Consider the following 49,493-nt stretch of genomic DNA (forward strand, 5'->3'; position numbering starts at 1 on the left):
CACCCTCACCCCCCCACCACCACCCCCCCCACCCCCCCCCCCCCCGCCCCCTCCCCCCCCCCCCCCCCCCCCCCCCCCCCCCCACGCTGGCCCTCGGCACCCGTGACGCCGCCGGACCCCGCGCGCTTGCCTCGCTGACCGCAGTCCTGCTGCTGGCGTGGCTGACGATCCTTATCCAGGACCGTTGGCACGCCCTGAACCCCCCGGCGCGCCGGGGCACCGAACAGCAGCACGACCCCGACGATCCACCGTTCTGACCTGCCCAGCTAGCACCCTGGCTAGCTAGCTAGCCATCGCGACACGCCGATAGCTAGCTAGCTAGCTTTCTTGCATCATTGCATGGAAACATGTACGGTCGTCAGTGGGCGGGGCACTGGAACCCCCCGCACTCCCCGAAGGGACGCCATCCTCATGGCAGAGCAGCCCATCAGCAAGCTGCAGCGCGACATCCTCAAAGCCCTCGACGCCCGCCGGGTCGGCCCGGCCGCCCTCGACGGCTCCGCCACCTCCTACCAGCTGCTGCAGTCGCTGACCGCAGTCTGGGCCGGTAAGGACGACGACCTGTCCGCCGCCTACAGCGGCTACCCGCGCAACATGGGCAGCCCGGTCTACCTCGCGCTCAAAGACCTCGTCGCCCGCGGATACACCGTGTTCGAGGCGGTCTACAGCAGCCCCCCGAACAACACCGCGAACGAGAACGACCGCTACACCATCACCGCGACCGGCCGCCACGCCATCGAGGCCGCCTCCCGCGAGGCCGAGCTCCTCAACGCCGCCGCCCACCGCCTCCACGAGGCGCTGCTGCTGACGCACACGATGAAGGACCACCCGGCCGCCAACGCCACCCAGTGCGCCAGCCGGTACGAGGACCTGAACAGCGTCATCGCCCACGCCCTGGCCATCCTCGGCCGCGCCTCCATCGAGGTCGACGCCGGCTACGCCGACCGCATGACCTACGTCGACAGCGTGGCAACCAAGGGCCACGGCATCTGCTTCCCCACCCTGCCGACCCGGGCGTCCAGCGCGCCCTGAACCACACCAACCGCGAACAGAGGAGAGACCCGTGGCACGCCGCGTCCTGCTCGTCAACCACAAGGGCGGGGTCGGTAAAACGACCACCGCCGTTGGGCTGGCCTACGGATTCGCCCTGGAGGGCATCCCCACGCTGATGGTCGACCTGGACCCCCAGGGCAACCTCACCAGCCGCCTGGGCATCCGCAACCAGCAGAAGGAGAACCTGATCCGCGCCGGAAACCCCGGCGTCGCAGGACTGATGCGCGCCACCAACCGCGTCGGTATCGCCGATGTCGTCGTGCCCTGCGGATGGGACCACCCCAGCGCCAACCTGATCAGCGTGGTCCCATCCCTGGCACCGCTCGACCTGACCGACATCGAGAAAGCCCCCCCGAGCATCGGTCACGAAACCCGGCTCCGCCTCGCCCTGGACCACTACGAGACGGCCAAGGGCGCCGCAGGCCCCCACTACGTGATCATCGACAAAGGCCCCAGCCTGAACCGGCTGCTCGACTTCGCGCTCGTCGCTGCCGACAACATCCTGCTCCCCTGCGAGATGGACAACGACTCCATCGAGGCCGCTGTCCGTGTCGTCGCCTACGTCAACGAGGCCCGCGAGGCACTGAACCGCGGCAACGAGCTGGAGATCATCGGGGTGATCCCGACCAACCTGGACCAGACCAAACCCGCCGGCGTCCGCAGGGTCGCCCGGCTCGGTGAGTCCCTGCCCGGCATCCCCGTGTGGGACCCGGTCCCGTCCAGCTCCGCCCTGCACGAGGCGATGGGCCGCGGTGAGTACCCCGGCACCATCGCCCACGCGTTCGGCCGCACCTTCCGCCAGCTCGCGATCACCCACGCCCGGCAGATCATCGCCTTGGACCAGGTGACCGCATGAGCCGCCGGGAGGAAGAGATGCCGTCCGCCGTTCCACCGCCCCTGTCCAGCGCCAACCTGGCCCCGAGCAAGAACACCCAGCAGGCCCCACCTTCCCCGAAGCGCGCACCGATCTCCGAGGAGAGCCCCGTGCCGACCATGACCACCGAGCGCCCGCCCTGGAACCCGGGCGCCCCCGACGTCGACCTGTCCGCCCCGCCCCCGCCCGCCCGGGTGGGCCGAATCCCCCGCAACGTCAAGCTCACCCAGGACATCAGCTACGCCCTGGACGTGTACGCGCGCCGGTCCGGCCGGTCCGTCCAGGACATCGTGGAGACCGCGCTCGCCGAGCACATCCCCGCGCACATCCTGGCCGCCGCCCGCACCGTTCTCACGCCGCCGACCCGAGAGGGCCGGTGACCAGCATGGACACCCTGATTGAACAGCTGCAGCTGGACCAGCCGGGCCCGGCCGCCGCGACCGCCGCCGCGGTGGTGTTCCTGGTGATGGCCGCGATCATGTGGATCACCCGGCGCGCCCACGTCGCCAAGCCGGCCGGGACGGTCAACCGCCGCCCGGAGACGATCCTGACCATCATCGTGGCCATCATCCTGACCGGCGCGTCCGCGCAGGGCATGTGGATGTTCTGGGCCGAGGTCGTGGGCGTCAAGGGCCCGCTGCTCGTCGTGCTGTTCGGTGGCCTGGAGCTGGCCCTGTTCGCCGAGGCCCTCCGCGCCAGGAGCAACCTCCTCGTCTCGATCGCCAGGCACGCGAAGGACAACACGGTCAAGGTCGGGACCGGCGTCGACGGCATCGCCGTGTGGGTCCTCGCCGGCGTGACCGGTCTCCTGTCCGCCCTGCACGCCACGGACTTCGACCTCCAGGCGCTGCGCCTCGCGCTGCCGTTCGCCGCCGCCTGGCTGTGGGAACGCGCCCTTGCGTCCGAGAAGTCCGACCACGGGGTCAAGAAGCTCCGCGCCTGGGTGCTCTCCGCGGAGAACATCCTGATCAAGCTCCGGCTGGTCCAGGCGAAAGACCGCGACGTCACGGAGGTCGAGCGCTCCCGCCGGATCAACCGGCTGGCCCGCCTCGCCCTGCGCGTGCACCACTACCCCTCCCGGTGGGAACGGCAGCGCAAGCGCGCCGAGCGTGCCCTGATGCGCGCCGTCGAGGGCGCCGCAGAACACCTGGGGCTGGCCAACGACCAGGACGTGATGGACGAGGTCCAGCGCGCCGTCGCGGTCCGGTACGGCGCGATCCAGGGCACCCGCCCCACGTCCCTGGCCGCCCTGGACCCGTGGGCCGTCCGGCAGGTCCAGACCGGGCCGACCGTGGACCAGGTGGCGGAGCTCGAGCACCGCCTGGGCGGCGAGATCCGCGCCCAGCTGGCCACGATCGAGCAGCTGGCGGACGAGCTGCGCGGCTCCACGCACGCCGCCGCGCGGTACGTGGCCGAGACCGCCGGCGAACAGCTGGCGAACCTGCAAGAGCGCGTGATCGCCGAGGTCCTGATCCAGCTGCCGCAGGCCGCCCCGGCCGACGTCGACACCAAGGCGATCGTCGACACCGTCACCGATGTCCTGACGGACCGCCTGAACGACCGGATCTCCGACTCCCTCGCCCGGCTCCGCGAGGAGATCGGCACCTTCATCGGCGAGGAGAGCCGCTCGAACGGGGCCTGGCTCAAGGCCCAGGTCACGGCGATGGCCCAGCAGGTGGACGCGTTCACCAACCCGCCGGACGCCACGGCGGAGCTGCCGTCCCCGACGATCGACGACACCCGGCGCCTGGTCCAGGACTGGCTGGACGACGACCCGCAGCGGCGCGCCGAGACGCTCACCCGGTACGCGGTCCAGAAGCTCCAGGAAGCCGGCGGTTTCAAGTCCAACTCGCGGCAGGCGGACAAGGTCCTCAAGGAGTACACCGAGGCCGCCGCAGAGCCCGCCGTGGAACCGGCCCGGCCGGTCGCGCCACCACCACAGCCCACCCGGGCCGCCGTCCCAGCGCCGGACGACCCAGACCTGTCCGAGCTGCCAGAGCTGGCCAGCGCCCGCTAAGCACGCAAGCCGCAGGGGTGCGGACCCCAGGGACCAACCAAGAGCCGCACCCCTGCTCTCCCTCCCGAAGGAGAGACACGCATCATGGCCGACGAACAGACGTTCGAGGACACCGACACCGAAGTTGACCTTGACGATGGGCCCGAGCCCACCGCCTTCTGGTTCACCTCGGACCGCGGCAGCGCCATGGACTGGGCGAAGTCCATCGCGCGCCAGCTGGCGCACAACGCCATCCGCGGGACCCTGCGCTGGCTGCACCCGTGGACCCTGGTCCGCGCGGCGTGGACGCCCATCCGCGGGCTCGGCGTCCTCGCCTCCGGGCTGTGGCGGTGGCTGTCGGCCGCCGACCTGGAGGACCTCCGCAAGGAGAACGTGGAGAAGTGGGTCGCGGTGCGCCGGGACCGCCGTTCCAGCTTCCGCACCAGCCTGCTGATGGTGCTGATCGGTGACGCGGTCGGCATGACCATCGGCCTCTTCCAGGGCTGGAACTACGACCTGATCTGGCAGCTGGAGGCCCTCGGGGTGCTCGCCGCCGCCTGGTACGCCGGCGCCCGCGGACACCGCATCCTGGTCGACCCCATCAACGTGAAGTGGCTGGTCCCCCCGGACCAGTTCGTGCGCGAGGCGTTCCAGCACGCCGGCCTCGTCAAGGACTGGCAGGAGGTCGACCTGGTCACGCCGGTCCTCAGCGACGGCGGCAGCGACTACCACTTCGAGGCCGAGGGCCCCCCCTACTTCACCTACGCGAAGGCGCTGGAGCAGCGCGTGCGCCTCGCGTCCGGCCTGAAGACCTCCGTGGAGCGGCTGTGGCTGCGCCCGGTGCCCGGTAACGGCCGCCGCATCCGCGTGCACGTGACCTCCAGCGACCCGGCCGAGCGCAAGCCCACCCGTCACCCCCTGGCGGTCAAGCCCCGCCCCACGAGCATGTGGGAGGGCATCGACCTGGGGCTGACCCCCCGCCTCCAGCAGGTCCTGGCGCTCGTCATCGCCAAGGCCATCCTGCTCGGCGGCGTCCCCCGCATGGGCAAGACCACCGCGGCGCTGCACATCATCCTGCACGCCCTGCTGGACGTGCACACCCAGGTCATCCTGGCCGACGGCAAGGGCGTCGACGGGTACGCGTTCGAGGACATGTGCCTCGCCGTCGGGGAGAAGGGCGACCCCTACTCGATCGTCTACGTGGTCCGCATGGTCCGCAAGGAGATCGACCGGCGCCTGGACCGGCTCCGGGAGCTGCGCCTGCAGGAGCTGGACCGCGAGACCTGCGAGCGCGAGATGCCGATCTGGCTGCTCGCCATCGACGAGTTGGCGACCTTCACCCAGCACCCGGACCCGACCATCCGGGAGGAGCTGACCAGCCTGCTGGGCGACATCATCCGGCTGGGTCCCACGGTCGGCGTGATCGCGCTGCTGACCGCGCACTACCCGTCCGCCGACGTCGTGAAGACCTCCATCGCCGCCCTGATCTCCATCCGCTGGGCGATCTACTGCAGCGACTGGCTGATGTCGGACGCCGTGCTCGGCAAGGGCCAGTCCTCGGCGGGCAACCGTGCACACGAGATCCCGGAGATCCCCGGGGAGTCGATCCTGCGCCGTACAGGTCAACCGTCTGTACAACTGCGCACGCACATGCTCCCGCCGGCTGACGTCGAGGCCATCTGTGCATACGCCAGGAAGCTCCGTGCAGACGCTGGCGTGCTGCCCAAACGGGCTGCACAGGCGGATGCACTCCCCCCGGTACTCCTGGCTGCACGCGCGGCGTTCCAGGCCGGTGAGGGCGCGATCGCGCTGCCGTCCGCGGTGCTCGTGCAGATCCTCCAGGCCGCCGACCCCGGCGCGTGGGCCAAGCTGACCCAGGCGTCGCTGGCGACTGCACTGCGCCCGCACGGGGTGTTTCCTGTGCAGCTGGGAAAGGACGGTCCTCGCAACGACAAAGGCGAGGAAACGAACGTTCGAGGGTACCGGCGGGCCGATCTCGAAGAGGCCGTGCGTCGCATTCTCTGAGTGCTGTCTGGGCTGCTCCGCCCCCTGCTAGGTGTCCGTTTTGCCCGCTCCCCCACAGCAGTGGGGGTGCTGGCGGAGCAGCCCGGCAGCGCTCAAGGAAGCGGGTGCTGACCTCGCGCGAAGCGGGGGGAGCGGGCGGCGGCGGAGGTCTGGGGGAGATCCACGAAACCCCGCCGCGGGGGAGCCCCGATATGCACCCGACAGCCCAGACCGCTGGAAGATCCACAGGCCGAAAAGATCTTGCGATAACTCCTGCGAAAGAAACCAAGATCCATGCCCATTCTGACCTGCCTAAATAGCCAGCCTAAATACGACACAAGATCAAAGATCTTGAATAGGGGAGGGGTTGTGGATCAACGACTCGCGCGTGTGCACACGACCGCACACCCACACGTGCACCCACACGTGCACACCCGCGACCACACGCACACGCGACACCCACACGCGCCGGTGTACACCCGGGCCCGCCAGCACAGCACCAGCGTGTGCGGAGCGGCCCGTATGCACAGCACCCCAGCGGGAGCACCCGGAGCGCCCACCGTGCACCCGGCACCGGCACCCGGCCCGGCAGCACCTGTGCACACGGCACGCCTGCACGTACACACACCCGCCCTGCACACCCCCCGGACCTCCCTGGAGTGCACATGCACGAGCTGACCGCGCCGGCCCGCCCGGACCACTGGCTGATCGCCCTGTTCCGCCTCGTCGGCATCCTCATGATCGGGATCTTCAAGATCGTCGGCTGGATCGGCTGGGCCCTCTTCTACGGCCTCGGCACCATCGCCGCCTGGATCGCCCCCCGGCTCGGCCGGTTCCTGCTCCACCGCGGCATGCCCGCCCTCGGCTGGACCGCCCTCGTCGGCTCGTTCGCCCTCGTCCGGTTCGTCACCGGCGCGCCGATCTTCAAGCTGGACCGCCGCAACCGCCCCCACCCGCCCACCACCTTCTGGTACGGGCTGCGCCCACCCCCCTACGTCAAGGGCACCCTGGGCCTGCCGATCTTCTGGGCCTACTGGTCCGGACTGGAACGCGCCACCGTCCGCCTGACCACCGTCGCCGTCGCCGTCACCGCGTGGCGCTGGCCATGGCTCACGCTCGAGGGAGTGGTAATCGTGCTCGCCCTGGCCGTCGCCTACCGGGTGCGCCAGCGCATCGAGCAGCGCAACGCCGGCCGACCCCGCCGCGTACGGTCCAAGGTCGAGCCCCAGCCGCCGCGGCCCGCCCCGGGCCCGGTCCAGCAGCTCACCTCCAGCCGGCACACCTGAGAGGAAACGATCATGACCGACCCGAACGCCATCGTGACTGCGGAAGCCCTGAACGCCGCCACGGAGCGGGTGACAGCGACCGGCGAGATCACCCGCACCGATGCCCTGGTGCTCGCCCGCGCCGTCCTTGACGGCCTGGGCCAGATCAGCGGCGCCCGCGAGCTGGCCGGCGCGATCGCCGCCGCGGTGCTCGCGCACGCCACCAACGAGTACTTCGAGGACACCTGCGGCAACTGCGTGGAGGGCCGCTGCCACTGGGGCGGGGAGAAGTCCCGCCTGTCCATCCAGCTGGCCGCCGCCGGCGAGGACTACGTGGACGCCACGTACGGCACCTGCGGCTGCGCCCGGCACGCCAACAGCGTCCTGGCGCGCACCTTCAACCGCGGCTCGTTCGATGCCACCGTGCTGGCCTGGCAGGAGGCCAAGGACACCAAGCAGGTCGTGCTGGAGGAGACGGACACCGACCTGATCTGGGTCAGCGCCCCGTTGCCCGGGTCACAACCGGCTAGCTAGCTAGCCTGCGCGCCCCACGGGTAGCTAGCTGGCCACCAAGCTAGCTAGCTACCCGTGACCCGGCGCGGGTCGGCCCGTACCATGAAATGCATGGGACCAACCACATTTCCGCCGCGCCTGATCGTGTTCCAGGCGTTCGCCGACCAGGACAACGACGGCGAGGTCACCCCGGACGAGTGCATCGCCGGCGGCACCCGCTGGCAGCTCGACAACGCGTCCCTGCCCGAGATCGCGGAGGCACTGCGCCTCGACTTCGTCGCCGCCGGCCACCGCAGCGTGGTCGTGCACGTGGTCGAGCTGGCGACCCATCGGGTGCGCAACGCGGTCACGCCGCCGTTCGTCGGCTGGTGCGACAGCTCGCAGCTCGACGTCCCGGCCGCCCGTACCACGTTGCGGGCCGCCTGACTGCCCCGAGCGCAGGACCGGTACGGGCAACCGTCTTTCCAAAGCGGCCGATTGGGATTACCCGATCGGCCATTTCATGCACGCAGAATCACCCTCCCATTGCGTGGCGGGCGCAAATATCGGACGCTTGCGCGACAGCAAAAGATCACGCAAGGTGACGCACTCCTGGGGGTGAAAAACCCTGTGGAGCGCAGGCTTTCTGGACCGCCGCCACCAGGGGACATGATGAACGTTTTCAAGCCGCGGGGCCCCTCACCACCACTTACCGCTTGCCCTTGCGCAAGTAACTCACAGTGACCAATGTGCTGTTGGTGCTCCGCTTCCGCGTCAGGGCAGTGCACCCGGCCACCCGCCGATACCGCACCGTCTATGCCCGGTTCCCGCTGGAGCGCAAGCAGTTCCGGATCAGCCCCAAGGTCGTCGCCGAGGCGGCCCGCACGCAACACGACATGCCCTGGCCCGACTGGCTGATTTACCAGGTCGACCAGATCATGTGCCCCGCCAACCCCCATGACGGCGGCCCCTGCCTAGGGCACATGCCCTGACGCACCACCCCCCGGGAGCACCACATGACCACCGGCGCCCACCGCCGCACCCTGCGGCGGACCTTCGCCTCCCTCGCGTTCTACGCCTCGTTCGGCTTCTACCGGCCATACCGTGGCCGGCACGCCGGGACCCCCACCACGCCAGCCCGCCGCTGACGCCGGGCAGAAGGGAACCCCCCTCCCATGGCCGTACGCAAGATCCTCGAAATGTTCATCGCCACCAGGCACAGCACCATCCCCCGGCAGCAGCAGGACGAAGTCGACACCATCGAGCTGTCGGCGACCCACCCGCTCGTCCTCGCCCTGCGGCAGTCCCGGCTGGACCGCAACGAGAGCTGGGCCGCCATCGGCGCCCGCCTCGGCCTCAGCCAGTACACGATCCGCGCCTACGAAGAGAACCGGCGCAAGGTCACCCTGGAGACGTGGGTGCAGTGGTGCGCCGCCGCCCGCGTCGATCCCGCCGAGATGGCCTCCCTGCTGTACGTCGTGCTCCAGGAAGAGCTGGCGTTCACCGTCCCCGCCGACGACCGGCCGACCGGAAGGCATGCCCACCGGCCATGACCACAGACGTGCTCTCCATCCTCATGCAGCTGGACGACCCCGGCCGCCAGGCGCTCAAGGACGCCGTGGACGCGGCCGGGGCCGCCGGCGCCATCAAGGTCATGCCCCACCACAACCCAGACCTCGGTTGGTGGCTGGAGGCCACGTTCCCGCACCGCGTCACCGTCAACACCGGGTTCCAGCCCAGCGCGTTCGCGTGCGCCTGGGACATGCTGCAGCGCCTGGAGCGTGACGAGCACAAGCAGGAGCCACCCCCACCGGCCCGCACCGCCTGGACCACCCCACGACCCGGCCAGCGACCGGCCGGCACCCGACGCAGGAGGCGCCGATGAGCACCCCGTGGGCACGACTCCGAGCACTGTTCCGCCCGCGACCCCGGCCCGCGAACCCGGCCCCGGCGCCGTCCCGCGGCCGCCACCGCGGCGACCGGATCCCCGACACCGTGGCGGAGCTCCTCGCCGAGGCCGCCGCCGGCGCCGGCGACGGCGAGACGACCACGATCCTGAACACGACCCGGGCCCGCGCCCGCCTGGTCCTCACCGAGGTCCTGCGCCGCGCCCCCCGCGACGGGCAGCTGCTCCCGCCGTCCACCCGCGAGGAGCAGGCCCTCGCGCTCGTCATCGAACGGGCCCTCGCCGATGGGTGGGCGTTCCCGAACCTGACGGTCTCCCTCGCGCGCGTCTGGGAGATCCGCGGTGCCACCGGCGCCGGCATGTACGACCGGCTCCGCCACCGCCTGTCCGTCATAGCCATCAGCGCCGGTCATACCTGCCCGGACTGCCTGGAGACGACGGTCGACCGCAGCAAGGTCGAGCGCGGCTCCTGCCCCAACCACACCTGCCGCACCCCCCGAGGAGCCATTCGGTGAGGTATCTACCCCGCGCCATCAGCGCCATCTTCCAGCTCGGTGTCCGCGAGCTCGTGGCGGTCGTCGCCGCCTGCACGTTCCTGGGGTGGGCGCTGCTCCCGCGCGGGCCCGTGGTCACCTGGCTGGGCGCGGCCGTGCCCGTGATCATCGCCGCCGCGTGCGTGCTGCGCGGCGGCGCCGACCGGCGCATCCCCGCCCTCCAGCAGATCGAGGAGGACCTCCAGCTGCTCGTGCCCCCCGCCCGGCAGCACCAGCTGGAGCCGCTGCGCTGCCCCCGCCGCGCCTGTGGCAAGCCCTCGCTGGTGGACCTGGGCCGCGGTCAGGTCCTGCTCGCCGGGTGCCAGCACACCGCCCGGCACGTCGGGACCCGGTTCGTGACCCAGCAGACCCCCAAGGGCATGTCGTGGCACCGCGAGCCCGTCGACGAGCCTGAGCCGGCCGGAGCCCGCGCATGACCGAGGCCCCCCGCCGGTTGGTGATCCCGCGCCGGTACACGCGGACCGCGACCGACTACGTGCCCATCCCCGTGCCCGAGGGCGAGCCGCGCCCGTGGCTGGGGGAGTGGCTGGAGATCGAGCTGGAGGAGACCGGGCACGTCACCCGAGGCGTGGTGATGACCGTGGGCCCGAACCACCGGGTCACGGTCGCCGTCGACTGGGCCAGCTTCACCCACCCCACCGATTCCACTCCCTCGAGGATGCTCGCGCTCGCAGACACGGTGAAGGCGATGGCACGCCGCGGCGTCGGCGCCCCCGTGATCGCGTTCCACGTGGCGGTCGCCGCCGAGCACCTCGCCGCCGGCCACGACGGCGCGTTCGCCGACTGCAAGGCGTGCGTGGACGCGGTGCACACGCGGGCCGCGACCGCGGCCGCCGTCCCGGCCTGACGGACAAGGCGAGGGCCCGACCGGCATCCGGTCGGGCCCTCGCGTATGTGCTGCCCGCACACCCTGGGTCCCAGCGCCACGGGGGAAGCGCGGGGGCCCGCTGGTGCGGAGGCGTTCACGGTAGCGCGTCAGCGGGCTGCGCGCTCTCCCATGCCTCGACGGCGCCGGCGAACAGGGTCCGGTACACGTACTCCGCGTACCGGTCGACGCAGCAGCCCTCCTCGGGCATCTGCAGCACGATCAGGCCCTCCGTCGTCTTCCGCCACAGGCTCTGGCGGGTGTACGCGTACCCTGCGAACTTCCCCGGGGACCACACGTCGCCGGGGGCGTTGTTCGGCGGCTCGTACACGAGCGGGGCGGCGTCCAGCGGGCCGTCATCCGGCCCGAGCAAGTCCATGATCTTGGCCCGCCGCAGCTCCTGCCGGGGGTTCCTCACCGGCCGGGCGACAGCGTCGTGCGCGATCCGGTACGCCAGCTCACGGGTGAGGTCGTGGGTGTCGGGATCGGTCCACGGCGCTAACAGCGGGTCGCGGATCGCCTGGGGGCCGGTCACCTCGGCCAAGGTCAAGGGCATGGCTGCTCCTACGGGGACGGGTGGGCGGGCACCCGGTTCCAGAGCGTGCCCGCCCCACCACGATAAGACGCACGTGCAGAAACAAGCAACATCAACAAGCATGTTTCCCGCGTGCAGTCACAGCGACTGCAGCACCTCGCGCGCTTGCTCGGCCTGGAGCTCGTACACGACTTCCTCGCGCGGGCCCTGGCCGGCCATCCACTTGTCCAGCACCCGCTGGACCGCCGCCTTGCCCTCCGCCGTCAGCTTCCCCCGCGGGGACGCCAGCACGAACTTCCCCCCGACCCTGGCCAGCGGCTCCCGCACGACCTCCACCGCCCACGCGCTCTTGTGCCCGATCACCTGGACGTACAGCACCTGGTCCAGGTTCACCCACGGGCCCGGGTCGACTTCGGTCGGGCCCTCCGCCTGCTGCCACGGGCCCGGCCGCATGCTGTCCAGCGGCTTGCCGTCCTTACCGTCCACCCACATGGCGCTGCTCCTCATCGTCGTCGAGACCTACGCCGGCAAGGCTAGCCACCAGCCCCCGGAAACGGGCCCCCAGTTGATCGATATTTGCCGCTACGATCGGCCGAAACCCTTACACAGCACCGGAAAGGGCACCCGTGGGCGGCATCCCTCCTAGCGCAGCACTGATCATCGGACTGGTCGTCGGGGTCCCGCTGGGCCGCGCCTGGCAGGCGTTCGTGGCCTACCGCAAAGGGCTCAAGGGCGCCAAGGACGCCGTGCCCATCGCTCGCCGTATGTACTGGCGGGTAGGTCTCCCCGGCCTCATCAAGCGGGCCGCGATCGCCGCGGCCGCGGCCGCAATCCTGTTCACCTGGGCGTTCTCCGCCGGCGCCGGTGACGGAGGCTCCTGACCGGCAAGCCGACCGACCGAAAGGTCCATCGAGAAGCCCCTCAATGACCTAACTCCCTGTGGTCACCGGGATATAAGCTTTCCTCGCGGCAACGAAACTCCTCGAACCCCCAATCGGAAGGCACACACGCATGTCCGGAGGTTCCCTCCCCAAGACCGGCCTCGCCCTGGGCGGCACCGTCGCCACGGTCGGCGGCTACCAGATCAGCGGACTGGCCGCCATGGCGATCGCCGCGGTGTTCATCGTGCTGCTCGGCGTGGTGCTCGTGCGCGCCAGCATGCGCAAGCGCCAGCCCACCCCGGCCGCCGGCGTCGAGCACCCCCGCGTCCCGCAGCAGCGGCAGGCACTGCCGCCGATGCTGACCGAGGAGACCGCGGTCGTCCCGAAGTCGATGCTGCGACGCCCGGCGGTCCGCACCCGGTGATGAAGGCCCGCCTGAAGAAGCGCACCACCCTCGCGGTCGGTGCGCTTCTCTTTATCCTCTGCACGGTGTGGCTCACCCACCACGCGATCGCCGCCACCACCGTGGCGGCCGGCACCGGCGGCAACCGGTTCACCTACGTCTACGCCCTCATGTTCCTCGTCCTGGTGTGGCAGTTCGTCCTCTGCCACCTGGAGCGGCCCGCGAAGTACAAGTCCGCCCGCCAGGAACGGATGATGGCCGACGAGGTGGTCCTGGGCATCGTCCCCGCCTACAACGAGGACCCGGCCGCCCTCAAGGCCTGCCTCGCCTCGATGATCGACCAGTCCCGGCGGCCGGACGTCCTGGCCGTGATCGATGACGGCAGCCTGGACTCCCTGCGCATGGAGTACGCCGAGATCCGCGCCTGGTTCTTGGCCGAGTGCCACGCCCACGGGATCACCCCGATCTGGCGCCGCCAGACGAACGCGGGCAAGCGGCACGCCCAGTTCGCCGCCCTCGACCTGTGCCCGTACGCCACCCTGGTGTGGTCCGGCGACAGCGACGGCATCTTCGACCGGCACGCCCTCTACGAGCTGCTGATCCCGATGGTCGACCCACAGGTCCAGTCCGTGGCCGGGATCGTGATGGCCGCGAACGTGAAGGACTCTCTGCTCTGCCGGTTCACCGACCTGTGGTTCGTCACCGGCCAGCTGACGGACCGCTCCAGCCTGTCCACCATGGGCAGCGTCTGGGTCAACAGCGGCCCGATCGCCCTCTACCGCGCCGACGTCCTGCGCGACAACCGCGACATCTACCTGAACGAGCGTTTCGGCAAGCGCCGCGTCGGCTTCAGCGACGACTCCCTGCTGACGCTGTTCGCGATGCTCCGCGGCCGCACCGTCCAGCAGCCCACCGCGTTCGTGTTCTCCCTGATGCCGGCCAAGCTGTCGCACCACCGGCGCCAGTTCATCCGCTGGATGCGGGGGAGCACCATCCGCTCCATGTGGCGGATCGGGTTCCTCAGCCCACGCTCGTACGCGTTCTGGGCGCACATCCAGCGCTGGGCCCAGACCGTGGTCTCCGCCGCGGTGTTCGCCGGCGTCGCGATCGCCGGCGTCCGCACCGGCATCACGTGGGAGACCGCCGCCTGGCTCGCCGGCGTCCCGTTCGTCATCGGGTACGCACAGACCCTCCGCTACATGATCATCAGCCGGTCGGACCAGTCACGCGCCTACCAGTGGGGCACGTGGGCGCTGACCCCGCTCGCCGTGCTGTGGTCCACGATCGTGCTCCGCGCCTGGCGCTGGTGGGGCGTGGTCACCTGCTGGCACACCGGGTGGGGCACCCGCCAGACCGTGGAGGTCACCCTCCAGCCGGCCAACGCCTGAACCGCCGAAGGGCCCCGCCGGTCAACCACCCGACGGGGCCCTTCACGCTGTCCACCGAAGACATGCGGACCACCAGGTTACGCGGCCACCGGCCCCTCAGCCGCGCGGTCGATCAAGCAGCCACGCCAGCAGCATCGGCAGCAGCAATCCCGCACCCCACTGGACCCCAGGCAGCCACGCACCGACCCCGAATCCCATCACCAGGCCCGCCAAAACCGGTGTGCAGCCGTATATCCACGCCGTGCGGACCTTGTACACGTACACGTCCCGCAGCGCCCGCCGTTCCGCCGGCGTCAACCGCCCCCGACCCCGCGGACCCCGCACCCCGTACAGCACCCATTCCCACAAGGCCCCCGCCACACGTCCATCAAAGCTCGCCGGTGTCCTCACCGTCGAACGGCACGCCGGGCGTCCACCGCCACCGCACCACAGGCGCGGCCGCAGGCTCGGGCTCGGGCGGCGGCAGCGCGGGCAGCCGCTCGATCCACAACCGCTGACCGCGGTTCTGCAGCGGGATGCTGCGCAGCCTGATGTCGTACTCCGCGTGGCTGCTGATGAGGCCCAGCACCACCACCCGGTCCCCGGCGGCGAACTGGTGCTTGAGCTTGTGCACGGTCCGGTCGCCCGTCACCGTGCACCCCGCCCGGTCCAGCCCGCTCGCCGCCGCCCACAACTCCGCCTGCCGACGCAGGCGCGCGTACACGTGCACCGTCACGGCAGCTGCTGCTCCCGCACGAACGCCCGCCCCCGCTTGGCCACGTCCGCGCACGGCCGGCACATGTCGACCTCCCGCTGGTGCTGCGGGTCCTGGACCACGACCGTGGCCGCCCACTTGTCACAGGTGACCGCGTTCGGGTTCAGCGCGTCCGACCCCCACCCGTGCAGCATCTCGCACGAGCACAGGCACCGCCGCCGCGGCGGCAGGTCCTCGAACCGCTCGAACCCCGCCTTCGTCGCCGCGTGGTCCGCGCACGGCCGGCACATCGGGATACGCGGGACCGCGGCCCGGCTCGACACCACGATCACCGACACGTTGCCCCAGCACACCAACGCCGGGCGGCCCGGCAGGTTGTGCTCCATCAGGCACACGCACCCGCAGCCCTTACGCATCGTCCGGCACCATGCTCTGGATGCGGTACCCGAGCCGCAACGCGATCAGCCCCAGCCAGCACGCCGTCAGGTCGGGGTGCCGGCACTCCCACCGGAACCCCGCGTCCTCGTACCACAGCACCCACTCCGCCGCGGCCGCGTCGAACTCCCGCGAGACCTCCACGGACCCGATCGCCGTGCCCGGCAGCGTCAGGGAGAACCCGTGCCGGCGCCGCTCGAAGATCTCCAGCTCCAGACTCACCGCCCGCCGCCTTCCGGCCAGCCGATGGTCCGGGCCGCCCACGCCATCACGAACAGCGACCGTGGCACCCGGCCCGGGCCCTGATCCGCCGGCGCGACCATCGACTCCCGCGACATCAGGGCCACCGGGTGAGGCTCGCGCCCTCGGTGGCGCATCACCAGCAGCCCATTGCCGTTGATGTCGACCGCAGTGACCTGCCGGACCTCCACCCGCTTCGGGTTGCTCGCCAGCGAGCGCCGACCCTCGGCTCTCGCCGCCAGGTCCTCGTCGCGGAAGTCCGGTTCGGCGACCGCCCACCCTTCCGACATGAACGCCACCGCCGCAGTCCCGGCCGGTGCGTCCGCAAACGCCATGTGCGGCCGCTCCACCGGCGGATGCGGCAGCAACGTCGCGGTCATCACCAGGGAATCGACAGGGTTCGCGCCGCCCACCCGCCACAGACGCTGGGGCAGCTCGATCACCTCCACCCACCCGCGGTCGATGTCGAGCTGCCGCAGCAGCCACAACCTGGGCGGCTGGTCCCAGCCACGGCGCTCGCCCTCACGGCGCTCGACCGCGTGCATGGCGCAGATCAGCGAGTCCTGGTCACGGTCCCCGGTGACGTCCTCCCAGTCACTGAACAGCACCTTCTTGCCGTGCAGGTACATCACGAACCACCTTCCGCCAGCACACCCGATCGCGTCCCTCGCCGCCGGTCCACGTCAGTCAATGCGCTCACCCTCGGGGAAGATCCGCGGCCCGGCCGGAAGCGCGCGGCCCGACGTCGACGGCACCCGCACCGGCCCGGCCGGCGCCGCGGCGGTGCTCGTCGGCGTGCTCGGCAGCTCCGCGCGGCCCGGGAGCCGGATCGTGCCGTACGACTGGGTGAATCCCTGCCGCCGGGGGACCTCGCGGCCCTGCAGCACCTCGACCCCGATACTGCGCAACAGCGCCACCAACTCGCGGCATTCGGCGACGTCGCCGCCCAACCTCATCTCCAGCATGGCGTGACCGTACAGCCCCACTTCGTACTCGCGCAGCACGCGTGTGTGAGCGGAGTGTGAGCGCCTCAGGCGCCGTCGCCGCGCTCCGCCTCAGGGTCCGTCCCCGGCGCGAACCACACCGCCGGCCCCGTCCGGTGCTGCCGGAAGCCCATCCACAGCAGCCTGACACCGGGGGAGTCCGCCGTGGGACCGACCCACGCCCGAAGCCCCCGCCAGTCGCCGGCGTCGACGAGCGCACAACACCGGCGGCACACGTACATCCGGTCCCCGGACCGGTAGTCCCCGGCGACCCCCACAAGCCCGAACTCCTCGAACGGGAAGAACGCCACGGTGTCCGGGCTGGCGCAGAAGTCGCACAGCCGTTCCCCGGGCAGCGCCATCCCGATCGGCCGCGGCTCCATGGGCACGCCGAGCAGCTTGGCCGCCTCCGACGCCGCGGCCGCGGCGATCGCGTGGTCCATCAACAGGGCCATCCGCTCACCGCCCTCCACCCGGGCGTGCTCCCGCAACCGGGCGAGCTCCGCCGTGTCACCGGCCTGCCGGGCGGCCGCGACCTTGCGCATCAGCCCGTGGAACCAGGCCGCGTCACTGTCACCTGCGGGGTCCGGAGGAAGCGTCACCGGCGCACCAAAATACGCATGGAGCACACGGTAATCCATGGATGTTGATCGTGGCCGCCGCCTCGCGTCGATGCCCTCCCGGGCGTCCGCCACGACGTGCAGCGCGCTGACCTGCGACGGAAGACGATCATCGCGGCACGATCAGGCTTCATAACCTGGCTTATGCCGCCTGATCTTCCGCTACCCTCAAGCGATGAAGAGCAGCACCGAGGAGCATGGCGCCGCGGCCGCGTGCGTCATCGACGACTGCGCGGACCCGGTCGACGCCCACGAGCTCGTCGAGCTGGCGATCCCACGCGCGCCGTACCACGAGCTGCGGCACGCCTGCGGGAAGCACCTGGAAGGCTTCCGCGCCATCGGCATCCCCATCCACCCGGCGGGCACCCGATGAGCGACGACGTCGTCCACGGCGAGGTGGTCCCGGCCGGCTGGCGCCGACCCGACACCGCGGTGGAGGTCCCCGGCCGCGGCCGCGACGCGCACGTGCCCCAGGGCGAGGACGAGCGACCGCTGTCGGCCGGCGCCCGCCGCCTGGTGATGGCCGGCATCCCCCAGAACACCCTGGACACCTACGCCCGGCCCTGGCAGCGCTTCACCGCCTGGTGCGAGGCGAACCATCTCTCCGCGCGCCCGGCCGCCGAGAGCACGATGATCGAGTACATCCACTCCCTCGAGCACCTGCCGGTCCACAACCGGTGCCGCAACGGCGTCCAGGTCGGCGGGGCGCCGTGCCTCGGCCACCGCCCGGCGCCGCCCAGCCTGTGGATCTGGTACTCCGCGGTGCGCTTCTACCACGCCATGGCCACGCCGACGTTCGCGTGGTACGGCGGCAAGAAGTTGTCGCTGGCCATGGCCGGCTACTGCAGCGACATGGTCAACCTGCTCGGCTGGACGCCCAACAAGAGCCCGCGGGCGTGGCCACAGCACGTGATGGCGATGATCGACGCCATGGACCCGGCGAACCCGAAGCACGCCCGGGACAAGGCCCTCATCCTGACCGGCTGGTACACCATGGCCCGGGCCAGTGACCTCGGCACCTACCGGATCAGCGACGTCGCCTTCACCCCGCCCGGTGTCGACCTGGCCCTGCGGGACAGCAAGACCAACAAGAACGTGGGCCGCAAGATCGAGCGGCGGGTCATGCGGTACGTCGAGGGCGACTCCCGCTACTGCGGGCCCACGGCCGTGGACGTGTGGATCAACCGGGAGCTGCGCGGCCGGTACGGCATCCGCGACGGCGCCCTGTTCCGGCCGTTCGGCAAGCCGGGCAAGCACAAGGTCATCCCGGCGCTGCTCCGCGGCGCCCGCGACGACATCAGCTACAAGATGTCCCGCGTCTCCATCAGCGACATCGTGAAGGAATGGGCGGTCACCGCCGGCGTGCCGGACGGCGAGTACTTCACCGAGCACAGCCTCCGCCGCGGCCGCGCGTCCCAGCTGCGTGCGCTGGGGATGGACCGGTTGGCGATCGCCCGCGCCGGTGGCTGGTCCCCGCACAGCAGCGCGCTGGACGAGTACCTGGAGGAGCCCGAGGCGTTCGACGACGCCGCACCCGCGGCCATCGGCCTGCTCGGTCTGTGACGAGGGTGCGCCCAGGGCTGACGCGGCGGGAGGGTTCGCCGGCGTGCTGTCGCCTGGATTCACGCCCGCCCTCCCCTGCCGTCGCCTGCACGTATGCGCGCAGCGACCCACGGGCGTAACGCCGGTGGAGCACGGTTCGGTCAAGTGCGGGTGCCGGTCCCAAACGGCGTCCCACGGGTTCACTGCGCACCGGCCAGCCTACTGAGTACTTTCCACAGTGCAAAGACATGATCGACGTCACAGATTGGTATCTGGAGGCGGTGGTGCAGCATCTGTTCTCGTGACGGTTCTCAGCGACGGAACGATCAAACGGCTCGTCGACGAGCTGAATCTGGTGACCCGGGAGGACGGCGGCCCGATCGTCATCCAGCCGGTCAGCGTGGACGTGCACCTGGACAGCTGGCTGTGCATCTGGTGCCGCGGCCGGGACTGCGACAGCGAGGTCCAGACGGGCCCGCTGACCCTGCACCCGGGCCAGTTCGTGCTGGGCTGCACCGCCGAAATCTTCAACATGCCGGATGGGGTGGTCGGTCACGCCGGCGGCAAGAGCGGGCCAGCACGTAAAGGCCTGGTGGTCGAGTCGGCTGGGCTGATCGACCCCGGCTTCTGGGACGGCCAGATCACGCTGGAGATGACCACGCTCGCTGGCCCCCTGCGCCTGGAGCGCGGTGAGCGGATCGCGCAGGTCGAATTCTCGTACACCGACCGGCCTGTGGTGCACCGGTACGGCTCCCCGGAGGCCGGCTCGCACTTCCAGGGCCAGCGCGGGCCCACCCGCTCGTGGCGGGACCGGCGGGCGGCTACCGTGGCGCCGTGAGCACACACACCCAGCGCATCCGGGGGTTCGCCCAGGAGGCCGCGCAGCGCGCCACGCTGGCCGCCGAGACCTGGGCCGTCGACCACGAGCTGGAGCTGCTGCAGTGCGTCCCGGCCGACCGCGACCGGCTGCGGCTGCTCGCCGGCGTGACGTACCTGCTCGCGACCGGCGCCGTGACCTGGAACCCCGACGATCCCGACGAGACCGCGGGCGTGGAGGCCGCATACCTGTCGCTGGCCATCCCGCCGGCGTTCGCCGTCGACGTCGACGCCGCCCTGCTGCAGGCGCGGGAGGCCGGCATCCGGTTCGCCGGTCTGGAGCCGGGCCCGTGACCATCACGATCCGCGTGTACGACCGCACCGAGCTGGAGCGCAACGGCGGGAACCTCGGCGGCGCGCAGCTGGGCGTGATCCTGGAGGAGTACCGGGCCTGCAAGGACGACCTGCTGCAGATCCACGGTCGCATGTGGAGGGTCGTCACGTGCTTCCGGATGTCCCCCCATGCGAGCACCTCCGAGCTGGCCCGGTTCCTCCAGCTGCCACGGCCTGAGCGGCAGCCGCGGGAGTCGATCCAGGACGTCCTCGTGGTGCCCACGGAGGCCCCGTGGGAGGCCGCTCGTACACCTGTCCGTCCATTGTGACCGTTCGGGTGAACCGAGGGCTGATTACGCCCGGTAACGTGCGTCTTGTACACGGCACGACGGCGACACGGGCGCCGGGGGAAGCACGCACGAGGCCCCTGGCGCCCGCTGCAACACCGCGAAACACGCAAAACCCCTGACCACACCCGAGCCTTGGGCGATCGAGGCTTGATCGGGTAGGTACCGCCACCCCTACACTCGGGGCATCGGCAGGCGGTCAGGGCCACCGGGGGTACATAGCTGAGGGTGTCTGCCAGGGGCGGGGGTACGAGGATCCCGGGCAGGCACCCACAGCCGTATTCCTGGCCCTTCCGCCGTCACACGGGGAAGGGGCCGCAGCATGGTGATGACCGCGCAGAGCGTCGCTCGCGCCGCGGCCCGCCCCGCCGCACGGCGGACCATCAGGGTCGCCAACCATCCACTGTGGACCATCCTCCCCCCGGGAGCGCTCGTGCTCGCCTTCGCCTTGGCCGCCCGCGCGCTGTGGTGGCACTGCCTGGCGGTCGCGCTCGCGGTCGTCACCCTCGGCCAGTCGATCGGGATGCTGATCGGCGGCGACACCCTGTACGCCGGCCACAGCTACGACCTCGCGCGCCAGATCCCGGGCGGGATGCGCACGTACGGCGTTGCCCTGGTCGTGCTCGGCGTGCTCACCGCGGTCGGGTACGGGCAAGCCCGGTCCGGCAACGGCAGGCTGCTGCGCTACTGCCTCGCCGGCGTCGCCAGCTGGTACATCGGGTGGCTGTGGCTGATCCTCGGCACGTGGCTGGTGCACCTGCAGGTGTACGCCTGGAACGGCATCTGGCTCAACGCGTTCACCGCGTTCACAGCAATCCTGGTCGCGTCGGCGGTCCCGCCTGACCCGGCCCGGACGTAGGCGCCATGCACCTGTGGACCCTGCTGGCGGAAGCGGCCGGGGGGTCCCAGGCGCCGGCGTGGTGGGACTACTCCAGCCAGATCCTCGTCGCCCTGGCCGGCGCCGCGGCCGTCTGGTACACCGCGCGCGTCACCCTGCGGGCGTCGAATGCCGCCAACCGCAACGATGCCACCCGCACCGACCACGAGCGTGACCAGGCGATCGACGCCCGCGCCGACGCCCAGCTGCTCGCGCTGTGGGCCCGCCTGGACGTGCTCGCCTCCAGTGAGGCGCGGCTGCGCGACGACAACGCGCGGTTGCTCGAGCAGATGCACAAGCTGCGGCTGTTCCTGATCCGGCTCGGCTACGACCCGGACACCTTGACCGCGTTCCCGCACGGACCTCCCGGCGGCCCGTCGCCGTGAGACAATAGAACAGACGTTCGATACGCCCTCGACTCGCCTCGGGGCGCCCACACGAAGGGTGCCTCACCATGACCTCTCCCGTCCCCACTGAGCAGCCGGTCGTCAAGGCCGCTGCGGTCGCCTTCGTCGGCGCCGTCCTGGCGCTGCTCGTCGCGTTCTCCGTCCCGGTCACCGACGACCAGCAGATCGCGATCCTGGGCTTCATCAACGCGGCGTTCCCGCTGCTCGGCCTCGTGCTCGCCTACCGGGCGTCGCAGAAGGTGACGCCGCTGTCGAACCCGAAGGACGCCAGCGGCCGGTCGCTGACTCCCAGCGCCTGACCTGCACACCTACCCCCGTTCCACGGAAACACGCGTGCGTGACTTGCGTGTTTAACGGGACGGGGGTAGTGTCGTTCCCGGGGGCGGCACTGGAACCCCGCCCACGAACCGAGGGGAGCGCGCCATGCCCGCCATGGACAGCGGCGACATCCGGGACTTCGTCCGCCAGGTCATCGCCGGTGGCGGCGACCAGGAACAGCAGATCCAGGCCATCAGCCAGAAGTGGATCGAGGACGCCCAGGAGGTCCACGAGCAGGCCTGGTTCAACGGTCAACAGTCGACGTACCCGGACTGACCCCCACCCCCCGAAGGAGCCCCACGATGACCCGCACCAACGGCGTGATCCTCCGCAACCGCGGCGCCGGCATGCACTTCTTCCGCGACGAGGCCAAGGCTGACGGCGGCAAGCGGTACCTGCACAAGCGCGCCCGCCGCCTGGAGAAGAAGGCCTGGAAGCGCGAGTACGGCCTGCGCTGACCTGCACAAACGAGCGCCTCGCATGGAAACATGCGGGGCGCTCTTGCGTGTTTCCACGGTATGGCTTAGGCTTGTGCTTGCGAGGCGGTACTGGAACCCCGCCCCCACCCCGAGGAGAACGCATGACCGAACACCTCACCGCGGAGCAGCTGGCCGAGCGGACCGCGGACCGGCAGCGGATCGCGGCCTTCCGCCAGGGCCGGATCGCCTGGGGAGGTAGCGAGCAGGCCGTCGAGACCTTCCGCCGCATGCTGTGGACCATGGTCGAGGCCCACCGGGAGATGGCGGTCCAGGAGCACGAGGACCGCAACACCGAGCTGCGGCGCATGGACAACGTCCTGATGACCCCCGACGAGTGGATGGCCCACCCGCTGGTGCCGGTCCTGATCCTGAGCGCGGACGGCTGGCGCGGCAGCAGGGGCGCCCGCGACTGGGAAGCCCCGATCTCCCTCGCGGAGTTCAAGCGCCGCGCCCGCCGGAGCTCGATCTCCAGCAAGCGTGGCTACCAGGGCGTGTACGCGGTCGAGTGGCTGGGCCGCGTGGTCAGCACCCCCGCCGGCGAGTAGCCCGACAGCAGAGGGCCCGCACCCCCCGTGGGTGCGGGCCCTCTGCCCTTCCCCCCGGAAGGACTTGCGCCAGCACGGTGACACCGTGCCGCCCCCGGGTCAACGTGCCCCCTCTACGGGCACTTCACTCCTCGTCGGGCAGCGGTTCCGTCAACCGGCGCCGGCCTGCCAGCGTCGGCGGCCGGGGGACAGCGGGCAGCAGCTCCGCGAAGATCATCCCGCGCTGGGTCAGCTGCCACTTCCACATCGGAGGGTGATCCGCCCGGGCGGCCGCGTTCCAGTCGACCGCGAGCCCCTGGGTCTTCCACGCGGCGAGGATCGTTCGGACGCGAACGACCGGCACGCGAGCACTCTCCGCAATCACCGCGGCCGTCAGCCCCCGTCGTGCTGCCCGTAAAACGCCTAGAACTGCCTGCTCCGTTTGGTTGATGCCCTCTTGTCCGACCAGCGCACTCATGTCCCCGTTCACACCCCTAGCCATAGTCGATCTAGCCGGTACCCTTGCGCACACACGGTGAAGTGCGCGGGGCAGCAAACCGATCCGTCTCAACATCATCACCCGTTCCGGACGGGAGACGCTTTCGCGTTTCCACCCTGGGACGGGCGATACCTCACACCCCCGCGCTCGAACTGCTGTACGAACAACGGGGAAGGGGTACCGCATCGTGGACCCAGCGCTGGACCCATCGACAAAAACACTTGCTGAGCTGCAAGAACGCTACGGACACGTCACGGACTGGCAGGTCCTGACCCGCTGGCCCGGCCTCGCCATCGGAACCACCACAGTGGACACCGGCCTCCCGGCCGCGCCCACCCAGCCGGCCGTCCAGCCGGACGCCGAGCAGCACACCGTGTACGCCCTGGTTGAACACGAACTCGGGCTGATCGCCATCGTCACCCTGACCCCGGACGAGCTGGCCGCGTTCGACTGCGCCGACCGGGACCTCCACACCGTCATCTGGCACCGGCTCCGCCGCCAGATCCACCGCTCCGCCGCCCAGGCACGGACGGTCACCCCATGACCCGGCCGTCCATGATCGAGCGCGAGGAAGCCGCCGCCCTCGCCTCCGAAGCCGTCATCGCCGTGCACCGCCTGCGGACCGCCTGGCCCTGGCTCGCCGAGCTGATGACCCCCGGCACCCGCACCAGCCGGCCCATCCGCCCGGAGGTCACCGGGCACCGCGCCGAGGTCGCCGAGGCCGAGTGGCACAAGGACCGCACCGCGGCGTTCCTCGCCCGCCAGGCCCGCCGCGCCCCCGGCGGCGTGAAGCCGACCGCCGCGGCGATCGGGCCCGTCAGCGTCCGCGCGTCCGTCACCGACGACATCGCGCGCCTCGCCGACCGCCTGTACATGCATGTGCACGGCGATCGCCTGGAGTGGCCCGTGCTGGACCACAAGCGGGTGACCATGTCCACCGTCTGCACGACCTGCAACGGCACCGGCGAGCAACCGCGGCCGCGATGGTGGGACGGGATCATCGGCCCGTGGCCGCCGGCGCCGCCGCCGCGCCTGTGGGGCAGGACCACGCACCGGATCGCTGTGGAGCCCGCTACAGCGCCTGCTGCGCCCCCGCTACCGCCCCGCTGCATCGCCTGCAACGGCGGGGTCCAGCACACGGCAGAGACGCTGTCGGCCGCTGACCAGCTGCTGTACACCGCTCTGGGGCTGCTCTCCGCCCTGCTACCGGCCGTCGAGCACCCCCAGCAGGCCCAGGACGCCCTGCGGACCCTGGACCGGTGCGACCGCGCCGTCCGCCAGGCCGTGGGCGCCGAGGACGACCGCCGCGTGATCCCCGCCCGGTGCCCCTGCTGCCGCAACCGGTCCCTCTACGCCGAGGTGTCCGCCCCGGACCCGGCCGGGTGGGTCATCCGGTGCAGCGCGCCGGCGTGCAGATGCACCGGCGCCCGCTGTGCATGCAAACGCGCCGCCCGCTTCAAAGGCCGCCGCCACCTGTGGCCGTCCAGCGAGTGGCACACCCCGAACGGCCTTGCCGACATCCTCGGCATCGACCTGCCCGACCTCGTCGACGCCGAAGGCAACTACGTCCGCGAGTGGACAGACATTGAGGAGTTGCCCATGTCCGACCTTGCCCACGGCATCACCCGCCACCACAGCTACGACGGCGGGAAGCTGACCATCACGATCAAGCACACCGGCGTCGACGGCGACACCACCCTCAGCCGCGAGCTGGAGTCCCCGGACCAGGAGGAGATCGACGCCGCGGAGGCCGAGCTGATCGCCACCGTGATCCAGGAGGTCACCGGCGACGAGGTGTCCGTGTACGTCCGCGTGGTCATCCCGGCCGCCATGACCGGCGGCGAAGAGGCCCGCGTGTTCACCGCCCGCGGCACCTGGAACGTCGATCACTTCGCGCAGCGCGCCTCCGGGATCTCGGGTCTCGAGGGAGCGGCACGCGCCCTCGGCCGGGCCGCCCGGGCGACCGCCGACACCGCGTACGAGGAGGCCGCCGAGGTCATCATCGGCGCCGGCAAGGCGGCGCTGGCATGAGCGTGATCACCGACCGGGAGATCCCCCGCTACACCTCGCTGATGGCCGTGGCGATCAAGCAGTACGTCGGCTCGGACGCCGTGATCTGCGACGCCGCCCGCGTGTCGACGCTCGGCGACGACGCCGACCAGGTCGTGAAGACGATCGAGGACAACGCCGGCCTCATCACGTTCCTGATGTCCAACAAGCACGGGTCGCCGTTCGAGCACGGGTCGATCACCTTCATCGTTACGGCGCCGATCTTCGTGCTGTGGGACCACGTCCGGCACCGCATCGGCGTGTCCTACAACATCGAGTCCAGCCGGTACCGGCGCCTGCGCCCCCGGTTCTTCTGCGCCAGTACCGCGCGCACCCAGACGGGCAAACCCGGCCACTACGTCATGACGGACGGCACCGAGGAGCAGGCCCAGGCGATGTTCCAGGCCCACGACATCGCGAACACCGCGGCGTGGGAGCAGTACCTCGCGATGCTCGACCTGGGCATCGCCCGGGAGCAGGCGATGCAGGTCCTGCCCATGAACACGATCATCAGCGCGTACGTGACGATGAACCCCCGCTCGCTGATGAAGTTTTTGGAGCTGCGCCTGGGCCCGGCCCGCCGGGAGCTGCAGGTCCTCGCCGGCATGTACCAGCAGGCCCTGGCCATGTACTGGCCGGCGACCGCCGCGGCGTTCGAGGCGAACGGGCGGATCGCGCCGTGACCGATCTCCTGGTCGAGCAGCCGCCCCCAGCGCCGAACGACGCCGAGCCGACCGTGCCCATCGTGATCGACGACCTTCGCCGGCGGATGCAACTCGGGGTCGAGCGGTACGGCGTCGCCCTCCAGCCGCACAACGGCCGCGACACCCTGCGCGACCTGTACGAAGAGCTGCTCGACGCAACCATCTACCTGCGGACGCTGATGCGCGAGCAGGAAGGCCACATCCTGGTCCCGATCGAGGCCGCCAAGGCCGTGCTGGACCTGGTGGTCGCCGGGATGTCGTTCTCCAGCGGGTTCATGGACGACGAGGAGGTCGAGACCCTCCGCGCGTGGGCCGTCCGCCTGGGTGTCGACCCGATCGAGGCGACCCCCTTCGCGTTCATGCGGAAGTACCAGCACCAGTACGTGCCCGGCTCCCGCAACGGCGCCTACCAGGTGACGTGCAGGCACTGCCACGGGCTGCCCGCCCTCAACTGCCACACCCACCCCCGGCACGCCTTCGAGATGGCCCCCGGCGGCCTGTGCGAGACCTGCGGGCACACGAGCTCCACCGGCGAGCACGACACGATCAAGGAGATCCCGCAGTGACGAGCGACCCGCGCGCGATCGCCGCGCTGGACGAGTACACCTCCCGCGCGACCCTGTACAAGAAGTCGTGGCTGAGCACGGCCGCCACTGAGATCGGGCAGGTCCTGCTGTGGCCGATGAGCCCCTGGCCTGAAGCGTTGTACGTCGGCGCCACCCGCAGCTACTTCGTGCGCGTCGACGACATCGCCCCGAACATGCAAGGTCCCGCCTACGTCGCCGCCCCGTTCCGGCAGCTGGACAGCAACGACGACGGGCAGGAACGCGGCTGCACCCAGCGGGTGCGCCTGGAGACCGCGGACGGGCACAAGGTCACCGACCTGCACGTGCTGCCGCTCACGATGGACCGGCCGGCCAGCCCGTTCGAGATCATCGGGTGGGGCACGCGCGTGTTCATGCGCCAGCCGGCGCCGCTGCTGCGCCTGCCCGGGTCACAGCTCGTCCGCTACCGGGAGGGCCTGCTCTGGTTCGTCTCCGACGACTTCGTCCACCACCTGGATCCCGATGTCGTGTCCCCGCCCGCAGGGTGACCTGTGCACGGACCCGGTGCTGGTGACCCGGGTCCTGCCGCTGTCGGCCGACCGCGGCACCGGCGTGCACGAGAGCCGCTGGTCGGAGTGCACCGTGTGCGGGTACGTCGGGGCACCGTGGGACGGCACACAGCAGCCGCTCGCCGACGCCGTGCACGTGCCGGGCAGCAAACCGGACCTGATGCGGGAGGCGCCGTGAGGTGGCCACCGGTCCGCCGCGACAACCTGCTGTGGTGGCTGTGGTGCTGGAGCTCGTGCGCGATGCTCGGCCTCAAGCTGGGCGGGGCGCACGTCTCCTGGGGTGTGGTGCTGCTGCCCACGCTGGTCCTGGCCGTGATCCTGCTGGCCGGGCTCGTCGTGTTCGGGGTGCTGCTCACCCGTGACGCCCGCTGGTGGTGGCGGTGACGTCCCCACGCCGGCCGGACGGGTGGCAGTCCTCCAGCAGCGAGTACCTCGGCGGTGGGCTCCAGCTGACCAAGACGTGGACCGATTCCCTCGTGGGCGAGGTCCTCCACGCCGGCGGCCGGTGCGCCGCGGTGCTCGCCTGGGCGCGACAGGCCGCCGAGGACGAGCACGCCATGCACACAGGTCACGACTGGGGCAGCGACCGCCCGGACCGCCCGATCACGGCCTGCCGCCGCGACGCCTGCCAAGAAGCTGTCAGTCTCCTGTTCAGCGCAGAACGTGATCATGAGTAAAGATCGATGGATCATTGAGTAGTGGTGACCGCATACCTGCCAGCCGCGCGGAAGGACCCGACATGGCACAGCAGATGACCTTGCACCTGGACAACGTGATCGTGGACGGAGGGCTCCCGATCGCCGGCGTCCTCTACCTGTCCCACGAGCCGTCCCCGGCCCGCCCGGCCGGGCTCGCCACCATCCCTGACCGCCGCTGGTCGCACATCGACCCGGCCGGGCACTATCACGCCTACGGCATGGACCTCGGGTTACCCACGCTCACCCTGACGTCGATCGGGTACGCCTGCCTGATCTGCGGTGCCCCCGTGGTCCCCGGCTCCACGGACGCCCTCGCCGAACGCGCCCCCGGCAAGTCCACCGAGTGCTGGACCCTGGCGCTCCCCCGTGAGTCCAACGGGCAACCGATCTCCTTCCACGCCGCGGTCACCGGCGACCACGAGCTGTTCGGGATCGCGACCCCCGCCAACGCCACCATCGGCGCGCCCTGGAGCGAGCTGTACGTGGGCATCACCCCGCTGGGCCGCCGGCGGACCGAATGATCGGCCAGCTGAGGGTGATCCGGCTGTCCCCGAACCGGTGGCACTGGCTGCCCGCCACGAACCTCCGCGTCCGCTTCACCGGCCTGTTCCCCTCCAAGGTCCACTACCTCGAGGTGCCCGTCCGGGTGGTCCAGCGGTTCGGGCAGCCGATGTCCTCCCAGGTGCGGGTGTACGTCAAGGTCGGCCGCGCCGTCATCGAACGCTGGTACGAGTCCTCCTGGGAGATCCCCTGGGCGCACACCCCTCTGTCCGTCACCGTGGGCTTCCGCACCCTCCAGGTCCAGGCACTCCTGGGCGATCAGGCCGACACGATCACCCTGCCCCATGCTGCGTGAGTGGCAGACCGGCCCCGATCACCTGGGGTACACGTGGCTGTACGCAGAGGACTCGGACACGGGGTACGTCCTCGCCCGCCGCGTCGACCTATTTTGGATGACCTTGGCAGGCTTCCCCACCGCCTCAGCCCGCCTCTGGAACCAGGAACAGCTGCGCCGCCAGGCCTACATCAACCTGGGGGTGCTGCAGGAGATCCGCAAGGCCGCGGCCGCCCGCGGGCTCGTCGACGTCGAGCTGGTCGGCGGCGGCCCCTGCGACGGCGACGTCCTCACCGTGCCCACCGACAGGACCGGCGCCCCCATCAACCGCCGCTGGCTCAAGCCCACCGCCGTACCCATCGGGTCCACCCGCGCCACCGGCCCCGGCGTGCCCACCTACGAGGCGCACGCCTTCCCCTCGATCACGTCCCGGCGCTGGCCGTTCACATACAAGGGAGCCACCTGATGACCGCCCCCGTGCAGCCCCTGAAGATGATCCCGGTCGACCACCGCAAGCGGGGCACCCCACCGCCCACCGGCCGCCGGTTGCGGCACCACCCGGACGACGCCGCGTGGCGGATGGAGCTCGGCCGCCGGCTGCGCCGCACCCGCGAGGCACAGGGCGTGTCGCACCGCACCCTGGCCGCCCGCATCGACTCCTACACCTCCACCATCTGCCGCCTGGAGAACGAGGGCTGCTCCGTCACGTTCTCCCTGCTCAACCGCTACCTGCACGGCCTGGACGTCAAGAGCGTCGAGTACCACGTCCAGGGCCTGGGCCTGCCCCGCATGACCGCGGACCTCGTGAACGCCCTGCAGCTGGAGGAGGACGCCCCGGTCGGGCTGGCGAAGCTGGACGCCGCCCGCCACTCCCTGTGGGTGCAGCTGGTCGGCCACCGCGCGTCCGGCCGGCTCCGCCAAGCGGACGCCGCCCGCGTGGTCGGGCTGATGGGCCGCTCCACCCTGTCCAGCTTCGAGAACGTCAGCACGGACGGGTCCGCGCTCGCCACCTACCAGCGGTACGCGCGAGCGATCGGCGCCGGTATCGGCCTGCCCGGACAGCCGTCGATCGCCCTCACCTTCGAGGGCCTCGCCCCCTGATGGTCGAGGAACTGACCCGCCGCATGCCGCCGCTCGCGATCGGCGTCGAGGACGGTGAGCCCGTCGAGTTCGTCACCGTCGACCACATCCGGGACTGGTGGCCGTGGTTCGCGAACGCCGCCGGGCGCATCCGCGGCTGGTGCTGGCGAGGCCGCCCGGGCGGGCCCCTGCTCGCCGCGGTGACCGTCGCCGAGTTCGCGCACGCACTGGGACGGCCGTACACGGAGGACGGCCGGACCGCACACACCCCGGAAGGCAAGAAGATCTACCGCTGGGCGGACGTGATGCGCGCGGAGTCCCGCGCAAACGAGTCCGCCGCCGGCGCCCCGAGGAAGGAAAGCACCTGATGCAGAAGCTCGTAGTCCTGTTTCGGATCCAGGGCGAGACCCTGGACAAGCGCACGATCACCGGGCCCGTGGTGGAGGGCTGGACGGAGCAGCGCGCGGACGGCACCACCTGCATGACCGTGTACGTCGCGGAGAACGGCACCAGGACCGCCACCCACTGGTTCGCCGACGTCGTCACCTACACCCTGGACCACGAGGCCGCCGATGACACCGCGGCGGCGGCGGCGATCAAGCAGGCACAGGCACCGGAGCCGGTGACGCCATGACCCCCAACGCCCCCGGGGCCCACCGGTTCACCGACAACGACACCTACCTGCGCGCCGTCCGCGGCGGCGGCATGGTCCGCTGCATCAAACCCGGCCGCGGCTGGATCCTCGCCCCCCGCGTCCGCCAGCTGTGCGACCTCGGGTTCCCCGACACGATGATCGCCAGCCAGCTGCAACGCGACTACGGCATCCACATGACCCAGTCCAGGGTGTCGTCCATCCGCGACCGCTACGGGATCACCGCCGGCCGCGGCCGCGGGACCCTGACCACCGAGGAACGGGACCAGCTGGCCGCGATCCCCGTCCCCCCGCTGGAGCACATCGAGCCCGACCTCGACGCCGCCGTGCGGATCGTGACCGCGAACGCCGCGGCGCTCACCTCCCGCCACAAGCTGGCCCTGGTGACCGCCGTCCTCGACGACGAGCGCCCACGCTGCGGCGCCCGCGGGTTCGCCGTGACCGACCGCAACTACGAGGGCTGCATCCTGAAACCCCACGGCGCCGACATCGACCACGAGTACGGGGAGATCCCCCCCGAGGTGTGGGCCCGCATCCGCGCCTCCTACGCCGCCTGAATTCACCCGATCGGGTGACACCAGCGGTTGCCCACAGTCGACACGTCACGGTAAGGTCCACACCGAGTCACCGCCCGGCCGAACGCGAGCCGGGACCCCGGTGGCGGTACGTGCCCGCGCGGCACAGCACCACCTCCCCGCACACGCGGGGGTGATCCACAGGCGTCTCTGGCAAAGACCGCCCTCCCCGCGCACGCGGGGGTGACCCACCGACGTAACGGCGCCTGATCAACGCCCGAACGCCATGCATCACCGGACGGCTCTGGACGTCTCCGGTCGATGAGGATGCCAACGCACGAGCTGCGAGACCACGAAGCGGCGGGACCCCCGGCAGGGACCCGCCGCTTCGCTGCGCCACAACCGCGACACACCGCCGCTACCCTCCCGCCATGACCATCACCACCCCACCGCGTACGCCCACAGCCGTCATCGTGGACGTGGACGGCACCGTCGCCGACATGGGCAAAGGCGAGCCCGGCCGCCGCTCCCCCTACGACTGGCACCGCGTCCACGAGGACACCCCGATCAACCGCGTCATCGACCTCGTCGCAGTCCTCCGCGCCACCGTCGACGAGGTCATCTGGATGTCCGGCCGCGACAGCCGGTGCCACACCGCCACCGTCACCTGGCTCCGCCAACACGCCGGGTTCATCCGCACCCGCGACCGGCTGTACATGCGCCCCGCCGGCGACCAACGCGGCGACGAGATCATCAAGCACGAGCTCTACCAGCGGCACATCGCCGGCAACTTCACCATCGCCTGGGTCATCGACGACCGCAACAAGGTCGTCCGCATGTGGCGCGAGCAGCTGGGCCTCCCCGTGCTCCAGGTCGCGGACGGCGACTTCTAGCCCAGCTTGCCCATCAAACACAAGATCGCCCCCTGCACGCAGACGACCGACTACCTGCGCGTCTGGGACACCGACACCGCCATCGGCCTGGAAACCCAGGTCCCCCGCTACGCCGCCGGCGACGTCATCGCCTACGTCCGCGAGTACCTGACGGACGAGATCCAGCGACGCGTCCGCGAGTACGCCCTCTTCCGCATGACCCTGATGCTCGCCCGCACCACCCTGTGCCGGTTCAACGGCGGACCCTGGCACGGCCGCGAGGAAGCCATGGACCTCTCCGACGGCGGCAAACCCCCACGCGAGTGGAGGGTCATGGAAAGCCGACCGTTCAAGATCCTCGACTTCACCCGGCTGGACAGCATCGAACCCACATTCGAGGAGCCCAAGGTCCACATCTACTACCGGGGCAGGCTGCCCGATCTGTCCGGTGATGGCCCGGTCCAGTGGGTGTACGAGCAGGACTACCACAACCTGCGGCAGTGGGGCTAGGCTGCGCGCACACCAGCGGCGAAGCAGGTGCAACGGGCCGCCCCAGACTTCCAACCGGGGCGGCCCGCGCTGCTGCCCGACGCCGGCGCGCCCCGACACCGCCCCGACGAGACCGGGTTGCAGGGGTGGCAGGAATGGTGCATCATGGCGATTCGAACGCCTACCGCAGCGCCTGGAGTGTGCCTTTCTCCGGGCGCTTCGTCGTATCCGGGGTGTGACGCGCACGGGCCGCCCCAGAAGACGCGCCAACTTTCCCGCTCGAAACGGACATGCCCCGGCCGCTGGACCGACCGGGGCACGCATTGAGCGGCGACTATTTGAGAACGGTCACGGTCACCGGGTACTTGTCCCCACCGACCCAGACCTTGACGATCCCGCCGAGCGCGACCGGGTCTACCCACACCTCGCCACCGTGGGGCAGGGTCCACAGGGCGTCGAGCCCGGCCCGGTCCATGGACACGGTCTCCCCGTCCAGCACGGCGCACGCGGTGTGCACGGTGCGGGTGACCACGTTCGCGAGCAGGCCCACCCGCGCACGGGGGACCGTGACCCGGTAGGCGAGCTTGTGGCGCTGGAACACGTTGCCGGGGGTGTGCTCCCAGGGGATCGAGCAGACCGCCGTCGAGCAGGTCACGCACTGGGCGATCTTGTCCACCTGGACGCCTCCGCCGTTGTACAGGTAGAGCAGCTCGTCGCCCTCGTCGTCGGCGCGGATCGACACGAACAGGCTCCGCTCCAGCAGCGCCTGGTCCCCGCTGAGGGGCTCCCGGGTGCGCAGGTGCACCTCGTGCTGTGCCACCTTCTCCCGGGCGCGCTCGGCGGCCTGCCACAGCTCCCGTGTGCCGATCACGATGTGCGACTCGCTGTGCCCGTCCGGGCGGATGAACGTGTACAGCCACCGGGGGTCGCTCACTGCTTGGCGCCCACGGAGAAGCCGTCCGTGTACACGCGCTGGAACACGTCGGTCAGCAGCGTGCGCCGGTCGGCGTGGGCGAGCAGCTTGTACACGTCGCTCTTGATGCCGAGCGCGGTGATCAGCAGGTCGAGGGCCTCCACCAGCAGCTCGTCGGGCAGCGCGTCCGGCTGTCCCTCCGGTGGCGGGGTGTCGGCGAGCAGCTGGATCTCGTGCTGGGTGTCCAGGTCGAACGGCAGCCGCTGGTCGTGCAGGTAGACGGCGACGGTGGCGCCGTCGGTGTCGGCCCCGCGCACGATGCCCTCCACCTCGGTCTCCTGGCCGTCGGTGCCGAACGCGGTGAACCTGACCCGCTGCCCGATGAACGCGGTGTCCGCGAGGGCCTTCGCCGCGGCGCTCGCGTACGAGGGCGCCTTGGGGGCGTTGAGCAGGTAGATGCGGTGGATGCCACCCAGGCTGGCGGTGCGCTCGAGCCCACCGTCGCAGCGCAGGGGGATGGTGATGCGTCCGCGGGCGTCGCGGGTCACGGGCCCGTTGATGCGCCCCCAGTACTCGCGGCCCTGGAGCCCCAGGTAGTAGCGGATCTCCCACCCGGTCCACTCCTCGCCGACCAGTGCGGCGGCGGTGGTGGTGTCCGGCTGGGTCGTGCTGCTTCCAGGCATGCTGTGCCTTCCTTGGTCGTCCTCGGTCTGCTCTGCCCCGCAGACATGGGGTTGCGGGCCGGTGGGCCGCCCCGGTGTTCCAGGGCGGCCCGCCGGCCGTGTCACGCGTTGGTGCCCAGGCGGGCGATGACGTCGTCCAGGACCTTGAGCCGGCGGGTGGCGCGCTCGATGCCGTTGCGCATCGCGGCCTTGTCCGTGCGGTGCCGCAGGGTGGTCTTGAGCCGGTGGGTGGTCTCGGTGATGTAGGTGTGGGTGGAGGTGCGCTCGGCCTTCACGGCGGCCGTGAGGGTCGCGTCGTCCGCGCCGAGGTTCTCCCACAGCAGGTTCTCCACCAGCTTGGCCGCCTCCAGGGCGCGCTGGATGTCCAGGGCCTTGGTGAGGGCTTCCGCGCTGGTCATGAGTTCGTCGCTGATGGTGTTGAGGGTGGCGTAGACGCTCATCGTGTTCCTCCGGTGCGGGCGGGGTGTGCGGTTCCAGTCGCTGCCCCTGTGACAAGACCCTACCTCGTTCCATGGAAACATGCAACACGGGCCCGCATGTTTCCATGCGAGCCCGTGGGGTGGCGCTGGTCAGGCGCTGATGGCCCCGAACTGCGCGACCACCTTGCGGGCCAGCTCGACCACCTCGGGGCCGTACCCCTCGCGCTCCGTCCACTCGACCCACACCCCGGCAAGGTCCCGCAGGTAGTGGGCCTCCTGGCCGCCGTGCACCTCGGCCGCGTCCTGGAGGCCGGCGCCCACGTGGTCCGGGCAGGCGAAGACGTACGCGCGGCCGTCGACCTCGATGCGCCGGACGGCCCGGTGGTCGCAGTCCAGCGTCACGTTGCACGTCTGGGTCGGGAAGCGCAGCCGCGGGGCGGTGATGACCGGCAGTGCGGTGGCGTTCGTCATGGGTGTTCTCCCTGCTCAGGCGGGGGGTTCCAGTGCCCCGCACAAGGCAAGCTTACGTCATACCGGGGAAACATGCAACACAGGCTCGCACGTTTCCGCGCGAGCCCGTGTCGGGTGTGGTCAGCGAGCGATCGCGGCCCGCAGGAACTCCCTGCTCCTGTCGCTCAGCTGGACCGTCTCCAGCCACGCCGTGAACGCCTCCCGGCCCTGCTTCACGAACACCTGCTCACCGCGACGGCACAGGTCCTGGTAGCGCCGGTGGTTGCCCGCCATCTCGGCCGCTGACTTCACGTCGTACGTGAAGGCCGGGTCCTCCAGCGTCGCGGGCCCCTCCAGCCGGCCGTCCGCCTGCAGCGGCTGGAAGGTCGCCCCGGACACGCAGTGGCTGCCGTTCGTCCGCACGTCGAGCAGGCCCTCCAGCGGGAGCCGCGGCGTGAGGTACTCGTTGCCGCTGGCCTTGAGCAGCGTGACCCACAACTTCATTGGTGTTCCTCCTGGTCAGGCGGGGGGGTTCCAGTATCCCCGCGCAACAGCAGCTTACGTCATACCAGGGAAACACGCAACACGGACTTGCGTCATTACGGGGGACAGGTGGAACGGCGACTCGAGTACATGCCCCTGCGCAACCTCCCCTCCGCCCACCTGAACCCCAAACGCCACGACGAGGACGGCATCCGCACCTCCATCGCCACCCACGGCTTCACCGAGCTACCGCTCCTCGATGAGCGCACAGGGCGCCTCGTCGCCGGCCACGGCCGCCGCGACCAACTGCTCTCCATGCTCGCCAAAGGCGACCCACCCCCGGACGGCGTACGCGTGGCCCCCGATGGGTCATGGCTGGTCCCCGTCGTCCGCGGGTGGGCATCCAAAAGCGACGCCCACGCCGCCGCCTACGTCGCCGCCAGCAACAAACTCACCGAGAACGGCGGCTGGGACGACGACGAGCTGAAGCAGCTCCTCCTCGACGCCGACCAGGCCGGGATGCTCGCCCTGACCGGCTTCAACGAGGACGAGCTGGCCCAGCTGCTGCACCAGGACGACCCACCAGACCCAGGGTTCGGCGACGACGACGGCGAACCGGCCGGGTGGGGCGTGGTCGTCACCGTGGCCACCGCCAGCGAACAGGACGCCCTCATGCAGCGCCTGCTGTCCCAGGGCTACCACACCCGCTCCCTGGCCTCCGCACGCGCGGAACTGACCGATGGCTGACCACGGCTACCCCCGCAAGCACCCGCTGTGCACCTGCCCCCCGGTCACCTTCACCAACCTGAACGTCGACACCTCCCAGTGCGCCGGCGGCCGGATCGCGCACCCGCCCCCGCTCACCTACGACCAGGCGCTCCTGGTGATCGACCAGCACCTGGCGGAGCTCCACGCCGAGATCGCCACCTACCGCGCCCCGGAGCCCGGGTCCACCACCGCCCCCGCCTGCTCCTGCACCTGCTGCCAGGACGCCTACGCACGCGTAGGACTGCGCCCCCTGACCGGGGCGTGCAACTGCATGGACTGCCCGGCAGAGGACCGCTGTGACTGCGTGTTCTGCCTGCTCTCCCTGGAAATCAACCCGCCCACCTGAAGAAGGACACGCCAGTGCTGTTCGTCTCGATCTGCCTCATCCTGCTGTTCGCAGCAGGGCTCGGCGCCCTCATCCGCCGCGAGACCCGACCCATCGGCGGCGTGCTCGCCGGCGTCGCGTTCGTGATCCTGTTCCTGATGTCGATCGTCCAGGTCGACGCCCGCTCCGTGGGCATCACCACCGCGTCCGGCCGGTACATCGCCACCCAGGACGCCGGCCTCCACATCACGCTCCCGTGGGCGGCCACCGAGGAGTGGTCAACCCGCAACCAGGTCGCCCGGTTCGAGGGCGACGGCAAGGGCGCCGAGCGCGACAACTACAAGACCGAGCCCCGTGTGACCGTCCGCCTGGGCAACCAGAGCGAGGCGTACATCGACGTCACCGTGACCTGGAAGATCACCGAGAAGTCGGTCCAGGGCCTGTGGCGCCAGCACAAGACGTTCGAGGACGCCCGCCGCGACTTCATCACCCCGGCCGCCAAGGGCGCCGTCAACGCCGCGTTCGACGGGTACGACCCGCTCGCCGGCCTGAACGACCCCGGCGCCAAGCCCGCCGACATCACCCTGGACGAGTGGTCCCGGCGGGTCACCGCGGCGCTCAAGCCGATGTACGACGCCCGGTCGGTGGAGCTGATCCAGGTCCAGGTGACGTTCGTGCACTACGACGAGCGCACCCAGGCCAAGCTCCGCGAGTACGCCGACGCCGTGGCGAACACGCGGATCAAGGCCCAGGACGTGGAGACCGCGAAGAAGGAAGCCGAGGCGTCCGCCGCCCGGGCCCGGACCGCCGCGCCCGGGTGTGAGGCGCTCATCCGCGACCTCGCGTCCCAGGACAAGCTGAAGGACCTCCCGGCCGGGTGGCAGTGCCCCGGGTCCACGAGCTCCGCCCCGCCCGTGCTCGTCGGCGCCAAGTGAGCGGCGGAGCCGTCCTCGAGGGAGTGGAACCCAAGGTGGCCTGCAACCACCCCGACTACCACTTCGACATCGACGTCCACCGGATCCTGGCCAACGACGCCGACGAGAACGACCCGAACGCCAAGGTCGAGGCGATCAGCCTGGAGCTGGCCGCCCGCTGTGTCCCCTGCGGGATGCCGATGGTGTTCCCCGGCGCCCCGATCGGCTACAGCCCGGCGCGCCCCATGACGAACGTGAACGGGACTCAGCTGCGTATCCCGATGCACCCCCAGAACGCCCGCCCCGAGGGCGGCGGGGGACCCGGGTTCCACCTGGAGTTCCAGTCCCCACCCGACGACGCCATCCCGGAGGACTGAATGGACTTCGCCGACGCCTTGCGCGCCTGCAAGAACGGCTCCGCGATCGCCCGGGCCGGGTGGAACGGCATCGGGCAGTACGTGGTGCTCCAGGCCGGCTACCCCGACGGGATCGCCGCGAACGCGAACACCGCGGCCGCGCTCAACGTGCCCGAGGGCACCACAGTCCGGTTCCGCCCCTACCTGCTGATCCGCACCGTCGACGGCTCCTGTTTCCCCTGGCTGGCCAGCCAGAGCGACCTGTTGGCCGAGGACTGGTTCGAGCTGGTCAAACGGCCCCCGCACACCGTGCTGGACGTGTGATGGCCGCGGCGCTCGCCCTGGCCGTGACCGGGCTGGTGTGCACCGGGCTGATGATCATCGCCGACGCCGAACGCCACTACGGGCTGGCGCTCACCCTCGCGGGGGTGGCGCTCGCCTGTGGCGGGACCGCGATCGCGCTCACCGCGGCGGCACGCTGATGGCCGGCGAGGACCTCGCGGACGCGGCGGTCGAACTCGCCGAGGGCGCCGGCGAAGCGATCGCCGCGGCCATGCGCGCCGCGGTGAGGGCGCTCCAGCCGGTGATGCGGGCGATCGGGCGGTGGATCCGCGCGCTCGGCGCCGTCGTCGCGAACCTGGTCAACTCCCCGGGGTGGCAGGCGTTCCGCGCCTTCGCCGAGGAGCACCAGCTGGCCGCCCAGGCTGGCCGTGAGCGGCAGACGGGTCCACCCGGTGAGCGATGACCAGGATGCCCTCCGCTATGCCGTCCACAGCTCGTTCGATCTGTCGTTCGCCCAGGCACTGGACCGCGCCCGGGCGGTCCTTCGCTCGAACCGGCTCCGCGACGGCATGACGATCGTGGTGCCCCACCGGGTGCATGACCTGGTCGTCGAGTTCCAGGCGAGCACGGCAGGGCACCCACCGCTGCCCCCTGGGCACCCGGAGTTCGACGACGACACCGACCACCAGGAGTACGTCCTGGACTGGTCGATCTGGCGGTCCACCCTCCGCGACAACCAGCTGACGCCCGCTGAGAGCGAGGCCCGGCTGCAGGTCCTCGCGGAGTTCATGCGCGCCCGCGCGGCCGCCACCTCATGACCCCCGGCCGGGGCCCGCCCACGGGGCGTGCACACGCCTACGGGAGCCCGCCCACAGGCGGCACGCGCTGACAGGCCGCGTGCTGTACGGGGGTGCGCGGTCCCCGGCCGGGATGCTCACTTCTCACGCCACAGGAGCACCCGCCGCATGGTCACCTTCCTCGACACCCGCCAGATCGCTTTGGGCACCCTGACGCCGTTCCCCGGGAACGCGAAGAAGGGCGACCTGGACGCGATCGCCGCCTCCCTGATGGCGTCCGGCCAGTTCAAGCCGCTGATCGTGCGCCAGCTGCCCGACTCGTACGTGGTGCTCGCGGGCAACAACACCCTCGCCGCCATGAAGACCCTGGGGTGGACGGAGGCCCGCTGCGAGGTCTACGAGACCAGCGACGACGAGGCCATCCGCATCAACGTCGCGGACAACCGCACCCACGACCTGGGCGAGTACGACGACCGCGCGCTTGCCGAACTCCTCCGCGAGCTGGACGACCTGTCCGGCACCGGCTATGACACCGCCGAGCTGGACGACCTGCTGCGCGTGACCGGTCTGTACGGCGAGACCGTCACCGACCTGTTCGCCGACCCCGAGCCCGCGCCCACGCCCACGCCGGCGCCCGTGGCTCCCGCAAGCCCCGGTGGAGGTGACGGTCCAGCTCTGGCGGGGGCTGGACCGGCGGCGGCACCCCCACCGGCCCCGCCATACCCGGCTGACCCCCAGGGTGTGGCGGGCACGACCGCGGACGGCAGCGCGCCTCCCAGCGGCAGCGCGCCGTCCGCGGTCCCCCAACCGGGCGGGCCGCCGGCGTCGACGACCGACCCGGCGCCGATCCCGGAGCCCACGGCCCAGTACTTCCCGGTCTCGTGGATGGTCACCCTGGAGGGCCGCGACGTGATCCGCCGCGCCCTGGACCTCGCCCGCAACGAGCAGGGCGCAGACACCGCGGCGGACGCCCTCGTGGGGATCTGCCGCGAGTACCTGGAGTACGCCGAGAGGGGCAAGCGGTCATGAGCGAGAACCTGCTGACCAACGACGGTGACGCCGAGCGCGTCGACGCCGCCCTGCGCATCCTGAACCTCCAGGCCGTGGCCGAGGTCGTCCGGCACCAGGGCGTCCCGGTGCACGGTGCCGACGCGCTCGGGGTGGCGCTGCACTCCAACGGGCACCTCGGCGCGGACATGCTGTGGGTCCCGGCCGGGGCGAAGTTCCCCGTGCACGTGCACCCCGGGGATCACCTGCTGCTGTGCCTCGCCGGCCAGGGCACGATCACCGTCAACGAGGTCGAGTACACGGTGCGCCCGGGCGACTTCTACATGGTCGACGGGTCTGTGCCCCACGCCGTCGGCGCCGGGTCCACCGACCACGTGCTGGTCGCGATCGGTGCCCCGCACAAGCCCGTCGACAGCCCTGAGCGGATGACGTTCACCGACTGGGCCGGGAACCAGGTCGACCAGCCGCTGTTCCACGGTGGCGCGCCCACCCGCGCGCAACAAGTGGAGGAGACGCCCACCCGGTGGCTGCCGGACGCGTCGCTCGCGGAGGAGCTGGCCGCCACCCGCCGGAACCTGGAGCGCGCGATGGAGCGCATGTACCGGGCGGAGGGCGAGCTGCTGCAGCTCAAGGCGACCCAGCCGTACGCCCAGGGCGGGATCGTCAGCGGGCGGCCCCCGCGCAAGAGCGAGGACGACTGCACATGAACCACCGGCGTGAGCAGTGCGAGCACGGGACCGTCGTCCGCCAGTGCCGCTGCATCGACAGCGCGACCACCAAGCCGGTGATCGTGGCGTGCCCCCCGCACTGCCCCGACGCGTCCCGGCGGGCCCCCAGTGGCTGAGCGGTTCCAGGCGGCCGGGCAACGGCTGACCAACGTGATCATCGACGAGCACCGGGGGACGGCGGTCGCCGACGCCGCGGCCGCGGTCCTCCGTGGGCTGCCCTACCGGTTCATCGTGTGCGGGCACATGCGCGACATCCAGATGTGGGTCCGCGACAGCGGGCTGGACACCGCGGAGGGCCGCACCCGCTATCTGGCGATCACGGACGCGTACGACGCCTCCCGGAAGCTGCGGGCGATCGCCGGCGCGTGGATGGTCATCCGCCTGCGCACGTTCTTCTGGTCCCGGGACCGGCACCAGATCGACCTCGAGCTCTCCCGGCTCGTAGCCAAGCACCCGGAGATCGATGATGGCCTCAACCCCTACATCTGCAGGCGCACCCCTGGGTCGCAAGCAGGGGATCAGCAACCAGGACACGTGGGCGGCGACGAGGGCGGCAGCCCGGACGGCGTGGCCTGACGACCGGCTTGAGCAGCTGATCGAGCGCACCGTGCAGGAGATCCGGGAGCACACCGCCGGCCGGAAGGTCGGGTACGGGTGGAGCGGCGGGAAGGACTCCATCGCCCTCCGCTACGTCGTGGAACGCGCCGGGGTGCATGACTGTGTGCTCGGGATCTCCAACCTGGAGTTCCCCGCGTTCCTGCAGTGGACGACGGACAACATGCCGGACGGGCTGACCGTGATCTCCACCGGCCAGGACCTGGCGTGGCTGGCGCGGAACCCGCGGATGCTGTTCCCGCAGGGCGCCGATGGACCCCGCTGGTTCCGGCTGGTCAACCACACCAGCCAGGCCCGCTACTTCGAGCAGCGCGGTCTCGACATGCTGCTGCTGGGGCGGCGGCGTGCGGACGGCAACTGGTGCGGGCCCGCGGCCGCGACCGGGGAGCCGCCGATCTACCGCAACACCAAGGGCGTCACCCGCTACTCGCCGCTGGCCGACTGGTCGCACGAGGCAGTGTTCGCCCTCATCGACCGTGAGCAGCTCCCGATGCCCCCGTGCTACGGATGGCCTCGCGGTTACCAGGTCGGGACGGGGGCCTGGCCGGCACGCCAGTGGACAACCAGCATCGGCCACGGCTTCGAAGAGGTGTGGCAGATCGATGCCGATGTGGTGCGACAGGCGGCCCCCGTCCTCCCCCAAGCAGCCCAGTGGCTGGCTGAGACGGGGAGGTCCTGACCGTGTGCGGGATCTTCGCCTACGCCGGCGTGAACCCCCCGGACCCGGAGCTGCTGCGCACCGCCGCGGCGGGCGCGACGGCGCGCGGCCCGCACGGGTGGGGGTTCTGCTCCCAGGACGGCATCCTGTCGTACCAGCAGCACACTCTGGGGGCCGCCGTGCTGGAGGACCTCAAGCACGTGCACGGCGCCCGCACCATCCTGGGGCACTCCCGGCTGGCCACGTTCGGCGCCCACAACGACCGTGGCGGGCTCCAGCCGATCCAGGTCCGGGACGGCAAACGCCGCGGTGGTGACCAGCACCTGGTGGCGCACAACGGCAACTGCTACAACGCCGCCAGCCTGTTCCCCAGCGCGCAGCCGTTGGCGTCGGACTCGTGGCACCTCGCCTACCGGTACGCGCAGCTGCGGGACGCCACCGAGGAGGACGAGGGCGTGGCCAGCGCCGTGTGGGCGTTTCGGACCCTGCTGGCCGAGGCCCACATGGACGCCTACGCCCTGGTGATCATCGACGGGCTCACCGGCGTGCTCATGGCCTCCAGCAACCGGCTGCCGCTGCACTTCCTGGAGCAGGAGGACGCCAGCTACTGGTCCTCGCGCCCGATGCCCGGCTCCCGGCAGCTGCAGGACGGTGGGGTGCACGCGCACCTGACCGGGGACCGGCTCACCGCGGCGTACAAGGCACACCAGTAGCTGGTTGTGGTCCGGGTGGCGGTTGCCCTCTGCAGCAGGCCTCCGCTGTGACTACGCGGAGCCGCGACCCCCGGACGAGAGACCGCACACGCGCGTGCCGGGCCAAGATACCTGAGGAGATCAACTGATGGCGAAGGCCACGTACGGCGCCGGCGAGACGCTGGAGGCCAAGCAGAAGCGGTCCCAGCACGACATCCAGCGCCAGGAACAGACGGTGCTCGAGCTGACCCGCGAGCGCATGGCGTACGTGATGGACACCTTCGACCGGGTCCACGTCATGTTCTCCGGCGGGAAGGACTCCACGGCCACGCTGATGATGGCCCTGGAGGTCGCGCACTCGCACCCGAGGTTCGCCCGGCACCTGCCGATGCGCGCCATCTTCTGGGACGAAGAGGCGATCCCGATGGAGACCGAGGAGTACGTGCGCCGCATCAGCCAGCGCGACGATGTGGCGCTGGAGTGGTACTGCCTGCCGCTGAAGCACCGCAACGCGTGCTCCCGCACCTCCCCGTGGTGGTACCCGTGGGCACCGGAGGACCGTGACAAGTGGTGCCGGGAGCTGCCCCCCGAGGCCATCACCGAGCTGCCGGGGTTCCCGGTCTGGCCCGTCGAGGCCCGCCTCACGGCGCCGCTCGCCGCCGGCCTGTTCTGCCCCCCGTCGCAGGGCAACACCGCGGTGATGATGGGCATCCGCTCCGACGAGTCCCTGACCCGCCGCCGGGCGGTCACGAAGAAGGTCGTCGACAACTACATCTCGAAGGACGACAAGGGCACCGCCAAGGGCAGCATGTTCAACGTCTACCCGATCTACGACTGGCACCACGAGGACGTGTGGACGGCCCCGGCCGTCCTCGGGTGGGACTACAACCACGCCTATGACCGCCTGGAGATGGCCGGCGTGAGCCCGGGGATGCAGCGGTGCTCGCCGGCGTTCGGTGAGGAACCCCTCCAGAAGATCCACACGTACGCGGCGTGCTTCCCCGAGGTGTGGGCGAAGATGGTCGACCGGGTGCCCGGTGTCGGCGCGGCCGCGCGGTATGCCCTGACCGAGCTGTATGGCTACCGGGGCCGGCCAGAACGCCCCGAGGGCGTCTCCTGGCCCGAGTTCATCTCGTACTACATCGAGAAGTTCAACGAGCCTGAGAAGTCCAAGATCCGCGCCCGGGTGCGGGAGGAGATCGACCTCCACTACCGCAAGACCGGGCAGCCGATCGCCGAGCAGGCCGCGCACCCCGGTTCGGGGCTTTCGTGGGACTTCCTCCTCATGATCGCCATGAGGGGCGATTTGAAGGGCCGCAAGCAGGCAGGAAGCAAGATTCAGAACGAGGGCGGCAGGGCACTACCGCGCTACTGGCACAAGTACGCTGAGGAGCTTGACCAGGTGATCACCGCCGGGCGCCAGGCAGAGCTGCATCACCCCGGCAGCTGGCCCGCCTCCGGGTGGGACCTGGTACCCGCATACGCCAAGGAGGCTCCTCGTGACTCCAGACTGCTCGGACGGCCCACCCCAACAAGCCCTGTGGCGTGAGCAGCCGATCTCCTACGTCCGGTGGGTGAAGCGGGAGCGCCTGTCGGCGAACTCGTGGAACCCCAACATCCAGGCGCCCCCTGAGCTCAGGCTGTTGGCCACCTCGATCCTGGAGAACGGGTGGACCCAACCGATCGTGGTCCGCGAGTTCGACGCCGGCGAGCGCCTGGAGATCGTGGACGGGTTCCACCGCTGGACGGTCTCCGCCCAGCCGGACGTCCACGCCCTGACCGGTGGGTTCGTGCCTGTGGTCACGCTGCAGGAGACCAGCGAGGAGCTGGCGCAGCTGGCCACGGTGCGGCACAACCGGGCCCGCGGCACCCACCACGTGCTCAAGATGGCGGACATCGTGGCCGGGCTGCTCAGCGAGAGCAAGATGACCCCGGAAGAGCTGGGGCGCCGGCTGCAGATGGACCCGGAGGAGGTGGACCGTCTCGCCGATCGTGGCAACATGCTCAAGAGGGGGTCGGCCCAGTCGTTCCGGCAGGGCTGGAAACCCGTCTAGACCTGGGGGTTTTGAGCGTGGATCCGTCGTCGTCGACGCTGCGGGAGTGGAACGCGTTACCGATCGGTAGCAAGTGGATGGGCGGGCAGGCGGAACGCCTGCAGGTGGTCAACCCGGCCACGGAGGAAGTCATCGGGTCATGCCCGGCCGCCGGGCTCCCGGACATCCTCCAGGCGCTCACCCTCGCCCGCACGACCTTCGACAACACCGAGTGGCGCCACCGCCCGGCCGAGGAACGCGCCAAGATCCTCACGGACATCGCGGACCTGCTCGACCTGGAGCAGCACCGCATGCTCCAGCTGATCATCGACGAGATGGGCTCACCCATCCGGTGGGCGCGCAAGCGGCAGGTCACCCACCCGCTCGCGATCCTCCGCTGGTACGCGGAGAACGGGCTGAACAACCTGTCCAGCCTGGACCCCGGGCCCCACGACGAGAACGTGTGGCTGTGGCGCGAGCCGGTCGGTGTCGTCGCCGCGGTCACCCCCTGGAACATGCCCCTGAAGACGATCGTGATGAAGGTGGCGCCGGCGATCCTGGCCGGGTGCACGATTGTGGTCAAGCCGGCCCCGGAGACCCCGCTGTCCGCCCTGTACTTCGCGGACATCTGCCGCCGCGCCGGCCTGCCCCACGGGGTGCTGTCGGTGCTGCCCGGTGACTGGGTCGCCGGCGCGCAGCTGGTCGAGCACCCGATGGTCGACAAGGTCGCGTTCACCGGGAGCACGGTCGCCGGGCTCTACGTGGCACGGCATACCGCGGCCACGTTCAAGCGGGTGTCGCTGGAGCTGGGCGGGAAGTCCCCCGCGATCATCCTGGACGACGTGACCGGGCCCGACCTGACCGATCTGGCGTTCACCCTCGTCAACGAGGGCATCGCCAACAGCGGGCAGGTGTGCTCCAACCACACCCGCATCCTGGTCCCTGAACGCCACCTGGAGCACCTGTCGATGGTGCTGAGCAAGGTCCTGGCCGCACAGCGGGTCGGGCACCCCCACTCCGAGACCACCGACGTCGGCCCGCTGGTGCGCCAGGAACAGCGGCGCAGGTACAACGACATGATCGATCACGCGGTGGAGTCCGGCGCCGTGGAGCTGGCGCGTGCCGAGCTGCCCGCGTTCGGCCGCGGCTGGTACGTCGCCCCCCGCCTGCTGCAGGTGCACGCGGACAGTGCGCTCGCGCAGGAAGAGGTGTTCGGGCCGGTGCTCGCCCTCATCCCCTACGACGGCAGCGACAGCGAGGCCATCAGGATCGCCAACGGCACCAAGTACGGGCTGGAGGCGGCCATCTACACCAACGACGTCCAGCGTGGTCTGCGGATGGCGGGGCGGGTGAACGCCGGCACGGTCCGCCTGAACGGTGCCAGCCCGGGGGTCAACGCACCGCTGGGCGGGTTCAAGCACTCCGGGTACGGGCGGGAGCTCGGCGCGCTCGGTCTGCACCAGTACCTGGAGCACAAGGTGGTCGCCGCCCCCGCCGCGGTGTTCAGCGGGCAACCCGGTGGGATGTCGCTGCGGCACTTCCTACGCATGGGCGCCAGCGGCTGATACCGTCGTCGGTGACGATCACTCGGCCGTGTGGCCGTCATGCTTCACCTAGCCTCATCAGCACGGAGAACGCCACCCCTAACGTGTGCCAGGGGTGGCGTTCTTCGTCTGGGGAAATCTACGGCTGTCTAGGGCGCGGCCCCCGCAGCGCGCACCGCGGCCTCCACCAGCCGGGGCGCCGGTTTGATCATCCCGCCCTTCGTCTGCCACGGGATCGGGTTCCGCAGCACCACGCGGGAGGTCACGATCCAGTGCAGGTACGGGACCCCGGACAAGGCGTTGCCCCGAAGGGCCCACCTCGAGGTCGACTCCGTCACCACAGCACCGAGCCTGACCGCCCCGATGACCTTCCCGTACACCAGTGGGCCCGGGCCCGCCAGCGGGAGCGGAGGGGTCTTCTGGTCGGGCCGCAGCATGGTCGCGATCGCCAGCCACCGGTAGGTCCCTGGGTGCCACCCGCGGGAGATCACGTCCATGTACTCGATCACGTGGTCGGCGTGGACACCGGTCACCAGGGCGGCCGCCCACGGGTGCCGGAACGGCAGCACCCCGAGCCAGTGGTTCTCGGCCACGATCGCGGTCCGCGGCCGCGGGATGTCCAGCGGGAGCCTGTCCTGGATCGGGGGCGCGAGCAGCCGGCGGGTCACGTGAGCCCCGCCGCGCGGATGGCGGTCTCCACCTGGTGCTGGACGAGCGCCGCGGTGTCCCGCAGCGTCTGCGGGTCCCCGGGGTAGATCCAGCGTGGGAGCGGCCGGGTAAGGGTGGTCCCCGAGATCACCAGCGTGGGGAAGCGGGTGCCGGGCGCGGTCGGGACCTCGATGGCGGCCGGGGACACGGTGAGCGAGGTCAGCTGCTGGTCCTCCGGGCCGGTGCCGATGATGACCGGCTGCTCGAACTCCATCGGCTGGAGCGTGCGGCCCGCCTGGAGCGTGGTCAGCCGCTCGATCTCCTGGTCCACGATGGCGGCCTTCGGGTCGCACAGATAGCGCGCGGTGTGCTCCTGGAGGCACAGCGGGCAGACGGTCTTCGGGGTGAGCTGCAAGGGTTGCTCCTCGGATAGCGGTGTACCCGCCACCCATTGTGGGCGGCGGGTACGACGAAAACTTGCTGGTCAGCTAGCTAGCTAGCTAGCTTGCTGGGTTGCTAGAACGGCGGCTCGTCGGTGCTGCCCCCGGGCCGCCGGCGAGCCAGCCACACCCGCAGGCGCGACCGGCGCCACCACCAGTCCTGGGCGGTGAGCTTCGGGCGCTCCCACCACAGCGGGGGCTGGCAGGAACGGCAGGGGCGGGTGTCGCGGGCGAGGCGGAGCCAGGCGAGCAGGCGCCAGCGCTTGAGGACCCAGCCGCGGTCGCCGCACCCGAAGCACGAGGGCTCTTCCTGGTAGGCGGCCCAATGCTGGTGCTCGTCCCAGTCGGGTTCCTCGTCGCCCCACCGGGGTTCGCCGTCCCAGGTTTCCTGCTGCTCGTCCATCACCGGGTCTCCTGGGTCTGCTGCTGGCGCTGGAGGTACTCGACCAGCGCGAGGTCGGGGCGGGGGAGCTTGGCGGCCTTGAGCGCGCGTGAGGCGCGGCGCCGGCGGCGGCGCTGCTCGCCGGGGGTCACCAGAGCCACCGCAGGTCGCGGAGGAACGCGACGCCCTCGATGCCGCTGGCGCGGCGCACGAGGACGCCGATGCCGTGGTAGCTGGGCTCGCCGGTCTCGGTGCTGTAGGGGACGGTCGCGAGCACGGTGACGTGCAGGTCGCGGGTGCCCTGCGCCAGGAGCATGGTGTCGCCGGTGCGCAGCTGGCCGCGGGCGGGACGGGTTGCGAGCATCGTTGTGTCCTTCGGTCGGGTGCCCTGGGGTTCCATTCCAGGGCTGGGTGATGCCTCCACACTACGCAAAACGCGGGAAACATGCAAGTCAACCTTGCGTGTTTCCCGCGTAACATTGCGAGGTGTGGCGGTCACCCAGACCGGCGTGCCTTGACGAACACCTCCCGGTCGTTGATCGAGAAGCCCGCGGCCATGTACCCGGGCAGCTTCGTGATGGCCATCCGCCGCAGCGCCTGCACGAACAGGTGCGCGTCGGTGTCGGTGTAGTCCTCGTTCTCGGTGTTCGACTCGTACCCGTCGAGCGCGCGCAGGATGACCAGCGCGTCAGGCTCCCCGGGCAGCAGGTCGAACGCGTACTGCGGGCAGGCCGGCGCCTCGTCGCCCCAGTCGGCGGCCACGTTGGACCAGTTCGCCTCCCACAACTCCTGGCCCAGGGCCTCGATCTCGTCCAGGCACACGCTGCGGCGCTTCAGGGTGGTCAGGCTGAACCAGTGGACGGACCACGCAGCGCCGGCCTTCAGCAGGGCGTCGATGTGGACCTTGTCGAGCACGAACACGCTCATCCGGTGTCTCCAGGGGGATAGGTGACCGCGCCGGGGTGGCGCGGTCAGCGGGTGGTGCGGTCAGGCGAACTGGCTGCGCTTGAGCCCCTTGGCGCGCCACAGCTCACGGGCGCTCTGGCGGCACTGATCCACGTGCTCCGGGTTGGTGAACTGGCGGAAGGTGCGCGGCGCCGAGGTGATGTTGCCGCGGTCGCTGCCGACCAGCTGCATGATCGTGCGGGGGACCCCGTCGACGTCGACCTTGAGTACCACGGAGGGGTTGCCGTAGTGGTCCTCGATCACGCTGCCGACGCCGACCGTGTCCTCGATCATCGTTGCTCCTTCGGTGGTGGGGCGGGGTTCCAGTGCCGCCCAGCAGGGACAGCCTAAAGCAAACCAGGGAAACACGCAAGTGACGCTTGCGTGTTTCCCTGGTATCGGTCAGGCGGAGGGGACCACGATGCTGCCGTTGGCCACCAGGTGACCGGCGTGGCGGAGGTTCTCGGCCAGGGTGCGGTTGGGGCGGTCACCGGCCACCACGGCGTAGGCGTTCACGGCGTCGGCGCAGATCAGGCCGTTGCCGCTGGTGCCGGGGGTGCCGGTGGCCACGTCCACGGCGGCGCTGATGAGGGCGAAGGCGCTGGTGACGCCGGTGCGGTCGGCGCCCTCACCGGCGAGGCGGAGGACGTTGGCGATGAGGTGGACGCGGGTGAAGCCGGTGCCGCTCATTGGGCTCCTTCGGGTGGTGGGGCGGGGTTCCAGTACCGCCCTCGCAAGATCAGCCTAACCTATGCCAGGGAAAGACGCAAGGCTGACTTGCGTCTTTCCCTGAACAGCCAGGGTCAGCACTCCCCCGCGTGGGTGGAGAAGCACTGCGAGCACATCCCGGCCCGCACGCCGGCGACCTCGGCGGCGTTCCGGCTCGCCTGCGCCTGCGTCCGCTGCGCCACCTTGCGAGCCCTGATCGCGGCGTTGTAGCGGGCCACCGCGGCGTTGTACGCGTCGACCTCGGCCCGGCCCTGCTCGCTGAACCCGCTCACGCCGGCCCAGATCTGGGTGATCGCCTCGCTGGCGGCCACCACGAGGGACTCCGTGCTGCCCTGCGCGAGGT

The 49,493-nt window shown here is 70.8% G+C and carries 85 protein-coding genes (1 of these 85 running past the window's edge); 62 read left to right on the forward strand and 23 right to left on the reverse strand.

Translation table 11 applies throughout. The features are described 5' to 3' along the window. The first annotated feature begins 411 nt into the window (after window positions 1-411). From ACZ6TV_RS45755 to ACZ6TV_RS45825, 15 genes are all read left to right on the forward strand, one after another. A complete protein-coding gene (locus ACZ6TV_RS45755; protein WP_465306207.1) occupies window positions 412-1,032 on the forward strand; it encodes a hypothetical protein in 621 nt (206 codons plus the stop codon). A gap of 31 nt (window positions 1,033-1,063) precedes the next feature. Continuing rightward, window positions 1,064-1,909, forward strand: coding sequence for a ParA family protein (locus ACZ6TV_RS45760; RefSeq protein WP_465306209.1), 846 nt, complete (start codon window positions 1,064-1,066; stop codon window positions 1,907-1,909). Further along, a complete protein-coding gene (locus tag ACZ6TV_RS45765; protein ID WP_465306211.1) occupies window positions 1,906-2,307 on the forward strand; it encodes a hypothetical protein in 402 nt (133 codons plus the stop codon). Before ACZ6TV_RS45760 ends, ACZ6TV_RS45765 begins: the two co-directional genes overlap by 4 nt. 5 nt (window positions 2,308-2,312) lie before the next feature. Beyond that, window positions 2,313-3,944, forward strand: a complete 1,632-nt coding sequence (locus ACZ6TV_RS45770; RefSeq protein WP_465306213.1) for a hypothetical protein — start codon at window positions 2,313-2,315, stop codon at window positions 3,942-3,944. Between the two features lie 84 nt (window positions 3,945-4,028). Beyond that, entirely contained in the window at window positions 4,029-5,948 is a 1,920-nt protein-coding gene (locus ACZ6TV_RS45775) for a hypothetical protein (RefSeq protein ID WP_465306215.1), read from the forward strand. Window positions 5,949-6,592: 644 nt separating this feature from the next. Continuing rightward, window positions 6,593-7,213, forward strand: coding sequence for a hypothetical protein (locus ACZ6TV_RS45780; RefSeq protein ID WP_465306217.1), 621 nt, complete (start codon window positions 6,593-6,595; stop codon window positions 7,211-7,213). A 12-nt stretch (window positions 7,214-7,225) separates the two neighbouring features. Further along, window positions 7,226-7,726 carry a hypothetical protein gene (locus ACZ6TV_RS45785; protein WP_465306219.1) on the forward strand — a complete coding sequence of 167 codons (501 nt, stop codon included), beginning with the start codon at window positions 7,226-7,228 and terminating at the stop codon, window positions 7,724-7,726. A 90-nt stretch (window positions 7,727-7,816) separates the two neighbouring features. Further along, a complete protein-coding gene (locus tag ACZ6TV_RS45790) occupies window positions 7,817-8,131 on the forward strand; it encodes a hypothetical protein (protein WP_465306220.1) in 315 nt (104 codons plus the stop codon). A 302-nt stretch (window positions 8,132-8,433) separates the two neighbouring features. Next, entirely contained in the window at window positions 8,434-8,676 is a 243-nt protein-coding gene (locus ACZ6TV_RS45795; RefSeq protein WP_465306222.1) for a hypothetical protein, read from the forward strand. A gap of 24 nt (window positions 8,677-8,700) precedes the next feature. Next, window positions 8,701-8,832: a hypothetical protein gene (locus tag ACZ6TV_RS45800; RefSeq protein WP_465306224.1), complete on the forward strand. Its 132-nt coding sequence runs from the start codon at window positions 8,701-8,703 to the stop codon at window positions 8,830-8,832. Between the two features lie 27 nt (window positions 8,833-8,859). Then, window positions 8,860-9,237: a helix-turn-helix domain-containing protein gene (locus ACZ6TV_RS45805; protein WP_465306226.1), complete on the forward strand. Its 378-nt coding sequence runs from the start codon at window positions 8,860-8,862 to the stop codon at window positions 9,235-9,237. Next, on the forward strand, window positions 9,234-9,569 hold the full coding sequence (locus ACZ6TV_RS45810) for a hypothetical protein (RefSeq protein WP_465306228.1): 336 nt from the start codon (window positions 9,234-9,236) through the stop codon (window positions 9,567-9,569). The genes ACZ6TV_RS45805 and ACZ6TV_RS45810 overlap by 4 nt, the downstream gene beginning before the upstream one ends. After that, the gene (locus ACZ6TV_RS45815) at window positions 9,566-10,105 is read left to right on the forward strand and encodes a hypothetical protein (protein ID WP_465306230.1); all 540 of its coding nucleotides are present in this window, start codon (window positions 9,566-9,568) and stop codon (window positions 10,103-10,105) included. The genes ACZ6TV_RS45810 and ACZ6TV_RS45815 overlap by 4 nt, the downstream gene beginning before the upstream one ends. After that, window positions 10,102-10,560 (forward strand): hypothetical protein, encoded by a 459-nt coding sequence (locus ACZ6TV_RS45820; protein ID WP_465306232.1) that lies wholly within the window; start codon window positions 10,102-10,104, stop codon window positions 10,558-10,560. The genes ACZ6TV_RS45815 and ACZ6TV_RS45820 overlap by 4 nt, the downstream gene beginning before the upstream one ends. Beyond that, window positions 10,557-10,991 (forward strand): hypothetical protein, encoded by a 435-nt coding sequence (locus ACZ6TV_RS45825; RefSeq protein ID WP_465306234.1) that lies wholly within the window; start codon window positions 10,557-10,559, stop codon window positions 10,989-10,991. The genes ACZ6TV_RS45820 and ACZ6TV_RS45825 overlap by 4 nt, the downstream gene beginning before the upstream one ends. A gap of 115 nt (window positions 10,992-11,106) precedes the next feature. Here the strand turns inward: ACZ6TV_RS45825 and ACZ6TV_RS45830 are convergent, their stop codons facing one another. Beyond that, window positions 11,107-11,565: a hypothetical protein gene (locus ACZ6TV_RS45830; RefSeq protein ID WP_465306236.1), complete on the reverse strand. Its 459-nt coding sequence runs from the start codon at window positions 11,563-11,565 to the stop codon at window positions 11,107-11,109. A 117-nt stretch (window positions 11,566-11,682) separates the two neighbouring features. After that, window positions 11,683-12,036, reverse strand: coding sequence for a hypothetical protein (locus ACZ6TV_RS45835; protein WP_465306238.1), 354 nt, complete (start codon window positions 12,034-12,036; stop codon window positions 11,683-11,685). A 134-nt stretch (window positions 12,037-12,170) separates the two neighbouring features. Here ACZ6TV_RS45835 and ACZ6TV_RS45840 point away from each other — a divergent pair, with 134 nt between their 5' ends. The 3 genes from ACZ6TV_RS45840 (at window position 12,171) to ACZ6TV_RS45850 (ending at window position 14,216) form a co-directional block, all read left to right on the forward strand. Further along, window positions 12,171-12,425 (forward strand): hypothetical protein, encoded by a 255-nt coding sequence (locus ACZ6TV_RS45840; RefSeq protein WP_465306240.1) that lies wholly within the window; start codon window positions 12,171-12,173, stop codon window positions 12,423-12,425. 130 nt (window positions 12,426-12,555) lie between these two features. Further along, complete coding sequence (locus ACZ6TV_RS45845) at window positions 12,556-12,849, forward strand: hypothetical protein (RefSeq protein ID WP_465306242.1); 294 nt, start codon at window positions 12,556-12,558, stop codon at window positions 12,847-12,849. Between the two features lie 65 nt (window positions 12,850-12,914). After that, a complete protein-coding gene (locus ACZ6TV_RS45850) occupies window positions 12,915-14,216 on the forward strand; it encodes a glycosyltransferase family 2 protein (RefSeq protein ID WP_465306244.1) in 1,302 nt (433 codons plus the stop codon). A 367-nt stretch (window positions 14,217-14,583) separates the two neighbouring features. On the opposite strand, the gene ACZ6TV_RS45855 is transcribed toward ACZ6TV_RS45850, so the two are convergent. The 6 genes from ACZ6TV_RS45855 to ACZ6TV_RS45880 are packed head-to-tail and all read right to left on the reverse strand — an operon-like array spanning window position 14,584 to window position 17,170. Continuing rightward, window positions 14,584-14,931, reverse strand: a complete 348-nt coding sequence (locus ACZ6TV_RS45855) for a hypothetical protein (protein ID WP_465306246.1) — start codon at window positions 14,929-14,931, stop codon at window positions 14,584-14,586. After that, window positions 14,928-15,326, reverse strand: a complete 399-nt coding sequence (locus ACZ6TV_RS45860; RefSeq protein ID WP_465306248.1) for a hypothetical protein — start codon at window positions 15,324-15,326, stop codon at window positions 14,928-14,930. Before ACZ6TV_RS45860 ends, ACZ6TV_RS45855 begins: the two co-directional genes overlap by 4 nt. Continuing rightward, entirely contained in the window at window positions 15,319-15,567 is a 249-nt protein-coding gene (locus ACZ6TV_RS45865) for a hypothetical protein (RefSeq protein ID WP_465306250.1), read from the reverse strand. The genes ACZ6TV_RS45860 and ACZ6TV_RS45865 overlap by 8 nt, the downstream gene beginning before the upstream one ends. Continuing rightward, entirely contained in the window at window positions 15,564-16,214 is a 651-nt protein-coding gene (locus tag ACZ6TV_RS45870; RefSeq protein WP_465306252.1) for a hypothetical protein, read from the reverse strand. Before ACZ6TV_RS45870 ends, ACZ6TV_RS45865 begins: the two co-directional genes overlap by 4 nt. A gap of 54 nt (window positions 16,215-16,268) precedes the next feature. Further along, a complete protein-coding gene (locus ACZ6TV_RS45875) occupies window positions 16,269-16,589 on the reverse strand; it encodes a hypothetical protein (RefSeq protein WP_465306254.1) in 321 nt (106 codons plus the stop codon). A gap of 26 nt (window positions 16,590-16,615) precedes the next feature. Then, window positions 16,616-17,170, reverse strand: a complete 555-nt coding sequence (locus tag ACZ6TV_RS45880; protein ID WP_465306256.1) for a hypothetical protein — start codon at window positions 17,168-17,170, stop codon at window positions 16,616-16,618. Window positions 17,171-17,363: 193 nt separating this feature from the next. On the opposite strand from ACZ6TV_RS45880, the gene ACZ6TV_RS45885 reads away from it, so the two are divergent. From ACZ6TV_RS45885 to ACZ6TV_RS45935, 11 genes are all read left to right on the forward strand, one after another. Continuing rightward, complete coding sequence (locus ACZ6TV_RS45885) at window positions 17,364-17,561, forward strand: hypothetical protein (RefSeq protein ID WP_465306258.1); 198 nt, start codon at window positions 17,364-17,366, stop codon at window positions 17,559-17,561. After that, on the forward strand, window positions 17,558-18,751 hold the full coding sequence (locus ACZ6TV_RS45890) for a tyrosine-type recombinase/integrase (RefSeq protein ID WP_465306260.1): 1,194 nt from the start codon (window positions 17,558-17,560) through the stop codon (window positions 18,749-18,751). The genes ACZ6TV_RS45885 and ACZ6TV_RS45890 overlap by 4 nt, the downstream gene beginning before the upstream one ends. 280 nt (window positions 18,752-19,031) lie before the next feature. Continuing rightward, window positions 19,032-19,568: a dCTP deaminase gene (gene dcd / locus ACZ6TV_RS45895; RefSeq protein WP_465306262.1), complete on the forward strand. Its 537-nt coding sequence runs from the start codon at window positions 19,032-19,034 to the stop codon at window positions 19,566-19,568. Then, window positions 19,565-19,900 (forward strand): hypothetical protein, encoded by a 336-nt coding sequence (locus ACZ6TV_RS45900; protein WP_465306264.1) that lies wholly within the window; start codon window positions 19,565-19,567, stop codon window positions 19,898-19,900. The genes dcd and ACZ6TV_RS45900 overlap by 4 nt, the downstream gene beginning before the upstream one ends. Then, the gene (locus ACZ6TV_RS45905; protein ID WP_465306266.1) at window positions 19,897-20,208 is read left to right on the forward strand and encodes a hypothetical protein; all 312 of its coding nucleotides are present in this window, start codon (window positions 19,897-19,899) and stop codon (window positions 20,206-20,208) included. The genes ACZ6TV_RS45900 and ACZ6TV_RS45905 overlap by 4 nt, the downstream gene beginning before the upstream one ends. A 340-nt stretch (window positions 20,209-20,548) precedes the next feature. Next, window positions 20,549-21,085, forward strand: coding sequence for a hypothetical protein (locus ACZ6TV_RS45910; RefSeq protein WP_465306268.1), 537 nt, complete (start codon window positions 20,549-20,551; stop codon window positions 21,083-21,085). A gap of 5 nt (window positions 21,086-21,090) precedes the next feature. Then, window positions 21,091-21,489: a hypothetical protein gene (locus ACZ6TV_RS45915; protein ID WP_465306270.1), complete on the forward strand. Its 399-nt coding sequence runs from the start codon at window positions 21,091-21,093 to the stop codon at window positions 21,487-21,489. Window positions 21,490-21,557: 68 nt separating this feature from the next. After that, complete coding sequence (locus tag ACZ6TV_RS45920) at window positions 21,558-21,809, forward strand: hypothetical protein (protein WP_465306272.1); 252 nt, start codon at window positions 21,558-21,560, stop codon at window positions 21,807-21,809. A gap of 124 nt (window positions 21,810-21,933) precedes the next feature. Next, window positions 21,934-22,104 (forward strand): hypothetical protein, encoded by a 171-nt coding sequence (locus ACZ6TV_RS45925; RefSeq protein ID WP_465306274.1) that lies wholly within the window; start codon window positions 21,934-21,936, stop codon window positions 22,102-22,104. Window positions 22,105-22,130: 26 nt separating this feature from the next. Then, a complete protein-coding gene (locus tag ACZ6TV_RS45930; protein WP_465306276.1) occupies window positions 22,131-22,286 on the forward strand; it encodes a hypothetical protein in 156 nt (51 codons plus the stop codon). A gap of 122 nt (window positions 22,287-22,408) precedes the next feature. After that, window positions 22,409-22,852: a hypothetical protein gene (locus ACZ6TV_RS45935; protein WP_465306278.1), complete on the forward strand. Its 444-nt coding sequence runs from the start codon at window positions 22,409-22,411 to the stop codon at window positions 22,850-22,852. 124 nt (window positions 22,853-22,976) lie between these two features. Here ACZ6TV_RS45935 and ACZ6TV_RS45940 read toward each other — a convergent pair whose 3' ends face one another. Then, window positions 22,977-23,195, reverse strand: coding sequence for a hypothetical protein (locus ACZ6TV_RS45940; RefSeq protein WP_465306280.1), 219 nt, complete (start codon window positions 23,193-23,195; stop codon window positions 22,977-22,979). Window positions 23,196-23,517: 322 nt separating this feature from the next. Here ACZ6TV_RS45940 and ACZ6TV_RS45945 point away from each other — a divergent pair, with 322 nt between their 5' ends. The 17 genes from ACZ6TV_RS45945 to ACZ6TV_RS46025 all read left to right on the forward strand — a co-directional run bounded on the left by ACZ6TV_RS45945 (window position 23,518) and on the right by ACZ6TV_RS46025 (window position 32,359). Then, a complete protein-coding gene (locus ACZ6TV_RS45945) occupies window positions 23,518-23,874 on the forward strand; it encodes a hypothetical protein (protein WP_465306282.1) in 357 nt (118 codons plus the stop codon). Further along, on the forward strand, window positions 23,871-25,361 hold the full coding sequence (locus ACZ6TV_RS45950; RefSeq protein WP_465306284.1) for a hypothetical protein: 1,491 nt from the start codon (window positions 23,871-23,873) through the stop codon (window positions 25,359-25,361). Before ACZ6TV_RS45945 ends, ACZ6TV_RS45950 begins: the two co-directional genes overlap by 4 nt. Continuing rightward, window positions 25,358-26,062 carry an FAD-dependent thymidylate synthase gene (gene thyX, locus ACZ6TV_RS45955; RefSeq protein WP_465306286.1) on the forward strand — a complete coding sequence of 235 codons (705 nt, stop codon included), beginning with the start codon at window positions 25,358-25,360 and terminating at the stop codon, window positions 26,060-26,062. The genes ACZ6TV_RS45950 and thyX overlap by 4 nt, the downstream gene beginning before the upstream one ends. Continuing rightward, on the forward strand, window positions 26,059-26,649 hold the full coding sequence (locus ACZ6TV_RS45960; RefSeq protein ID WP_465306288.1) for a hypothetical protein: 591 nt from the start codon (window positions 26,059-26,061) through the stop codon (window positions 26,647-26,649). Before thyX ends, ACZ6TV_RS45960 begins: the two co-directional genes overlap by 4 nt. Beyond that, on the forward strand, window positions 26,646-27,176 hold the full coding sequence (locus tag ACZ6TV_RS45965; RefSeq protein ID WP_465306290.1) for a hypothetical protein: 531 nt from the start codon (window positions 26,646-26,648) through the stop codon (window positions 27,174-27,176). The genes ACZ6TV_RS45960 and ACZ6TV_RS45965 overlap by 4 nt, the downstream gene beginning before the upstream one ends. Beyond that, window positions 27,151-27,375 carry a hypothetical protein gene (locus ACZ6TV_RS45970; RefSeq protein WP_465306292.1) on the forward strand — a complete coding sequence of 75 codons (225 nt, stop codon included), beginning with the start codon at window positions 27,151-27,153 and terminating at the stop codon, window positions 27,373-27,375. The genes ACZ6TV_RS45965 and ACZ6TV_RS45970 overlap by 26 nt, the downstream gene beginning before the upstream one ends. Next, window positions 27,372-27,581: a hypothetical protein gene (locus ACZ6TV_RS45975; protein WP_465306294.1), complete on the forward strand. Its 210-nt coding sequence runs from the start codon at window positions 27,372-27,374 to the stop codon at window positions 27,579-27,581. Before ACZ6TV_RS45970 ends, ACZ6TV_RS45975 begins: the two co-directional genes overlap by 4 nt. After that, window positions 27,578-27,874: a hypothetical protein gene (locus ACZ6TV_RS45980; RefSeq protein ID WP_465306296.1), complete on the forward strand. Its 297-nt coding sequence runs from the start codon at window positions 27,578-27,580 to the stop codon at window positions 27,872-27,874. The genes ACZ6TV_RS45975 and ACZ6TV_RS45980 overlap by 4 nt, the downstream gene beginning before the upstream one ends. Before the next feature lie 62 nt (window positions 27,875-27,936). Next, complete coding sequence (locus tag ACZ6TV_RS45985) at window positions 27,937-28,416, forward strand: hypothetical protein (RefSeq protein ID WP_465306298.1); 480 nt, start codon at window positions 27,937-27,939, stop codon at window positions 28,414-28,416. After that, window positions 28,413-28,751, forward strand: a complete 339-nt coding sequence (locus ACZ6TV_RS45990) for a hypothetical protein (protein WP_465306300.1) — start codon at window positions 28,413-28,415, stop codon at window positions 28,749-28,751. Before ACZ6TV_RS45985 ends, ACZ6TV_RS45990 begins: the two co-directional genes overlap by 4 nt. Further along, window positions 28,741-29,196, forward strand: a complete 456-nt coding sequence (locus ACZ6TV_RS45995) for a hypothetical protein (protein ID WP_465306302.1) — start codon at window positions 28,741-28,743, stop codon at window positions 29,194-29,196. The genes ACZ6TV_RS45990 and ACZ6TV_RS45995 overlap by 11 nt, the downstream gene beginning before the upstream one ends. Next, window positions 29,196-29,831 carry a helix-turn-helix domain-containing protein gene (locus tag ACZ6TV_RS46000; protein WP_465306304.1) on the forward strand — a complete coding sequence of 212 codons (636 nt, stop codon included), beginning with the start codon at window positions 29,196-29,198 and terminating at the stop codon, window positions 29,829-29,831. The genes ACZ6TV_RS45995 and ACZ6TV_RS46000 overlap by 1 nt, the downstream gene beginning before the upstream one ends. Next, window positions 29,831-30,178: a hypothetical protein gene (locus ACZ6TV_RS46005; protein WP_465306306.1), complete on the forward strand. Its 348-nt coding sequence runs from the start codon at window positions 29,831-29,833 to the stop codon at window positions 30,176-30,178. The genes ACZ6TV_RS46000 and ACZ6TV_RS46005 overlap by 1 nt, the downstream gene beginning before the upstream one ends. Beyond that, window positions 30,178-30,444 carry a hypothetical protein gene (locus tag ACZ6TV_RS46010; protein WP_465306308.1) on the forward strand — a complete coding sequence of 89 codons (267 nt, stop codon included), beginning with the start codon at window positions 30,178-30,180 and terminating at the stop codon, window positions 30,442-30,444. Before ACZ6TV_RS46005 ends, ACZ6TV_RS46010 begins: the two co-directional genes overlap by 1 nt. Then, window positions 30,441-31,019: a hypothetical protein gene (locus tag ACZ6TV_RS46015; RefSeq protein ID WP_465306309.1), complete on the forward strand. Its 579-nt coding sequence runs from the start codon at window positions 30,441-30,443 to the stop codon at window positions 31,017-31,019. The genes ACZ6TV_RS46010 and ACZ6TV_RS46015 overlap by 4 nt, the downstream gene beginning before the upstream one ends. Window positions 31,020-31,408: 389 nt before the next feature. Continuing rightward, window positions 31,409-31,870 carry a phosphatase domain-containing protein gene (locus tag ACZ6TV_RS46020; RefSeq protein ID WP_465306311.1) on the forward strand — a complete coding sequence of 154 codons (462 nt, stop codon included), beginning with the start codon at window positions 31,409-31,411 and terminating at the stop codon, window positions 31,868-31,870. A 6-nt stretch (window positions 31,871-31,876) separates the two neighbouring features. Further along, the gene (locus tag ACZ6TV_RS46025; RefSeq protein WP_465306314.1) at window positions 31,877-32,359 is read left to right on the forward strand and encodes a hypothetical protein; all 483 of its coding nucleotides are present in this window, start codon (window positions 31,877-31,879) and stop codon (window positions 32,357-32,359) included. Between the two features lie 313 nt (window positions 32,360-32,672). Here the strand turns inward: ACZ6TV_RS46025 and ACZ6TV_RS46030 are convergent, their stop codons facing one another. The 5 genes from ACZ6TV_RS46030 to ACZ6TV_RS46050 all read right to left on the reverse strand — a co-directional run bounded on the left by ACZ6TV_RS46030 (window position 32,673) and on the right by ACZ6TV_RS46050 (window position 35,307). After that, window positions 32,673-33,272 carry a hypothetical protein gene (locus tag ACZ6TV_RS46030; RefSeq protein ID WP_465306316.1) on the reverse strand — a complete coding sequence of 200 codons (600 nt, stop codon included), beginning with the start codon at window positions 33,270-33,272 and terminating at the stop codon, window positions 32,673-32,675. Further along, window positions 33,269-33,934 carry a hypothetical protein gene (locus tag ACZ6TV_RS46035; RefSeq protein WP_465306318.1) on the reverse strand — a complete coding sequence of 222 codons (666 nt, stop codon included), beginning with the start codon at window positions 33,932-33,934 and terminating at the stop codon, window positions 33,269-33,271. Before ACZ6TV_RS46035 ends, ACZ6TV_RS46030 begins: the two co-directional genes overlap by 4 nt. Window positions 33,935-34,035: 101 nt before the next feature. Further along, window positions 34,036-34,374, reverse strand: coding sequence for a hypothetical protein (locus ACZ6TV_RS46040; RefSeq protein WP_465306320.1), 339 nt, complete (start codon window positions 34,372-34,374; stop codon window positions 34,036-34,038). Window positions 34,375-34,503: 129 nt separating this feature from the next. Then, window positions 34,504-34,824 (reverse strand): hypothetical protein, encoded by a 321-nt coding sequence (locus tag ACZ6TV_RS46045; protein WP_465306322.1) that lies wholly within the window; start codon window positions 34,822-34,824, stop codon window positions 34,504-34,506. Between the two features lie 120 nt (window positions 34,825-34,944). Beyond that, a complete protein-coding gene (locus ACZ6TV_RS46050; RefSeq protein WP_465306324.1) occupies window positions 34,945-35,307 on the reverse strand; it encodes a hypothetical protein in 363 nt (120 codons plus the stop codon). A gap of 108 nt (window positions 35,308-35,415) precedes the next feature. Here ACZ6TV_RS46050 and ACZ6TV_RS46055 point away from each other — a divergent pair, with 108 nt between their 5' ends. The 16 genes from ACZ6TV_RS46055 to ACZ6TV_RS46130 all read left to right on the forward strand — a co-directional run bounded on the left by ACZ6TV_RS46055 (window position 35,416) and on the right by ACZ6TV_RS46130 (window position 46,027). Then, a complete protein-coding gene (locus ACZ6TV_RS46055) occupies window positions 35,416-36,033 on the forward strand; it encodes a ParB N-terminal domain-containing protein (RefSeq protein WP_465306326.1) in 618 nt (205 codons plus the stop codon). Next, the gene (locus ACZ6TV_RS46060; RefSeq protein ID WP_465306327.1) at window positions 36,026-36,400 is read left to right on the forward strand and encodes a hypothetical protein; all 375 of its coding nucleotides are present in this window, start codon (window positions 36,026-36,028) and stop codon (window positions 36,398-36,400) included. Before ACZ6TV_RS46055 ends, ACZ6TV_RS46060 begins: the two co-directional genes overlap by 8 nt. Before the next feature lie 14 nt (window positions 36,401-36,414). Next, on the forward strand, window positions 36,415-37,314 hold the full coding sequence (locus ACZ6TV_RS46065) for an SPFH domain-containing protein (protein WP_465306329.1): 900 nt from the start codon (window positions 36,415-36,417) through the stop codon (window positions 37,312-37,314). 23 nt (window positions 37,315-37,337) lie between these two features. Further along, complete coding sequence (locus ACZ6TV_RS46070; RefSeq protein WP_465306331.1) at window positions 37,338-37,670, forward strand: hypothetical protein; 333 nt, start codon at window positions 37,338-37,340, stop codon at window positions 37,668-37,670. Further along, the gene (locus ACZ6TV_RS46075; protein WP_465306333.1) at window positions 37,671-37,973 is read left to right on the forward strand and encodes a DUF2829 domain-containing protein; all 303 of its coding nucleotides are present in this window, start codon (window positions 37,671-37,673) and stop codon (window positions 37,971-37,973) included. Further along, on the forward strand, window positions 37,973-38,131 hold the full coding sequence (locus ACZ6TV_RS46080; RefSeq protein WP_465306335.1) for a hypothetical protein: 159 nt from the start codon (window positions 37,973-37,975) through the stop codon (window positions 38,129-38,131). The genes ACZ6TV_RS46075 and ACZ6TV_RS46080 overlap by 1 nt, the downstream gene beginning before the upstream one ends. Then, the gene (locus ACZ6TV_RS46085) at window positions 38,131-38,394 is read left to right on the forward strand and encodes a hypothetical protein (RefSeq protein ID WP_465306337.1); all 264 of its coding nucleotides are present in this window, start codon (window positions 38,131-38,133) and stop codon (window positions 38,392-38,394) included. The genes ACZ6TV_RS46080 and ACZ6TV_RS46085 overlap by 1 nt, the downstream gene beginning before the upstream one ends. Continuing rightward, a complete protein-coding gene (locus tag ACZ6TV_RS46090) occupies window positions 38,384-38,749 on the forward strand; it encodes a hypothetical protein (protein ID WP_465306339.1) in 366 nt (121 codons plus the stop codon). The genes ACZ6TV_RS46085 and ACZ6TV_RS46090 overlap by 11 nt, the downstream gene beginning before the upstream one ends. A gap of 147 nt (window positions 38,750-38,896) precedes the next feature. Continuing rightward, window positions 38,897-39,757, forward strand: a complete 861-nt coding sequence (locus ACZ6TV_RS46095) for a ParB/RepB/Spo0J family partition protein (protein ID WP_465306341.1) — start codon at window positions 38,897-38,899, stop codon at window positions 39,755-39,757. Beyond that, window positions 39,754-40,443: a cupin domain-containing protein gene (locus tag ACZ6TV_RS46100; protein WP_465306343.1), complete on the forward strand. Its 690-nt coding sequence runs from the start codon at window positions 39,754-39,756 to the stop codon at window positions 40,441-40,443. The genes ACZ6TV_RS46095 and ACZ6TV_RS46100 overlap by 4 nt, the downstream gene beginning before the upstream one ends. Window positions 40,444-40,572: 129 nt before the next feature. After that, a complete protein-coding gene (locus tag ACZ6TV_RS46105; RefSeq protein WP_465306345.1) occupies window positions 40,573-41,040 on the forward strand; it encodes a hypothetical protein in 468 nt (155 codons plus the stop codon). A 31-nt stretch (window positions 41,041-41,071) separates the two neighbouring features. After that, window positions 41,072-41,758 (forward strand): hypothetical protein, encoded by a 687-nt coding sequence (locus ACZ6TV_RS46110; protein ID WP_465306347.1) that lies wholly within the window; start codon window positions 41,072-41,074, stop codon window positions 41,756-41,758. A 2-nt stretch (window positions 41,759-41,760) separates the two neighbouring features. Further along, on the forward strand, window positions 41,761-42,450 hold the full coding sequence (locus ACZ6TV_RS46115) for a class II glutamine amidotransferase (protein ID WP_465306349.1): 690 nt from the start codon (window positions 41,761-41,763) through the stop codon (window positions 42,448-42,450). Window positions 42,451-42,577: 127 nt separating this feature from the next. Next, window positions 42,578-43,978, forward strand: a complete 1,401-nt coding sequence (locus ACZ6TV_RS46120) for a phosphoadenosine phosphosulfate reductase domain-containing protein (RefSeq protein ID WP_465306351.1) — start codon at window positions 42,578-42,580, stop codon at window positions 43,976-43,978. Between the two features lie 25 nt (window positions 43,979-44,003). Then, the gene (locus ACZ6TV_RS46125) at window positions 44,004-44,483 is read left to right on the forward strand and encodes a ParB N-terminal domain-containing protein (RefSeq protein ID WP_465306353.1); all 480 of its coding nucleotides are present in this window, start codon (window positions 44,004-44,006) and stop codon (window positions 44,481-44,483) included. Between the two features lie 17 nt (window positions 44,484-44,500). Then, on the forward strand, window positions 44,501-46,027 hold the full coding sequence (locus tag ACZ6TV_RS46130) for an aldehyde dehydrogenase family protein (RefSeq protein WP_465306355.1): 1,527 nt from the start codon (window positions 44,501-44,503) through the stop codon (window positions 46,025-46,027). Between the two features lie 128 nt (window positions 46,028-46,155). Here ACZ6TV_RS46130 and ACZ6TV_RS46135 read toward each other — a convergent pair whose 3' ends face one another. From ACZ6TV_RS46135 to ACZ6TV_RS46175, 9 genes are all read right to left on the reverse strand, one after another. Continuing rightward, window positions 46,156-46,674 (reverse strand): hypothetical protein, encoded by a 519-nt coding sequence (locus ACZ6TV_RS46135; protein ID WP_465306357.1) that lies wholly within the window; start codon window positions 46,672-46,674, stop codon window positions 46,156-46,158. Continuing rightward, entirely contained in the window at window positions 46,671-47,069 is a 399-nt protein-coding gene (locus ACZ6TV_RS46140) for a hypothetical protein (RefSeq protein ID WP_465306359.1), read from the reverse strand. Before ACZ6TV_RS46140 ends, ACZ6TV_RS46135 begins: the two co-directional genes overlap by 4 nt. 101 nt (window positions 47,070-47,170) lie before the next feature. Beyond that, window positions 47,171-47,497, reverse strand: a complete 327-nt coding sequence (locus ACZ6TV_RS46145; RefSeq protein WP_465306361.1) for a hypothetical protein — start codon at window positions 47,495-47,497, stop codon at window positions 47,171-47,173. Continuing rightward, a complete protein-coding gene (locus ACZ6TV_RS46150) occupies window positions 47,497-47,628 on the reverse strand; it encodes a hypothetical protein (RefSeq protein ID WP_465306363.1) in 132 nt (43 codons plus the stop codon). The genes ACZ6TV_RS46145 and ACZ6TV_RS46150 overlap by 1 nt, the downstream gene beginning before the upstream one ends. Next, window positions 47,625-47,840, reverse strand: coding sequence for a hypothetical protein (locus ACZ6TV_RS46155; protein ID WP_465306365.1), 216 nt, complete (start codon window positions 47,838-47,840; stop codon window positions 47,625-47,627). Before ACZ6TV_RS46155 ends, ACZ6TV_RS46150 begins: the two co-directional genes overlap by 4 nt. A gap of 131 nt (window positions 47,841-47,971) precedes the next feature. Beyond that, window positions 47,972-48,403, reverse strand: a complete 432-nt coding sequence (locus ACZ6TV_RS46160; protein ID WP_465306367.1) for a hypothetical protein — start codon at window positions 48,401-48,403, stop codon at window positions 47,972-47,974. A gap of 60 nt (window positions 48,404-48,463) precedes the next feature. Next, window positions 48,464-48,715 (reverse strand): hypothetical protein, encoded by a 252-nt coding sequence (locus ACZ6TV_RS46165; RefSeq protein WP_465306369.1) that lies wholly within the window; start codon window positions 48,713-48,715, stop codon window positions 48,464-48,466. Between the two features lie 108 nt (window positions 48,716-48,823). Continuing rightward, window positions 48,824-49,111 carry a hypothetical protein gene (locus ACZ6TV_RS46170; protein WP_465306371.1) on the reverse strand — a complete coding sequence of 96 codons (288 nt, stop codon included), beginning with the start codon at window positions 49,109-49,111 and terminating at the stop codon, window positions 48,824-48,826. Between the two features lie 113 nt (window positions 49,112-49,224). Then, a protein-coding gene (locus tag ACZ6TV_RS46175) for a hypothetical protein (protein WP_465306373.1) crosses the window boundary here: on the reverse strand, window positions 49,225-49,493 show its 3' portion. 103 nt of this gene lie beyond the right edge of the window; only the last 269 of its 372 coding nucleotides appear in the window; its start codon lies beyond the right edge, outside the window; the stop codon is at window positions 49,225-49,227.

It is taken from the genome of Dactylosporangium sp. NPDC051087, from assembly GCF_055586325.1.

What these genes read in the sequence shown, in the direction of transcription:
- ACZ6TV_RS45755 (WP_465306207.1), top strand. Translation starts at nt 412, where the DNA reads ATGGCAGAGCAGCCCATCAGCAAGCTGCAGCGCGACATCCTCAAAGCC.
- ACZ6TV_RS45765 (WP_465306211.1), top strand. Translation starts at nt 1,906, where the DNA reads ATGAGCCGCCGGGAGGAAGAGATGCCGTCCGCCGTTCCACCGCCCCTG.
- ACZ6TV_RS45770 (WP_465306213.1), top strand. Translation starts at nt 2,313, where the DNA reads ATGGACACCCTGATTGAACAGCTGCAGCTGGACCAGCCGGGCCCGGCC.
- ACZ6TV_RS45775 (WP_465306215.1), top strand. Translation starts at nt 4,029, where the DNA reads ATGGCCGACGAACAGACGTTCGAGGACACCGACACCGAAGTTGACCTT.
- ACZ6TV_RS45780 (WP_465306217.1), top strand. Translation starts at nt 6,593, where the DNA reads ATGCACGAGCTGACCGCGCCGGCCCGCCCGGACCACTGGCTGATCGCC.
- ACZ6TV_RS45785 (WP_465306219.1), top strand. Translation starts at nt 7,226, where the DNA reads ATGACCGACCCGAACGCCATCGTGACTGCGGAAGCCCTGAACGCCGCC.
- ACZ6TV_RS45790 (WP_465306220.1), top strand. Translation starts at nt 7,817, where the DNA reads ATGGGACCAACCACATTTCCGCCGCGCCTGATCGTGTTCCAGGCGTTC.
- ACZ6TV_RS45800 (WP_465306224.1), top strand. Translation starts at nt 8,701, where the DNA reads ATGACCACCGGCGCCCACCGCCGCACCCTGCGGCGGACCTTCGCCTCC.
- ACZ6TV_RS45805 (WP_465306226.1), top strand. Translation starts at nt 8,860, where the DNA reads ATGGCCGTACGCAAGATCCTCGAAATGTTCATCGCCACCAGGCACAGC.
- ACZ6TV_RS45810 (WP_465306228.1), top strand. Translation starts at nt 9,234, where the DNA reads ATGACCACAGACGTGCTCTCCATCCTCATGCAGCTGGACGACCCCGGC.
- ACZ6TV_RS45815 (WP_465306230.1), top strand. Translation starts at nt 9,566, where the DNA reads ATGAGCACCCCGTGGGCACGACTCCGAGCACTGTTCCGCCCGCGACCC.
- ACZ6TV_RS45825 (WP_465306234.1), top strand. Translation starts at nt 10,557, where the DNA reads ATGACCGAGGCCCCCCGCCGGTTGGTGATCCCGCGCCGGTACACGCGG.
- ACZ6TV_RS45830 (WP_465306236.1), bottom strand. Translation starts at nt 11,565, where the DNA reads ATGCCCTTGACCTTGGCCGAGGTGACCGGCCCCCAGGCGATCCGCGAC.
- ACZ6TV_RS45835 (WP_465306238.1), bottom strand. Translation starts at nt 12,036, where the DNA reads ATGTGGGTGGACGGTAAGGACGGCAAGCCGCTGGACAGCATGCGGCCG.
- ACZ6TV_RS45845 (WP_465306242.1), top strand. Translation starts at nt 12,556, where the DNA reads ATGTCCGGAGGTTCCCTCCCCAAGACCGGCCTCGCCCTGGGCGGCACC.
- ACZ6TV_RS45860 (WP_465306248.1), bottom strand. Translation starts at nt 15,326, where the DNA reads ATGCGTAAGGGCTGCGGGTGCGTGTGCCTGATGGAGCACAACCTGCCG.
- ACZ6TV_RS45870 (WP_465306252.1), bottom strand. Translation starts at nt 16,214, where the DNA reads ATGTACCTGCACGGCAAGAAGGTGCTGTTCAGTGACTGGGAGGACGTC.
- ACZ6TV_RS45885 (WP_465306258.1), top strand. Translation starts at nt 17,364, where the DNA reads ATGAAGAGCAGCACCGAGGAGCATGGCGCCGCGGCCGCGTGCGTCATC.
- ACZ6TV_RS45890 (WP_465306260.1), top strand. Translation starts at nt 17,558, where the DNA reads ATGAGCGACGACGTCGTCCACGGCGAGGTGGTCCCGGCCGGCTGGCGC.
- ACZ6TV_RS45910 (WP_465306268.1), top strand. Translation starts at nt 20,549, where the DNA reads ATGGTGATGACCGCGCAGAGCGTCGCTCGCGCCGCGGCCCGCCCCGCC.
- ACZ6TV_RS45915 (WP_465306270.1), top strand. Translation starts at nt 21,091, where the DNA reads ATGCACCTGTGGACCCTGCTGGCGGAAGCGGCCGGGGGGTCCCAGGCG.
- ACZ6TV_RS45920 (WP_465306272.1), top strand. Translation starts at nt 21,558, where the DNA reads ATGACCTCTCCCGTCCCCACTGAGCAGCCGGTCGTCAAGGCCGCTGCG.
- ACZ6TV_RS45925 (WP_465306274.1), top strand. Translation starts at nt 21,934, where the DNA reads ATGCCCGCCATGGACAGCGGCGACATCCGGGACTTCGTCCGCCAGGTC.
- ACZ6TV_RS45930 (WP_465306276.1), top strand. Translation starts at nt 22,131, where the DNA reads ATGACCCGCACCAACGGCGTGATCCTCCGCAACCGCGGCGCCGGCATG.
- ACZ6TV_RS45935 (WP_465306278.1), top strand. Translation starts at nt 22,409, where the DNA reads ATGACCGAACACCTCACCGCGGAGCAGCTGGCCGAGCGGACCGCGGAC.
- ACZ6TV_RS45950 (WP_465306284.1), top strand. Translation starts at nt 23,871, where the DNA reads ATGACCCGGCCGTCCATGATCGAGCGCGAGGAAGCCGCCGCCCTCGCC.
- thyX (WP_465306286.1), top strand. Translation starts at nt 25,358, where the DNA reads ATGAGCGTGATCACCGACCGGGAGATCCCCCGCTACACCTCGCTGATG.
- ACZ6TV_RS45970 (WP_465306292.1), top strand. Translation starts at nt 27,151, where the DNA reads ATGTCGTGTCCCCGCCCGCAGGGTGACCTGTGCACGGACCCGGTGCTG.
- ACZ6TV_RS45985 (WP_465306298.1), top strand. Translation starts at nt 27,937, where the DNA reads ATGGCACAGCAGATGACCTTGCACCTGGACAACGTGATCGTGGACGGA.
- ACZ6TV_RS45990 (WP_465306300.1), top strand. Translation starts at nt 28,413, where the DNA reads ATGATCGGCCAGCTGAGGGTGATCCGGCTGTCCCCGAACCGGTGGCAC.
- ACZ6TV_RS45995 (WP_465306302.1), top strand. Translation starts at nt 28,741, where the DNA reads ATGCTGCGTGAGTGGCAGACCGGCCCCGATCACCTGGGGTACACGTGG.
- ACZ6TV_RS46000 (WP_465306304.1), top strand. Translation starts at nt 29,196, where the DNA reads ATGACCGCCCCCGTGCAGCCCCTGAAGATGATCCCGGTCGACCACCGC.
- ACZ6TV_RS46005 (WP_465306306.1), top strand. Translation starts at nt 29,831, where the DNA reads ATGGTCGAGGAACTGACCCGCCGCATGCCGCCGCTCGCGATCGGCGTC.
- ACZ6TV_RS46010 (WP_465306308.1), top strand. Translation starts at nt 30,178, where the DNA reads ATGCAGAAGCTCGTAGTCCTGTTTCGGATCCAGGGCGAGACCCTGGAC.
- ACZ6TV_RS46015 (WP_465306309.1), top strand. Translation starts at nt 30,441, where the DNA reads ATGACCCCCAACGCCCCCGGGGCCCACCGGTTCACCGACAACGACACC.
- ACZ6TV_RS46020 (WP_465306311.1), top strand. Translation starts at nt 31,409, where the DNA reads ATGACCATCACCACCCCACCGCGTACGCCCACAGCCGTCATCGTGGAC.
- ACZ6TV_RS46035 (WP_465306318.1), bottom strand. Translation starts at nt 33,934, where the DNA reads ATGCCTGGAAGCAGCACGACCCAGCCGGACACCACCACCGCCGCCGCA.
- ACZ6TV_RS46040 (WP_465306320.1), bottom strand. Translation starts at nt 34,374, where the DNA reads ATGAGCGTCTACGCCACCCTCAACACCATCAGCGACGAACTCATGACC.
- ACZ6TV_RS46045 (WP_465306322.1), bottom strand. Translation starts at nt 34,824, where the DNA reads ATGACGAACGCCACCGCACTGCCGGTCATCACCGCCCCGCGGCTGCGC.
- ACZ6TV_RS46050 (WP_465306324.1), bottom strand. Translation starts at nt 35,307, where the DNA reads ATGAAGTTGTGGGTCACGCTGCTCAAGGCCAGCGGCAACGAGTACCTC.
- ACZ6TV_RS46060 (WP_465306327.1), top strand. Translation starts at nt 36,026, where the DNA reads ATGGCTGACCACGGCTACCCCCGCAAGCACCCGCTGTGCACCTGCCCC.
- ACZ6TV_RS46075 (WP_465306333.1), top strand. Translation starts at nt 37,671, where the DNA reads ATGGACTTCGCCGACGCCTTGCGCGCCTGCAAGAACGGCTCCGCGATC.
- ACZ6TV_RS46080 (WP_465306335.1), top strand. Translation starts at nt 37,973, where the DNA reads ATGGCCGCGGCGCTCGCCCTGGCCGTGACCGGGCTGGTGTGCACCGGG.
- ACZ6TV_RS46085 (WP_465306337.1), top strand. Translation starts at nt 38,131, where the DNA reads ATGGCCGGCGAGGACCTCGCGGACGCGGCGGTCGAACTCGCCGAGGGC.
- ACZ6TV_RS46095 (WP_465306341.1), top strand. Translation starts at nt 38,897, where the DNA reads ATGGTCACCTTCCTCGACACCCGCCAGATCGCTTTGGGCACCCTGACG.
- ACZ6TV_RS46100 (WP_465306343.1), top strand. Translation starts at nt 39,754, where the DNA reads ATGAGCGAGAACCTGCTGACCAACGACGGTGACGCCGAGCGCGTCGAC.
- ACZ6TV_RS46120 (WP_465306351.1), top strand. Translation starts at nt 42,578, where the DNA reads ATGGCGAAGGCCACGTACGGCGCCGGCGAGACGCTGGAGGCCAAGCAG.
- ACZ6TV_RS46145 (WP_465306361.1), bottom strand. Translation starts at nt 47,497, where the DNA reads ATGGACGAGCAGCAGGAAACCTGGGACGGCGAACCCCGGTGGGGCGAC.
- ACZ6TV_RS46155 (WP_465306365.1), bottom strand. Translation starts at nt 47,840, where the DNA reads ATGCTCGCAACCCGTCCCGCCCGCGGCCAGCTGCGCACCGGCGACACC.
- ACZ6TV_RS46160 (WP_465306367.1), bottom strand. Translation starts at nt 48,403, where the DNA reads ATGAGCGTGTTCGTGCTCGACAAGGTCCACATCGACGCCCTGCTGAAG.
- ACZ6TV_RS46165 (WP_465306369.1), bottom strand. Translation starts at nt 48,715, where the DNA reads ATGATCGAGGACACGGTCGGCGTCGGCAGCGTGATCGAGGACCACTAC.
- ACZ6TV_RS46170 (WP_465306371.1), bottom strand. Translation starts at nt 49,111, where the DNA reads ATGAGCGGCACCGGCTTCACCCGCGTCCACCTCATCGCCAACGTCCTC.